Below are 57,671 nucleotides of genomic sequence, written 5' to 3' on the forward strand. Positions count from 1 at the left end.
GACGGTCCGCCAGGCGGTGGAGTTCGGGGTAGAGCGCCGCGACCAGACGGTCGCCGGCGCCGGTGTCGCCGTCCTGCCACTGCGCCAGCCATTGCGTCACCGGTTCCGGCATGGCCGGCAGTGTAACGAGCCGGGGCGCATCCGGACGGCCCAGGGCTGGCCCGGATGTTCCATGTGGACGCCGCTGTGGCCGCCGGTCTGCGCACCGCGACGCGAACCCGGCGCCCCGGCCACGCGTGCTCATGCAACAACCGGGCTAGACTGCCGATGCGGGTCGGGAGGAGACCATGGCCGACGAGCCGGCATCCGAAGGGAAGGTGCTCGACCTGCTCGAACAGGTGCTCGAACTGCCGCCGTCCGGGCGGGCAGCGTGGCTGGACGCGGCCGGGCTGGCGCCGGAACTGCGCCTGCGGCTCGAACGCCTGCTGGCCCTGCAGACACGCGCCGACCGCTTTCTTGGCCAGGCGCCAGCGGACCCGCTGACCGGCCTCCCCGGTCCCGGCGAACGGTTGGGGTCCTGGGAGATCGTCCGGCCGCTGGACGCTGGCGGCATGGGCGTGGTGTTCCTGGCGCGACGTGCGGACGGCAGCTACGAGCAGCAGGCGGCGGTCAAGCTGGTACGGCCCGGTGGTCCGGGCGCGCCGTCCGGCCTGGAGGCGGCACTGCACGAGCGCTTCGCCACCGAGCGCCGCCTGCTGGCGCGTCTGGACCATCCGAACATCGCCCGGGTCCTGGATGGCGGAACCAGTCCGGACGGTCTGCCGTACCTGGTCATGGAGTACGTGGAGGGCGCCGGCCTGCTGGCCCATTGCGATGCGGCCGGTCTCGGCCTGCGCGCCCGGGTGGCGCTGTTCCGCAAGGTCTGCGCCGGCGTCCAGGCCGCGCACCGGCACCTGGTCGTGCACCGCGACCTCAAGCCGCAGAACATCCTGGTCGGTGCCGACGGCGAGCCGCGCCTGCTCGATTTCGGCATCGCCCGCCTTCTGGAGGGTGGCGACGCCGGGACCGGCGCCACCCAGCTTTCGGCCATGACGCCGGCCTATGCCAGCCCGGAACAGCTGCGCGGCGAACCGCTGACCACCGCCTCGGACATCTTCTCGCTGGGCGTCGTCCTGTACGAGCTGCTGACCGGAACACGACCGTGGATCCTTGACGGCGCCGGGCTCGCCCAGGCCGAGCGGCTGGTCAGCAGCACTGCGCCGCGCCCGCTTCGCCAGGCGTTGGCCGGCGCCGACCTGCCCGACGCCGAAAGGCAGCGTCGACTGGCGGTATCCGGGCCGGACCTCGAGCGGATCGTGGCCAAGGCCCTGCACCTCGACCCGGTGCGCCGCTATGAGACCGCCCAGGCACTGGCCGACGACCTGGGCCGCTGGCTGGACGGCAGGCCGGTGCTGGCCCATCCCGACTCCACCGGTTACCGGCTGATGCGCTTCCTGGGCCGGCACCGGGCCGCGAGCGTCGCGGCCGGCCTGGCCCTGGCGGCCATCGTCGCGGCAGCGGCGGTGGCGATGGCGCAGGCCCGGCAGGCCCGGCTCGCGGTCGCCGACCTGGGGCGCGTCAATGCCTTCCTGGCCGAGGTCATCAATGTCTCCAACCCCTACCTGGCCGGTTCCGAACTGACCCTGGGCCAGGCCCTGGACGAGGCGGCAGCGCGCCTGGAGCAGCATTTCCAGGGTCGGCCGGACCTGGCGCTGGACATCCGCCTGGTCCTGGCCGACAGCATGCTGGGCCGGTTCCGGTTGGATTCGGCCCAGAGCCAGCTGGAACGCGCGCTTGCCGAGGCGAGCGCCCTGCATGGCCACGACGACCCGCGCACGCTCCAGGCGCTCGGGCGGCTGGCCTCGCTGCGCAAGGACCAGAGCCGCTTCGACGAGGCCTCCGCCCTGTTCGAGCAGGCCCTGGGCCGGCTCGGCACGGTGGCCGCGGACACCGCGCAGCTCGCCGCCCGCCTGCTCAACGACTACGGGACCATGCGCCTGATCGAGGAGCGCTTCCCCGAGGCGCAGGCGCTGCTGCAGCGCGCCGTGGACATCGACGCGGCGCACCCCGGCGCGGTGCCCGAGGCGTCCCGCGCCCAGACCCTGGGCAACCTCGCACACGCCGCGCGCGGCCAGGGCGACCTGGACCGCGCCGAGGCGCTGTACACACAGGTGCAGGCGGTGTTCGAGCGCGTCTATCCGGAGGGCGGCCCGTTCCCGGCCATCGTGCTGAACAACCGCGCGCGGCTGGCGCGGGCCCGCGGCGACCCGGAGACGTCGATGGCCCTGCTTGAGCAGGCGGTCGCGATGCACCGGCGCAGCTTCGCCGGCGACCACGCGCTGGTGGTCACGCCGATCACCAACCTGGCCATGCAGGCCCTGGACCTGGACCGTCTGGACAAGGCGGCGCCCGCCGCCGAGGAGGCCGTGGCGATGGCCGACCGCCTGTACGCCAGCCAACCCCATGCCTACCAGGCCAACGCCCTGGTCGCCCTGGTCGGCGTGCGCCTGGCGCAGGACCGGGTCGCCGAGGCGGCGCAGGCGCTGGGCCGCGCCGAGGCGGTCCTGGCGGCCCTGGCGGCGGCGCCGGAGTCCACCGTGCGCCGGGTCGCGCAGCTGCGCGAGACTGTGTGCCAGCGCGCTGCCGGCGCACCCGGCTGCCCGCCCGCCGTCGCCGGGCCCGTCGTGCCTGCCGGCTTGCCCTGAGGACGAGGACGCACCGCGCGGATGCCGCCCGGCGCCAGCGGCCGGGTTCGGCGCCAAGCGCGCAATGCCGTCGCAGGCAGGAGGCGATCCGGCGCCGTTGCGCCGGCGCTCAGAGGATGTAGCGGCTGAGGTCCTCGTGCCCGGCCAGCGCGGCGAGGTGGGCGTCGACGTAGGCGGCATCGATGACGTAGCGCTCACCGGCCTTGTCGGGGGCCTCGAACGAGATGCCGTCGAGCAGACGCTCCAGCACCGTGTGCAGGCGCCGGGCGCCGATGTTCTCGGTGCGCTCGTTGACCGCGCAGGCGATCTCCGCGAGCCGCGCGATGCCCTCGTCGGTGAACTCGATGGCGACCCCCTCAGTCGCCAGCAGGGCCGAATACTGGCGGGTCAGGGCGTTGTCCGGTTCGGCAAGGATGCGCCGGAAGTCCTCCACGGTCAGCGCCGACAGCTCGACGCGGATCGGGAAGCGGCCCTGCAGCTCGGGGATCAGGTCGCTGGGCCGGGCCAGGTGAAAGGCGCCGGAGGCGATGAACAGGATGTGGTCGGTGCGCACCGGACCGTATTTGGTGCCGACCGTCGAACCTTCCACCAAAGGCAGCAGGTCGCGCTGCACGCCCTCGCGGGACACGTCGGCGCCGGTCACGTCGCTGCGCCGGCAGACCTTGTCGAGCTCGTCGATGAAGACGATGCCGTTCTGCTCGCAGTTGTGGATGGCGGACTCGCGCACCTCGTCCTCGTTGACCAGGCGCCCGGCCTCCTCCTCGACGAGCTGGGCCAGGGCCGCCTTCACCTTCAGGCGGCGCTTCTGGGTGCGACCGCCGCCCAGCGACTTGAACATCTCGCGCAACTGGCCGGTCATCTCCTCCATGCCGGGCGGCGCCATGATATCGATGCCCGGCCCGGCGGCGACCAGTTCCAGCTCGACCTCGCGCTCGTCGAGGGTGCCCTCGCGGAGCTGCTTGCGCAGCTTCTGCCGGGTGTCGGCCTGCGGGTCGTCGGCGTCGGCGGCCTGCTCGGTCCAGCCCATCGGCCCACTGTGCTGCTGTCGGCGCGGCAACAGGGCATCGAGCAGCCGCTCCTCGGCGGCATCCTCGGCCTGGGCGCGGACGCGCGCCTTGGCGCGGTCGCGCTGCATCTTCACCGCCGCGTCGGCGAGGTCGCGGACGATCTGCTCGACGTCCTTGCCGACGTAGCCGACCTCGGTGAACTTGGTGGCCTCGACCTTGATGAACGGCGCCCCGGCCAGGTTCGCCAGTCGCCGCGCGATCTCGGTCTTGCCGACGCCGGTCGGACCGATCATCAGGATGTTCTTCGGCGTGACCTCCTCGCGCAGCCCCGGATCGAGCTGCATGCGCCGCCAGCGGTTGCGCAGGGCGATCGCCACCGCCCGCTTGGCGGCGTGCTGGCCGATGATGAACTTGTCCAGCTCCTGGACGATTTCTCGGGGGGTCATGGCGGACATGCTTGAGGGCCGGGACAGGGGACAGGGGACAGGGGACAGGGGACAGGGGACAGGGGACAGGGGACAGGGGACAGGGGACAGGGGACAGGGGACGGGCAGTCTGGGGTGGATGTGCGAAGAGCGCCCTCAGGTGCGATCCCCGGTCCCTGGTCCCCGGTCCCCGGTCCCCATCGACATCCCGAGCTCCTCGACCACCCGATTCTGGTTCGTATAGATGCAGATCTCGCCGGCCACCTCCAGCGCGTTCTCGACGATGGCGCGGGCATCCAGGGACGTGTGGTGGAGCAGGGCGCGGGCGGCGGCCTGGGCATAGGGGCCGCCGGAGCCGATCGCGATCAGGCCGTCCTCCGGCTCGAGCACGTCGCCGTTGCCGCTGATCAGCAGCGAGGCCTCGGCATCGGCCACCGCCAGCATCGCCTCCAGGCGGCCCAGGCGGCGGTCGGTGCGCCAGTCCTTGGCCAGCTCGACGGCGGCGCGCACCAGTTGCCCGCCGTGCTTCTCCAGCTTGGCCTCGAACAGCTCGAACAAGGTGAAGGCGTCGGCGGTGGCGCCGGCGAAGCCGGCCAGGATGCGGCCGTCGCGGCCCAGGCGGCGGACCTTGCGGGCATTGGCCTTGACCACCGTGTTGCCCAGCGTCACCTGGCCGTCGCCGCCCATCACCACCCGGCCGTCGCGGCGCACCGAGACGATGGTGGTGGCGTGGAAGCTGGGCGTCTGGCTCACGGTCGTGCTCCGCAGCGGATGGAAACGCCGATCTTGGGCCTTGCCGACGCGATTGCAAGGGGCGGTGCCCTGCGCGGCGGGTCAGTCCGGCTTGCGTCTCGCGCGTGGATGGGCGGCATCGTAGACGCGCGCCAGGTGCTGGAAGTCGAGGTGCGTGTACACCTGCGTGGTGCTGATGTCCGCATGGCCGAGCAGTTCCTGGACGCCGCGCAGGTCCTGCGAGGATTCCAGCACGTGGCTGGCGCAGGAGTGTCGCAACAGGTGCGGGTGCAGCCGCTGCGGCAGCCCGTGGACCAGGCTCAGGTGGTGAAGTCGGGCCTGCACCGTGCGCACAGAGAGATGGCCACCGGCCCGGCCCGGAAAAATGTGGTCGGCGCCGCCGGACAGCGCGCGCCAACGCGCCAGGGCGGTGCGCGCGGCGGCACCCACCGGCACCACGCGGGTCTTGCCGCCCTTGCCGGTGACGCGCAGTTCGGTGAGCCCGGCATCGGCATCGCGCCAGCGGGCACCGACCAGTTCGCTGACGCGCAGACCGGAGGAATAGGCCAGCTCGAACAGGGCGCGGTCGCGGGCGCCGCGCACGGGATCGTCGCCATCGGCGTCGCCCAGGCCATCCAGGAAGGCGGCCATCGCGTCGGCATCCAGAACCCGCGGCAGGCGTCGGCCGCTGCGTGGCGCGCGCAGGCCGACTGCCGGGTTGTGGGCGATCGCGCCTTCGCGCAGCAGCCATCGGCAGAAGCTGCGCAGCGCCGCCAGCCAGCGCGCCAGCGAACGGCCGGAAAGGCCGCGGCGGTACTCACGGGCGACCAGGCCGCGCAGCGGCTCGGTGGCCAGTGCCTGCCAGCCCGGCAGCGCCTGCTCGCCGACCCAGACCAGCAGACGGCGCAGGTCGCGGCGGTAGGCGGACAGCGTGTGCGGGCTCAGTCGCCGGGCCACTTCCAGGTGGCGAAGGAAGGCCTCGACGTCGGCGACCGGATCGAAGCCTGGCGCAGCGCCGGCCATGATCGTGGTTCAACCGTGCCGACGCAGGGCCGCGGCCACGGTCTGCGCGATCAGGTCCAGGAAGAAGGTGCCCTGGCCGGGGTGGAAGCGGTTCGGGTCGGCGCTGGCGATCGCCAGCAGGCCCAGGCCGGGCAGCGGCAGAAGCGCGCAGCTGCCGATCGACTCGGGGTCCTCGAACAGCAGGACGGCCTGCGCCGCAGTCAGCCGTCCGCACAGCGGTTCGCCGCGCTCGATGACGTCGGCGATCGCCGCCAGCGAGGGGTCGCCGGCCGGAACCGCCAGCAGCCACTCGGCGGCGGGCAGCTCCGGATCGGGATGGTGCAGCAGCACGCGCACCTGCTCGGTCGCGAAATCCTCGCGCAGGGCCGCGACCAGCCGGCGCATCGACTCGGCCGGCCCGCGTGCGCGCATCAGGGCGAGGTTGAGCGCGTGCACCCGCCGCATCAACGTCTCGTTTTCGCTGGCGATGGCGACCAGCACCTTGATGCGCTGGGCGAGTTCGCGGTTCTTGTCGCGCAGCACCTCCAGCTGGTAGCCAGCCAGCGAGGCCGCCCGGCCGTGGCCGTGGTCCTTGGGCACCAACAGGGTCAGGGCCAGGTCGGGGTGGTCGCTCAGAAAGTCCGGGTGGCGGCGCAGATAGCCGGCCACCTCCGCGGCGGTCGGTCCCGGCGAAGTCGCGGGATCGCGGTTGTCGGTCATGGCCACAGCTCCCCTTCGAAGACGAAAACGGCCGGGCCGCGCAGGCGCACCGGTTCGCCCGGCTCGCCGTTCCAGCGCACCCCAAGGGTGCCGCCGGGCAGTTCGACACGGGTATCCGGGCCGATGCGGCCGGAGCGGCGCAGCCAGGCATGGGCGGCGCAGGCGCCGCTACCGCACGCCAGGGTCTCGCCGACGCCGCGTTCGATCACCCGCAGGCGCAGCAGATCGGGCGCCAGCACCTGCGCGAAGCCGACGTTGCAGCCCTCCGGGAAGGCGGGATGCGCCTGCAGTGCGAACGCCAGGTCGACCGGCGCGTCGACCACGTCGGCGACCTCGATCACCACGTGCGGATTGCCGATGGCGACCGCCCCGAAGGCCAGCTCCAGGTCGGCCACGTTCAGGTGCAGGCCATCGGCTGCCTGCCTGGCGCCCAGAACCGGCAGGGCGGCCGGTTCGAAGTCGGGGACCGCGAGGTCGAGTTCGAATTCGCCCTGGTCGCTGCGGCGCACCGCGACGGCGCCACTCGGCCCGTCGAGCACGGCGGCGTCGACGAACGCGCCGTCGCGGTGCAGCCAGGCGGCGACGCAGCGGGCGCCGTTGCCGCATTGCCGGGCGCTGCTGCCGTCGGCGTTGACCACGGCATAGGCAGCCACCGAGCCCGCCTCGCGCGGCGACAGAACGATCATCACCTGATCGCAGCCGACCCCGTAGTGGCGGTCGGCGAGGCGGACGGCAAGCTCCGGGTCGGGCGCGATGCCGGCGCGGGCGTCGACCACGACGAAGTCGTTGCCGGCGCCCTGCATCTTGGTGAAGCGCAGGGGCATGGGCCGTGCGGGCCGGGACTCAGATGTCCCGGGCAAGGGACTCGGTGCGACGACGCCGCTCACGGCGCGGTTCCGGCTCGGACGGGCCGCTGCGGGCGGCATCGGCCTCGGCGGCGGCCTTGGCGGCGGCCAGTTCCGCGGGCGTCATCGCCGGCGGCGCGATCGGGTCGCGCAGGTACAGGTCGCCCTTGTTGCCGCAGGCGGTCAACGCGGCCAGGCAGGCCAGAAGCACGAATGCGCGCATGGGATCCTCTGATGGTTGCTCGATGCCGGCAGTATAGGGAAGCCTGGCCGGCGCCGCGTCGCGAGCGGGTGGCTGGCGGCGCGGCGCGCACTACACTCGGGTGCATGGACATGCTCGGACTGCCGATCTCGCCGTTCGCCCTGCTGGTCGCCGTCGGGGTGGCGCTGGCGCTGGCCGGAATGGCCGCCCTGGTGTCGCTGCTGCGCGCCTTGCGTGCGCGCCGCCCCGGCCGCGTGGTCAGCCGCCTGTTGCTGTTGCTGGTCCTGGATGGCATGGCGCTGCTGGTCCTGCTGCTCGCCCTGGCGCTGCACGGCTATGGCCGGCTCACCGGCGAGACCCTGGTGGCCGAGCTGGCATTCCGCCAGCTCGGCGAAGGGCTGTACGAGGTCGAGCTGGCGCAGCCGGACGGCAGCAGCGCACGCTACCAGCTGGCCGGCGACGACTGGCAGCTCGACGCCCGGGTGGTGAAGTGGCGTCCCTGGGCGGTGCTGGCCGGACTCGACCCGGTCTACCGCCTGGACCGCCTCAGCGGTCGCTGGCACGACCTGGAGCGGGAGCGCGCGCCCGGCCGCAGCGTCCACGACCTGGCCGGTGATGGCATGGTCGACCTGTGGTCGCTGGCCAGCCGGCATCCGCGCTGGCTGCCCTTCGTCGATACCGAGTACGGCAGCGGCGCCTACCTGCCGATGCGCGACGGCGCCCGCTACAGCGTCACACTGAGCCCGCTCGGCGGTCTGGTAGCACGTCCGCTGCCCTGACCGCCCGGGGATGATCGCCCGTCCGGGCCATTCATCGAGTCGCCGGTCTGGCGCAGTTCGGGGATCGTCCTTCGGGGTCACCGGCCGCAGGCGGTCCTGCAAAGGCGAGCCGGACCGGTCCCGCGCCGGCCACAGCCCAGGACTCGGCGACACCGATGCCTGCCGTGCCGATTCAGCCGACCCTGGATCGCGTGGCGGGCGCCGGCCGCATTGGCACGCGAGCCCTGGACACGCTGCGCGAAGACCCTGGACCAGGACTCGTCAGCAGACCCGACGACGCCCGGCCGCGACTGGTACGGCGGGCCGGTTGGCGGGCAACGGCGGGTTGGCGGCCCGGTGCCAGCAGCCAGGCCAGGGCGAGGCTCGCCAGCGGCAGCACCCACAGCCACAACGCCGCAGGACCCGCGAAGGTATCGAGTCGTTGCAACGGTGGCAGGCAGGCCTGCACGACGGCGCCCAGTGCCGCCCAGGCGGCAAGCAGGTGGTGGCCGGGGGACGACAGGGGGCGGGCGAGTCCGGAGCGCATGGCGGGCCTTCCTGGAGGACGAAGGCCAGTGTCCCCACGCCGTGTCGCACCGGCTGCGACCGTCGGATCACGGGACCACGCGCGGCGCTCAGCTGACGAGACGGGCCCAGAGCAGCACCGTGGCCAGGCCCAGCACCAGGCCGTAGCCGACCATGGCGGCGGTCAATTCCGGCTCCATGCGGGCGGCCATGGCCAGCGCCGCGGCCGTGAACATCGGCGGCATGGCCGCTTCCAGCACGCCTACCGCGAGCACCTGCGGCGTCACCGGCAGGGCCAGCAGGATCGCCCAGGCCAGCAGCGGCATCAGCACCAGTTTGAGCGTCAGTCCGGCCAGCAGGGGCGTCCATCGGCCGGGCGGCAGGCGCAGTTGCAGCTTCAGGCCCAGGGCGAACGCCACCAGGGGCAGCAGCGGCGCTGCCAGATGCTCGGCCACCGCCTGCGCGGCTGGCGGCAGCGGAGCGCCCAGTGCCAGGGCCGCGAGCAGGGCCAGGAAAGGCGGGAATCCGACGATCCGGCGCAGGATCGCCGCAGGTCCGGGGCGCTGCTGCCCCCCATAGGCGGCCAGCACGAGCAGGCCGAAGGTGCTGACCAGCAGGAAGGTGCCGAACTGGTCGTAGACCGCGGCCAGCCCGACCTGCTCGGCGCCGAGCAGGGCGGTGATCAGCGGGAAGCCCAGGAACGAGGTATTGCCGAGCGTCGCCATCAGCAGCAGGCAGCCGATCACCGGCCGAGGCCAGGCCAGCAGGCGGCCGAGCAGCAGCACGCAGGCGGCGATCGCCAGCGTCACTGCCCACGGCACCGCGACCAGGGCCAGCAGCTCGCTGCGCAGGGTCAGTCCGGGCACCCGCGCCAGCACCAGCGCCGGCAGGCACACCCACAGCACGAACAGGTTGAGCGCCTCGGCGCTGCCGGGCGGGAACAGGCCGCGCCGCCGGCAGCCCCAGCCGGCGGCCAGCGCCAGCAGCATGGCGATGATCGCCGCCACGGCGCTCAGCCGCCGCCGGCGCCGGGGGATTCCAGCTCGAAGTCGCCACGATAACCCGCCAGGGCCAGGGTCAGCATGCTGCGCGCTTCCTCGCGCAGCGGCAGCGGCTCGACGATCTCGGCGTCGGCGCCGTGGCGCAGCACATCGCCGAGCAGCTCGCGGGGGTTGCTGTAGGGCACCCGCAGTTCGTAGCGGCCGTCCGGCAGCCACTGGCCCTGCTGGCGCGAGTGCCAGCGCTCGTCGGCGACCCAGCGGGCGGCGCGCGCCGAGAAGCGGATCACGGCGGTCGCCCGGGCCGGCCCTGAGAAGATGCCGTAGCCGCCGACCAGGTGGCTGTCGAGCTGCTCGGCCGGCAGGTCATCGGCTGCTTCACGAAGCTGTTCGGGATTGCCCATGCGGTCGACCGCGAAGCTGCGCAGGGCCTCGCGTCCGTGGTCGAAGGCGTCCAGGTACCAGTTGTCCCGGTAGTGCACCAGCCGCTGCGGCGACACCAGGCGCTGGCCGGCGCGACCGGTGCTGCGGGCGCTGTAGTCGAAACGCAGGCGATGCCGCGAGAGGGTGGCGCTGGCCACGGTCCGGAACACCGCCTCATCGAGCCGGCGTGCGGCCGAGGCGACCACGCGGATGCGGCCCTCGGGCCAGCCCGGACGCCCGGACTCGGCGGCCAGCAGCTTCTCGATGCGGCCGCGCAGCGGCGCCAGCGCCTCGTTCAGCGGGCCGGCGCCGGAGCTTCGCGAGGCCATCTCGTAGAGCGCCACCAGAGCGTGCAGCTCGTCGCTGGACAGCCACAGGCCGGGCAGCTCGAAACTGTCGCCCTCGCGTTCGACGTAACGTGCCGAGCTGGGCTCGCCACCGAGCACGATCGGCGCGCCCAGGGCATCGCGCAGGAAGGCGATGTCCCGGTACAGGGTGGCGCGCGCGCAGCCCAGTTCGTCCTGGAGCTGGCGCAGCGGGATCGGCCGGCGCGCCGCCTTCAGCTTGCGGTGCAGGGCGTTGACGCGCTCCTGGCGGCTGATTTCCGGGCGCTGCTTGCGGCTGCGCGGGCGCGGCGCGGGCTCGGTGCGGTCGCTGGCCATGGCGTTCGAGGGCTCGATCGGATCGGACGCGTCAGACTAGCGCAGCAGGGGGGCGGGGACCGGGGACCAGGGACCGGGGACCGGGAAAGCCGGGACCAGGGACCAGGGACCAGGGACCAGGGACCAGGGACCAGGGACCAGGGACCAGGGAGGGGGAGCGGGAAGGGGAACGGGGAGCGGGGAGCGGGAGCAGCGGTCCGAAAAAGGAGACGGCGTTCGAATTGTGCAGGGTCGGGGCGGGGAGATCGAGGGGTCAGGCGACTGCTCGCTGGAAGGCCGTGTTTCTCTTGTCCTCGGGGAGGATGTGGAGCGCAGACTGCGCTCGACTTCACTATTCCCCAGATCGGGGTGCCGGGGTTCGAGTTCCGGTTTCCTGCTCCCGGCTTTCCCGGTCCCCGGTCCCTGGTCCCCAGTCCCCAGTCCCCGGTCCCCGGTCCCCGGTCCCCGGTCCCCAGTCCCCAGTCCCCAACTACCGTCACCTCAGTACATCGCCTCCTGCTCCGCATCGTTCAGCGTGCTGGCGCCCTCGCTCAGGCGCATGCGCAGGGCCAGGCCTTCGCGGGAATCGGCGTGCGCCAGCGCCTCGTCGCGGCTGATGCGGCGTTCCTGGTAGAGCCGGTACAGGGCCTGGTCGAAGCTCTGCATGCCGTTCTCCAGGCTGCGCTCCATCGCTTCCTTGAGCTCGTTGAGGCGGCCGCCGCGGATGATGTCGCGGGTCAGCGGCGTGTTGATCAGCAGTTCCACCGCCGGCACCCGGCGGCTGTCGACGCCCACGCACAGGCGCTGGCTGACGATCGCCTGCAGATTCATCGACAGGTTCATCAGCGTGGTGTGCTTGGTGCTTTCCGGGAAGAAGCTGAGGATGCGGTCGAGGGTCTGGTCGGCGTTGTTGGCGTGCAGGGTGGTCAGGCACAGGTGGCCGGTCTCGGAGAACGAGATCGCCGCCTCCATGGTCTCCTTGTCCAGGATCTCGCCGATCATGATGACGTCGGGCGCCTCGCGCATCGCGTTGCGCAGGGCCGTGTGGTAGCTGTGGGTGTCGAAGCCGACCTCGCGCTGGTTGATCAGCGAGCGCTTGTGCCGGTGCAGGAACTCGACCGGGTCCTCGATGGTGAGGATGTGGCCGCTGGCCTGCTCGTTGCGGTGGTCGATCATCGCCGCCAGCGTGGTCGACTTGCCCGAGCCGGTGGCGCCGGCGACCACGATAAGGCCGCGCGGCCGCATCACCAGTTCCTTGAGGATCGGCGGCAGGCCCAGGTTCTCGATGCGGGGCAGGTCGGTCTTGACGTTGCGGATGACGATCGCGACCTCGTTGCGCTGCCGGAAGATGTTGACGCGGAAGCGGCCGATCTGCGGCCGGCTGACTGCCAGGTTCATCTCCCAGGCGCGCTCGAACTCGGCGGCCTGCATGTCGTCCATCAGCGCGTTGGCGAACGCCTCGACGGCGGTTGCGGCGAGCGCGGTCGAGCCGACGGCGCGCATGCGGCCCTCGACCTTCAGGTAGGGCGGCGCGCCGACGCTCAGGAACAGGTCCGAGCCGCCCTTGTCCACCATCAGGCGCAGATACGGATCGACATCCATGGCCCAGCTCCCCCGGCTCGCGGCCACCGGGCCGCCTGCGCAGGATCATAACGGAATCCGCCAAGGCGCCGACCGGTCGCCGGGAGGGCCGCGCAAGTCATTGAAAATACGGTTAAACCGCGTTTAACGTGGGCTTGTGCCGGCGGCCTTGGAGGAGTAGCGTAGGGATCGCGCGGCCCTGTGCCCGCGCGGACCGCCATGACCCAGATCCTTGATCACTGCCAGCCCCGTCGCCGTGGCGCCTGCCGCGGCCACGGGGCGGTGGCAGGCAGGCAGACTGATCCGCGATCCGACAGCAAAGTCGCGCCCACCCTGCGGGCAGGGCTGCCCTTCGGGCGCACATCGGGAATTTCCGCCACCGGCCCCGGGCCGGACGTCGCCGTGTGCGTCGTCCGGACGCCGGCCGTCCCACCATGAGGAGAACGTTGATGTTCGAGAACCAGAAGGACCAGGTCGAGTCGCTGATGAGCGCCAATCCGGAGTTCCGCAGCCTCTACCAGCGCCACCAGGAGCTGGACAAGAAGGTGCAGGACGCCGAGCTGGGCGTGCTGCCGATCGACGACGTCACCCTGGCCCGGATGAAGAAGGAGAAGCTCTGGGCGAAGGATCGCCTGACCCACATGTTCGAACACCAGGACCAGGCTGCCGCACACTGACGCAGCCTGCGCGGCGGGTGGCTGCTGCGGAGCGCGATCGCGCGACCGTGGCAAACCCGCCGCCCGGGAGGGGTGACCAGGTCCCTCGGGGAACGGCCCGCCAGTCTCCTGGCATCGCGCCGGGCCACGCCCTCAGCGGGGGTGGGGCGCGCCGGCGCCGCCCCGGCCCGCCATTGCGGCCAGCCCGTGCGCGCCGGCAGCGGTGCCCGAAGGGCTACAATCGCGGCTCCTTCATGGCCTTGGGCTCCCGGATGCACGGGCCGGCCCGGCCGCCAACGGACCGCCACCCAGACCATGACCCACGACAGCGTCCTCGAGCTGATCGGCAACACGCCGATGGTGCGCGTGCGCCAGCTCGACACCGGCCCCTGTGAGCTCTACCTCAAGCTCGAGTGCATGAATCCCGGCGGTTCGATCAAGGACCGCATCGGCCTGTCGATGATCGAGGCGGCCGAGGCGCGCGGCGAGCTCAAGCCCGGTGCCACCCTGGTCGAGGGCACCGCCGGCAACACCGGCATCGGCCTGGCCCTGGTCGCCCAGCAGAAGGGCTACCGCCTGCTGCTGGTGGTCCCTGACAAGATGAGCCGGGAGAAGATCTTCAACCTCAAGGCGATGGGCGCCGAGGTCGTGCTGACCCGCTCCGACGTCGCCAAGGGCCATCCCGACTATTACCAGGACCTCGCCGAGCGGATCGCCCGCGAGACCCCCGGCGCCTACTTCATCAACCAGTTCGGCAACCCGGACAACCCGCGCGCCCACGAGGAACAGACCGGCCCGGAGATCTGGCGTCAGATGGGCGGCGACATGGACGCCATCGTGTTCGGCTGCGGCTCCTCCGGCACCATGACCGGCCTGTCGCGCTACTTCGCGCGGGTCGCCCCGCACGTCGAGCTGGTGCTGGCCGATCCGGTCGGCTCGATCCTGGCCGAATACATCAACGAGGGCACCCTCAGCGAGAAGTCCGGGAGCTGGCTGGTCGAGGGCATCGGCGAGGACTTCCTGCCGTCCATCTCCGACTTCAGCCGGGTTCGCAAGGCCTACGCGATCAGCGACCGCGAGAGTCTGCTGACCGGCCGCGAGCTGCTCGAGAAGGAGGGCATCCTGGGCGGCTCGTCGAGCGGCACCCTGCTCGCCGCGGCGCTGCGCTGGTGCCGCGAGCAGTCCGAGCCGAAGCGGGTGGTCTGCTTCGTCTGCGATACCGGCAACAAGTACCTGTCGAAGATGTACAACGACTACTGGATGCTGGACAACGGCTTCCTCGAGCGGCAGCCGACCGGCGACCTGCGCGACCTGATCATGCGCCCCTACGCGCAGCGCGACACCGTGGTGATCGGCCCCGGCGACCTGCTGGTGACCGCCTACCAGCGCATGAAGCTGTACGAGATCTCGCAGTTGCCGGTGATGGACGGCGACACCCTGGTCGGCATCCTCGACGAATCCGACGTGCTGATGCACGTCTACGGCAACGAGGACCGCTTCCGCGACGAGGTCCGCACCGCCATGGTCACCAAGCTGGAGAAGCTGCCGGTGACCGCGCCGGTGGAGTCGCTGATGCCGCTGTTCGACCGTGGCCACGTCGCCATCGTCATGGACGGCGAGCGCTTCTGCGGCCTGATCACCCGTATCGACCTGCTCAACTACCTGCGCCGGCGCGTGCATTGACGCCGCGGCACCCGCATCGGCGGCGAACCGGCGACGCCGGCCCGCCGCACCTGGCTCCACCGATTCCGGACCCGACATGACCGACACCCGCGACCTCGGCCTTGGCACCCGCGCCATCCACGCCGGCCAGCAGCCCGACCCCAGCACCGGCGCCGTGATGACGCCGATCTACGCGACCTCGACCTACGTGCAGGCCAGTCCCGGCGTGCACCAGGGCTTCGAGTACTCGCGCAGCCACAACCCGACCCGGTTCGCCTGGGAGCGCTGCATCGCCGCGCTGGAAGGTGGCAGCCAGGGCTATGCGTTCGCCTCCGGCCTGGCCGCCACCGCCACCGTGCTGGATGCCCTGGACAGCGGCAGCCATGTGATCTGCATGGACGATGTCTACGGCGGCACCTACCGCCTGTTCGAGCGGGTGCGCCGGCGCAGCGCCAACCTGGAGTTCAGCTTCGTCGACCTGGGCGACGCCGACGCCCTGGCCGCCGCGGTGCGCCCGAACACGCGCCTGATCTGGGCCGAGACGCCGACCAACCCGATGCTGAAGATCCTCGACATCCGGGCCCTGGCCGACTTCGCGCGCGCGCGCGGCATCCGCCTGGCGGTCGACAACACCTTCGCGACGCCGGTGCTGCAGCGGCCGCTGGAGCAGGGCGCGCACCTGGTCATGCACTCGGCGACCAAATACCTCAACGGCCACAGCGATATGGTCGGCGGCGTGCTGGTGGTCGGCGACGACGCCGAGCTGGCCGAGCAGCTCACCTTCCTGCAGAACGCCGTCGGCGGCGTGCAGGGCCCGTTCGACAGCTTCCTGGCCCTGCGCGGCGTCAAGACCCTGCACCTGCGCATGCGCGCGCATTGCGAGAACGCCCTGGCCCTGGCGCAGTGGCTGGAGCAGCACCCGGCCGTCGACAAGGTCATCTACCCGGGCCTGACCAGCCATCCGCAGCACGAGCTTGCCCGGCGCACCCTGGACGGCTTCGGCGGCATGATCAGCCTGTACGTGCGCGGCGGCGCCGCCGCCGCGACCCGCTTCCTGGAGCGCTGCACGCTGTTCGCCCTGGCCGAGTCGCTGGGCGGCGTCGAGAGCCTGGTCAACCACCCGGCGATCATGACCCACGCCAGCGTGCCGCCCGAGCGCCGCGCCGCGCTCGGCATCGCCGACAACCTGGTGCGGCTGTCGGTCGGCATCGAGGATCTCGAAGACCTCAGGGCCGAACTGGACTCGGCGCTGGGGCACTGACTGCGTTCCGCGCCCGACGCACCGGAACAGTCGATCCGAATAGCGGCTTCCGCCCACGACAGGGGCGGGCATGGTGCAGTGCACCTCAATGCATGCTGATAAAGTCGGCGTCGGATAAAAGTGAGCAACGCCATGGCAAGCAGTTTTCGCGACAAGCTGGACAAGCTGGCGCTTCGATGCGCGGATCGGTTGCTCAACAGGCTTCGTCGGGCCGCTCCCGGTGACGACCCTTATCACAGGATCTTCGCCAGCTTCCGGAACATGGTGCTGAGCTCGAACGCGCCAGCCGTGCTGGAGATCGGTTCCCGCAAGGTCTCCGCGACGGACGGTCGCTCTCGATTTCCCGGTGTTGAAGATTACACCGGCGTCGACATCCATCCCGGCGAGTTCGTCGATGTCGTCGCGGATGCTCACCAGCTGAGCTCCGTCTTTCCCCCCGAACGGTTCGACTACGTTTACTCGATTTCGGTGTTCGAGCACCTCATGTTCCCCTGGAAGGCCGTGCTCGAGATCAATGCGATCCTGAAAACGGGCGGGATCGTCTTCGTCGCGACGCACCCCACGTGGCCGCCGCACGAGTTGCCATGGGATTTCTGGCGCTACCTGCACCACAGCGCCCACAGTCTTTTCAATGCGCGTACAGGGTTTGAGATCGTGGAGGTCAGCGAGGGCCTGCCTGCCCGCATGTTCTCGCTGGTTCGCGATCCGGCGGGGCGGACGCTGCACGAGTTCCAGTTGCATCAAGGGATTTCGATCATTGCGCGCAAGATCGCTGACTATGACCGCGAGCGTTTGCGCTGGGATCTGGTTCCGGCCGATGTCACCGAAACGATGTATCCGCCACCGGCCGCATAGCCGCGCACCGGACGGTCTACACGCGCAACTGCCGATGGCCATGGTCAACGGTCGTTGCGTGGTCATGATCTGGCGCGGCGTAATCAGGCCCGGTCCAAGCGCCTGCGATGCCTCGACGAATTCAGCGCGGTCCTGACCAAAGTGACCTGATGGCTGAGCGACGGCATGAGGGGTCGCTCCCGCGGATGCCGCGAGCTCCGGCAACGTATCGCATCCGTCGCAGGAGCAAGGGCCCCGAAGCCTTGGTTGACCGTGGAAGTATAAGCGTCGCCGCGCCGGCGCCGCGGATATCCGCCGCCGACATGCGAAACTGTGCCCGCCGGCCGCCGCGCCAACCTCCCCATGGAAGCCACCCGTGACCGATATCCTCGACGCCTACGTGACCTCTGCCCCGACGCCCCAGCAGGCCGTCGACATCTTCAAGGGCGAGTGGTCCTCGATCCTGCCGCCGCACCTGGGCGTCGACAGCGGCGGTGGCGCTGGCGTGTTCGATGATGGCCGCATCCACTGGTTCCTGAACCGTATCGGCCCGATCGCCGGCCGCTCGGTGATCGAACTCGGCCCGCTCGAAGGCGGCCATACCTGGATGCTCGAGCAGGCCGGTGCCGGCTCCATCGTCGCGGTCGAGAGCAACACCCGGGCCTTCCTCAAGTGCCTGGTGGTCAAGGAACTGCTGGGCATGCAGCGCAGCCGCTTCCTGCTCGGCGACTTCGTGGAGCATCTGGCCGCCGACGACACCGGTTACGACATCGGCATCGCCAGCGGCGTGCTTTACCACATGCGCAACCCGGCGCGGCTGGTCGAGCTGCTGGCCCGGCGCTGCCGGGAAGTGCTGGTGTGGACCCACTACTTCGATGCCGAGCGCACGGCGGAGGTGCCAGCGCACGCCGCGACCTTCGCGGCGCCGGAAGCGGCCGAGCATGCCGGTTTCCGGCACACCCTTGTGGCCAAGGGTTACGGTGCCGCGCTGGGCTGGCAGGGCTTCTGCGGCGGCTCGGCCGAGTACGCCTGCTGGATGCCGCGCGCCGACCTGCTCGCCTGCTTCGAGCACTTCGGCTTCGAGATCACCGGCATCGAATTCGACCACCGCGAGCACCCGAACGGGCCGGCGCTGGCCCTGCATGCGGTGCGCCGCGACGGCTGATCCGACCCTGCCTGAGGCGGCGGCCCGCTGACAAGCGCCCAGGGTTGCCTTGTCAGGGCTGGCCGTCGTCTTGGACCGGATCGTCGGGCGTCGCGTCCGCTTCAACCGGGACAAGGTTCGGCTGCGCGCCCACCTCCAGGTCGCGCAACCAGCTCCAGTCGCAATGGGCATTGGCACCGGGGTGGAGCTCGATCCAGATGGTTCCCGGGGTCGACTGCTGCCAGTCCAGCGCCAGCCGTGCCGCGGCGTGCGAGGCGCCGTCCGTGAACGGGTTGATGGCCTGCACGGCCAGTTCGCTACCCAGTCGACCGTCCACGACGCGTACCTGGATACCATCCGCGCCCGCGCACGCCGGTTCCTCCACGGCCGCGACCAGAATGCCCGCCTCCAGCGTGGCCCGCAGTGCGCCAGCCGGAACCGCCAGCTCGACCCGTGCCGGCGCGTGCAGGAACAGCGCCGGCCGGCCACGCACCTCGATGAAGGCCCGTTCGCCGGCGACCAGTCGCCGCGGCGCCGCCGCGAAGCCCGGATAGAGCAGGGCACGCATCGCCTGCTGGCGTTCCGCCTGCCCCGGATCGCCCAGGTCGATGCCGGTGAAGGCGATGCGAGCGTCAGCTGCGAAGTGCCTTGCCCGCGGGCCATCCTCGCCGATCAGCCGGATGCGTTCCACGCGTACGCCAGGAAGGCCCGCGTAAAGATCGACGAGACGTTCGGTGTTTTCCAGCAGGGGCGTCACCACGAACCCGGCGGGCAGCGCCGAACGCGGCAGTCGACGGGTCAGCACGGCATCGCCGATATCCATCTCGAGGAGCAGCGGCGGCTCGCGCAACAGCAGGCCGAACAGGCGGCCGGTCAGGCTCGGTCGCACCTCGATGTGGGCAAGCGTCGGTCCGGCAGCAAGCCGCGGCACCTCGATCCATTCCCCGACCGCAAGCGGGCGCCAGTTCTCCGGGCTTGGCGCAGGCTGGGCCGGGATCGCCGGTGCGTGCCGGCCCATGACAAGGAATCCGGACTCGCGATCGACCGGCTGATAGGCGCGCAGGGTGGCCGCCAGCGCCAGCGGATCCTCGCTGCTGGCCAGTCGGCCGTCGATAGGCTGCAGCTTGAGGAGGATGGCTTCGGGGGCGCGCGCCGGATCGAGCAGGTGCGCCTCATTGAGGCGCGCCAGGGTGTCGCTGTAGGCGCTGTAACTCTGGAACACCGGACGCGGGTGATAGTTGAGCCCGGCGGTCAGCGCCAGTCCCTGCTGCCAACCGTGCACGTCGACTCGCGCTTCGCCGAGCAGGCCACGGCTGCGGGGTAGATCCTGCGTTTCGAGATGCATCGTGAGGTGGCGCTGCTGTCTGCGCCGCGCCGCTGCCGGATCGGCCAGGTCGCCCAGGTTCTGGCGCAGGCGACCGGTCAGGTCGTCGAACGTCTGCGCTGGGGTGATCGGCGTGTTGGCCATGTAGCCGCACAGCGCCGCCAGGACCAGCCCCGCCACGGCGATCGGCAGGCGTCGAGCCGGTGCCAGCAGCGTCGACAGATACAGCGCGGCTCCCGCCACGGCGGCGGCGAAGAAGGCGATGTGGCCTTCGGCGCGGGTGTAGCCGGCCCGCCAGGCCAGGAACACCAGGCCGCCGCAGGCCAGGGTGAGAAGTGCGCCGGCCAACTGGCCACGCTGCTGCCACAGCAACACGCACAGCACCAGGCCGATGGCGCACAGCAGCGCGAATCCGGAGGCGTCGGCGGCCCAGCCCATGCCCAGGCCCATGGTCACGCCGTAGTTCACGGCGACATCCCAGCCATTGCCCACGTAGCCGGCCAGCCCCGCCAGCGGCTGGCCAGCCAGCAGCCACAGCACCAGAAGTGCCAGAGGGATCGCCAGCGCCCATGCAAGGGCGTCGCGTCGGCGTTCCGTCCGAAGCAGGGCAATCGCGCCGACCAGCCAGAGCAGGGCGGCCGCGGGCAGGAAACTGAACTTGACCAGGGCCAGCCAGGCACACAGCACGGCGGCCGGAAGCAACCAGAGTGTCGCGCCCTGGGCTGCCGGCACCCGGATGCGGTCGGCAAGAAGCGATGGAACCAGGCCCAGCACCAGGAACCATGCGCCATCGCCCTGCAGGACCGGGGCAAGGCCGAGCACCGCCAGCACCAGCAGGGCCAGGGCATGCCCTGGCAATCGCCATGCGGCTTGCGCCAGCACCGTGGTGGCCAGCGCCGCGAAGACCAGCATCGCCATCAGGAAGGGTCTGAACAGGTCTTCCTGGTAGACCATCCACGGGTGCACGATCGCCCAGGGGCCGTAGGTGAAGACCAGCTCGTGTCCGATCCGGGCGTCGGTGAGCCAGCCCCAGCCCATCACCATCAGCCAGGAGATGTCCAGATGCTCCCCGGCGGCGGGCATGCCTGTCTGGATCTGCACCAGGAAGAACAGGACGGCCAGCAGGGCGACGACCGGCAGGCGCCACCGGGCCGGACGGAGGGTGGTCGCGCTCATGCTGCGGCCTTTTGGTGCGACAGCGTCTGGGCGGCCAGTTCGCGGCCGACGCGCACGCTCTCGGAGATCGAGCGGTCTTCGGGGTAGTAGTAGGACGTGTCGGCCATGTACAGGCCGGCCAGCGGCGTGCGCATCGGCGGCAGCCGCCGCGCGAAGCCGGGCGGACAGACCGTCTGCGCGAACTCGTAGCGGTGGCAGTGGCTGGCCAGTATCCGGTCGGGCCGGAATGCCGGCTGCACCAGGGCCATCGCCGCCAGCGTCTCGTCGATGAAGTCCTGTGCGGGTCGCCGGTAGCGTGGGTTGTCCGCCGCCATGTAGAACGGTGCGTACACGATGTGGCTGCCGTCGCCGGCATTGAGCGCGGAGTACTCGATCAGCCCCGGTATGGCGATGCGCGGGTCGTTGATGTTGAGCCAGAAGTTGCCGGTCAGCGGCTGGTCCAGCTTGATCACCACGCAGGCCACGGCGATGTTCTCGATCGCCTCGATGCTGCGCCGGAACGCCTCCGGCAGGCCCGGCGCCAGTCGCGGCACGTACTGCAGGGGCACCGTCGAAAGCACCGCGGCGTGGCGGCGCGCTTCGCCGCCGACACGCAGGCCGGTGGCGCGGCCGGCGCCGTCGTCCAGCACCTGCTCGACGCCGGCGCGCAGGTGGATGCGGCCGCCCGCCGCCTCGATGCCTTGCGCCATGGCGTCGAGCAGCACCGCCGAACCCCCTTCGAGGTAGCCGAGGGTTTCCTGCATGAGGCTGCGCCGGGACAGGGCCACGCGCTTGATCCGCGTGCCCAGCCAGGCCGCCGAGAGCTGCTCGCTGCGCTCCTGGAACTTCAGCTCGAACAGGCTGCGCCAGAACAGGTCGTAGCCCTTCTCGCCCAGCCAGCGTTTCAGCCATGCCACGGCGCTGAAGTCCTCGTAGCGCGACCAGTCGCGCACCGACTTTGCGCGCAGCGCCATCAGGCCGTAGCGAAGCTTCAGTGGCAGGGAGGCCTGGTCGAAGCGCAGCAGGGCCAGCGGATTGCCCCAGGGGTACAACCGGCCGCGGCAGTAGAAACCCATCTTCGTATCGACCCAGCGCAGCCGGTCGGACAGGCCCAGTTCGGCGAGCAGGTCGAACAGCGGCCGGTCGGGTTTGCAGATGAAGTGGTAGTAGCGCTCCAGCGCCAGGCCGTCGAAATCGAAGGTCGCGCTCATCCCGCCGATGCGGTCGTCGCGTTCGTAGACATCGACGCCGTGGCCGCGGCGGGCAAGCTCAAGGGCGGCCATCAGGCCCATCGGGCCGGCGCCGATCACGGCGTAGCGGTCTGCGGTCATTCGGTGGCGGCTGGGCCTGAGGACCGCACAGGGTAAGGCATCGCCGGCCCGGCTTCATGCCCGGCCGGCGCCGGGCGGCACCGGCACGGGCGATAATGCCGCTCCAGTCGCCATCGCGTCCTGTCGTGCCCTCGTCCCGGTTCCTGCGCTTTCTGCTGGTCGGTGGCTTCGCCGCCGCGGTCAACCTTGCGGCCGGCATCCTGCTGCGCCAGTGGCTGGGGTTCGCCCCGGCGGCGGTGATCGCCTACGCCATCGGCATGGCCACCGCCTTCGTGCTCAATCGCCTGCTGGTGTTCGCCGGCGCCGCCCGGCCGGTGCACGAGCAGGCCGCCTGGTTCGTTCTGGTCAACCTCGCCGGCGTCGCCCAGACCGTGCTGATCGGCCTGCTGCTGGCTCGCATCGTCCTGCCCTGGCTGGACTGGACCTGGCACACCGACACCGTCGCCCACGCCGTCGGTATCGCCGTGCCGGTGGTCACCAGCTACCTGGGGCACAAGCACCTGAGTTTCCGGGGGGCGTCGTCCGGCGGGTGATGCCGCCGCCGGCCGGCGGCGTTGGTTGATAGGGGGGCGCGGCAGGGCTAAGTGGGACGGATTTGGCTTCGAGCCCATCGTCGACACCTCGTCCGATCGCTGGTGAAGGCGGGTATTGCCCCTTCCCTTCCGCCCAGGTTTCTGCGCCGATAGCTTTTCCCCTGGTTGTCGAGGCGCGGGAATGGGGTTAGGTGCACAATTGCGAAGGGTCCCAGCAGGCGGTGGCGGTGCGCTCGATAGCGAGCCCTACCCCGGGAACGCTGGGGCGAATCGCCTCAAAGCTTGGTGCTAGGAGTACTGGACCATGGACCAAATGACGCTGGCCACGATCGTTCCAAGGCTCCCGTCTTTCGACCAGGACGACGAAATGGTGATCCACATGAGGCAGCCATGGTCGTTGTCGTCGGACTGCGAGGTTGTCTCACACGATGCCAAGGAGCGAGCAGAACAGGATGGCTTCGAATACTTCCTGGAAGTGGCAGTGGCACTGGAGGTGCTGGAGGGTTACGCTGATCGCGATCTTTCCTTGGACGAGCAGTCCGCGAGGCTGCTGTTCTACGCAGAGAATGATGCCTTCCTCGATTAGCTTCCGGTAAACGGAGCGCAAGCGCCCGGCCGGATCCGGGCTCGCACCGGGGCCTGAACGCCGGGACGGCTTCGGTCCTTCGAGCCCTCCACCAGCTGAGCTCTCGTGCGGGGCGCTTGTCCCCTTCGAGTGGTCTTGCGGGATTTTCGGCTGCCGTTTCGTCGGGCCGATCGGCATTGACCTCCGTCGCTGCTGCGCAGCGCGCGCTCAAAGCTGGTGACGAGCATACTTCCCAGGTTCACGTTCCATAACGATCCCGCCAGGCGGTGGCGGCTTGTGCGAAAGTGCACCTTGACCCTACCCCTGTGAGCTGACCCATGGACCTCGTCCGGCTCCGCATACCGTACGAATTTGTCTGCGAAAGGACGCGACCTAGCTGGCGCGACATTCGCTTCGGTCTGTTGAACGAACTTCTCGATCCCAAGGCTCCCGTAGCGCTCGCTATCGAGCAGGTAGGTGAGGTTGAGGTGCCCGCTGCAGCGTTGGTCGAGCTCGCGGGAGCGGGTGAGAATGAGCCAACGTCCGAGCAGGTCAGGCGCCTTGCCGACAGCGAGCCCCTATGTTCCGAAGGCGGTGTTCGTGCCAAGTGGCTTTACCTCGTGCTCGCATGGGTCTACGAGCATCGGAGTGAATACTCGGATCCGCTGAAATATGTGGAGGAGGTCTACGGGGACTTCGGCTATCCAGAGCAGATCGAGAGCTTCGTGAGGAACATGCCGATGGTTGGACCGGACCTTGGTAGCCGCGACGCCAACGAGCGTCGGCTGTTCGAGCGATGGAAGCAGTACTTGGACAAGATGGCGACGATCTATTCGGGGTAGCCGGCAGTACTGCTGCTTCCTCGCACTTTTCGCGTTACCGTGCCCGAGTCTACGACGGTCAGAAGCCGGGTCCAGAAACCGGGGCAGGTCCAGCTATCCCGAGCCATCATCGGGTGAGAGCTCATCGTGCAGGAGTGCATGCCACCGTTGTGCAGCCCTGCCTAGCGCCTCGGCTGCCGGTTCGTCGAAATGTGCGGTCATTGCGCCGGACACGCCGCTGCGCCGCGCCAGGTCGAGGTCGGTGAGGGTGCCGAGGTCGTCCTGCAGGGCCTTCAGCCGCCGCGTCTCGCGGGCCAGCGGCAGGTCGGGCAGCAGCGGGGTGAAGAACTCGCTGAGATAGCGCAGGGCCTTGAGGTCCTTGCGCAGGCGGTGGCGGGCGGCTTCGTCGAGGGCCGCCAGGTCCGGGTCGGCGCGGCGGGCGCGCTGCCAGGCGCGGTCCAGGGCATGACGAGCCAGGTCGGCTGCCGGGCCCTTGCGGCGGCGCCGGGCCTTGCCGCCGCGCCGACGCCACAGCGGGCCGGCGAACAGGTCGCGCACGCGGTCTGCGAAGGCCTGGGCGCGACGGGCGGTCAGGGCCTGGCGGGTCTGGGTGCGGAGCGCGGGAAGGGCGGGAAGGGGGTCAGGTTCACTTTCGCGTGAGCCGCTTAGGCCTGGCGAGCGCGCTGGGGAAAGTGAACCTGACCCCCTTCCCGACCCCGCCCTTCCCGCCAGCACGTCGGCATCGCGCAGCGGCCCGATCAACCGGAACAGCGCGCGCGCCTCCAGCTCGACCGGCAGCACCATGGCGAGGTCGAGGATCGGCCGGAAGCCGCGCAGCGCGGTGCGCAGCCGGCGCAGCGCGACCCGGCTGCCGTGCGGGCCGCGCGGGTCGTCGCTGGCCATCAGCCCGGCCAGGTGGCGCTCGTAGTCGCCCAGGCAGGCGTCGATGACCTGCTGCAAGGCCTCGCCGGCGTCCATGCCCGGGTGCAGTTCGGGGAGGCTGTGACCGGTCGCGCGCGCTGACATGCGGCGATGATGCCGCGCCGGTCTTCGCCGCGTGTTACCGCGGCATGACAGTCCGGCAGTGCGCCTCGAGGTCCCGCCCGATTCCCCCTCTGACCCAACCGCTGCCCGGAATACCCCTCCGTCCTCGCGCCCCTATTGCCACATCCCATGCCACGGCCGAGACTCCATCCGGTCCCCGGTCCCCGGTCCCCGGTCCCCGGTCCCCGGTCCCCGAATCCCGAATCCCGAATCCCGAATCCCGAATCCCGAATCCCGAATCCCGAATCCCGAATCCCGAGTCCCGAGTCCCGGCTCCCCCTCACGTCCTCCGCAACACCACCCCGCTGTAGCGCGGATCACAGTAGCTCTCGCGCACCGCCTGCTCGAAGGGCGTCTGGCGGACGCCGAACACGGCCTCGGTGTCGACGCCGGTGAAGCGGTCGCCGGCGCTGAGGGCGTCGAGCTGGGCGGCGGTGAACGGCGGGCGGCGGCTGAACAAGGCGTAGGTGCGCAGCAGCAGTCGGAACAGCGGGTAGGGGATGGGCACGATCAGGGTGCGCAGACCCTTGACGCGCTTGATGGTGCGGATGATGTCGATGTAGTCGATGCCGGTGTCGCCGCAGATGTCGTAGGCGGCGCCGTCGGGCCGCATCTCGATGCAGCGCACGATGCAACGGCAGAAGTCGCGCTCGTACAGGGGCTGGCGCAGGTAGCGACCGTCGCCGGGGATCGGGAACACCGGGGTGCGCGCCATGAAGCGCGACAGCCAGCCCAGGTGCTTGGGATCGAACCAGCCGAACATCAATGTCGGGCGCAGGATGCAGTGGCGCAGGCCGCTGGCCACGACCAGGGCCTCCTGGGCCTTCTTGGTGCGGGTGTAGTCGTCGTCGGCCACCGAGTTCACCACCGACGAGCTGATGTGCACCAGGTAGGGCACGCCGGCCGCCCGCGTCGCGGCCAGCACGTGGCGGGTGGCCTGCTCGTTGTTGCGCACGAACTCGTCCGGGTACTTGCCGGTGATCTGGGCGTGCAGCTGCACCACGCAGGCGGCGCCCTGGAAGTGCGCCTGCCAGTCGCCCGGTTCGGCGAGGTCGGACAGAACGCAGGTCACCTCCGGATGCAGGCGCTGCAGGATGGCCAGGTTATGGGCGTGCTTGTCGATCGCCACCAGGCGCGTCCAGCCCTGGGCCTTGAGCTCGACCACCAGGTTCTGGCCGACCAGGCCGGCTGCGCCGGTCAGCACCAGCGGCGCGTGCTTGTCGATCGCCGCCATGCTCAGAACTTCAGGCGCCGGAACACGAACTCGGGCAGCGCCTTGATCGCCGTCATCACCGGCCGCCAGAACCAGGGCAGATAGACCACGGCGCGGCGCCGCTCGACGGCGCGAACGATGCCGGCGGCGACCGCCTCCGGGCGCGCCCACAGCGCGCCCTTGGCGAAGGCCGCGGTCATCGGCGTGTCGACGAAGCCGGGCTTGATGGTCAGCACGTCGACGCCGGACCGGCCCAGGCGCTGGCGCAGGGCGCTGGCGTAGGCGCTGACCGCGGCCTTGGCGGCGCCGTAGATGGCGTTGCTGGCGCGGCCGCGGTCGCCGGCCACCGAGGAGATCACCGCCAGGGTGCCGTCGCCCTGTGCCTCCAGCAGGCCGGCCAGGCGGTGCATCAGGGCGATCGTGCTGCCGCCGTTGGTGGCGAAGTGCGCCATCGCCAGGGCGGCATCGCGGTCGCAGGCGGCGGCGTCGGGCAGGGTGCCGTGCGCCAGCAGGGCGATGTCGATGCCGCCCAGCGCCTGCCGTGCCGCCGCCAGCGCGGCCTCGTGACCGGCCAGGTCGTCGACGTCGAGCGTGCCGGTGTCGACGGCGCCGGCGCCGCGCACGCGCAGGTCGTCGGCCAGCGCCGCCAGCCGGCCGGGATCGCGGCCGATGAGGTACAGCGCCGCGCCGCGCACCGCCCACTGCCGGGCGCAGGCGGTGGCGATCGCCGAGGTGGCACCGATGATCAGGATCTTCTGCATGGCTGTCAGTCCGCGAGGTCGGCCATCACCCGTCGCCAGAAGCTCGACGAGAAGGCCGGGTCGATGTGCCGGGAGAAAGTTTCCCAGGCCGGGAAGAACCGCCGGAAATGGTCGCCGCGCATGCGTGCGTCCTTGGCCGGATACACCGCGCCGCCGGCCTCGGCGACCAGGTCGTCGAGCCGCGCCAGCAGGGCGAAGGTGGCCTCGCCGCGGAACGGGAAGTCCAGCGCCAGGGTGGTGCCCGGGCGCGGGAAGCTGAGCAGGCCGGGCGAGGCCAGGGCGCCGAAGGTCTTCAGCACCGCCAGGAACGAGCCGGTGCCGCTGTCGGCGATGGCGTCCAGCAGGGCGGCGATGGCCGCGGGCGCCACCGACGGCGGCAGCACGCACTGGTGCTGCAGGAAGCCGCGCGGTCCGTACAGGCGGTTCCACTGGCCGATGCCGTCCAGTGGATAGAAGAACGGCTGGTAGTGGACGATGCGGTGGCGGCGCCGCGGCAGGTGCCAGTAAAGGCGGTTGAAGCTGCGCAGGCCCGGCCCGCCCAGCAGGGGGAACGGCGGCGTGAAGGGCACCGACAGGCCCGGCCGCGGCGGCGCCGGGCCGTCGGCCAGGCCGCAGGCGGCGTTGGCTCGGCTGAACACGCCGCGGCCGCGACGGCCACGCGGCGCCAGGCAGTCGATCCAGGCCACCGCATGCTCGTGGCTGGCCAGCGAGGCGTCGGCCAGGGCGAAGAACTCCGCCAGTTCGCCGAAGCGCAGCGTCTCCACAGCAAGCCAGGGGCTGGCCACGGCGCCCAGCTGCAGCTCGACCCAGGTGACCAGGCCGGTCAGGCCCAGGCCGCCTATCGTCGCCGCGAACAGCTCGGCATGCTGCTGCGGGGTGCAGGTGAGGTGGCCGCCGTCGCTGCGGCGCAGGCCGAAGGCGCGCACGTGGCGGCCCAGGGTGCCGGCGCGCGGATGGTTCTTGCCGTGCACGTCGTTGGCCAGGGCGCCGCCGACCGTGGCGTAGCGGGTGCCTGGCGTCACCGGCAGGAACCAGCCGGCCGGCACCGCCAGGCGCAGCAGCTCGTCGAGCAGCACGCCGGCCTCGCAGCGCAGCACGCCGGTGGCGCGGTCGAAGGCGATGAAGCGGTCCAGGCCGCGCGCCCGCAGCAGGCTGCCGCCCTCGACCTGGCAGACGTCGCCGTAGCTGCGGCCGTTGCCGTAGGCGAGCATCGGCGCCGGCAGCGCCGGCAGAGCGGCGTCGCGGTCGTGCAGGGTCGCGACGCGGGCCGGACGCAGGCGCGGCCAGCGGTTCCAGGCGCCGGTCGCGGAGTCGCTCACAGCGCCAGCACCACCACCGCCAGCCCGGCCAGCAGCACCGCCAGGCTGGTGCGGTCGCGCAGCGCGAACAGCATCGGATCGTCGTGCATGCGGCCGCGGTGGGCCAGCAGCCAGACCCGGCCGATCCAGTACAGCAGCAGCGGGCACAGTAGCCACAGCGCCTTCGGCTGCGAATACAGCTGCTCGCCGGTCGGGCTGTTCACGTACAGCGCCAGCACCAGCACCGCGGCCAGGCCGCTGCCGATGCCCATGGCGCCCAGCATCGGCAGGTCGGAAACCCGGTAGCCGCGACCGTCGGCGCCGTCGCGGCCAGCACGCGCCATCACGCCCAGTTCGGTGTGGCGCTTGACCAGGGCCAGGCTCAGGAACAGGAACATCGAGAAGGCCAGCAGCCAGAACGACAGCGCGACGCCCAGGGCGAAGGTGCCGGCGATGATGCGGGCGGTGTAGAGCATCGCCAGCACCACCACGTCGACCATCTCGACGCGCTTGAGTACGAAGGTGTACAGCGCGGTCAGCAGCCAGTAGGCGGCCAGCGCCAGCACGAAACGCGGCGGCAGGGCCAGGGCGGCAAGGACGAAGGCGGCGGCCAGCAGCAGCGGTACCAGGGCCAGGCCGGCCAGCAGGGGCAGCTCGCCGGCCGCGAACGGCCGCAGGCGCTTGCGCGGATGGCCGCGGTCGGCGGGCAGGTCGACCAGGTCGTTGAGCAGGTAGACGCTGGACGCGCACAGCCCGAACGCCAGGAAGGCCAGCAGCGCCTGGCGCACCGCGGCCGGCTCGAACAGCAGGTGGGCGGTCAGCAGGGGCACCAGGACCAGCAGGTTCTTGGCCCACTGGTGCAGGCGCAGCGCCCGGGCCCAGGTCAGCGGCGAGACGCGCGGGCCGGGTAGCACGGTGTCGACCGCTGCAACGGCGGCGGCGGCGCGCTCCAGATTCTCACCGGCATTGACCACCACCGCGCGCCGGGCACGGCGCCAGACCGCCAGGTCGATCCTTGCGTTGCCCGCATAGTCGAAGCCGCGCTCGCCGTAACGTGCGACCAGGGCATCCCCTTTCCGTGCGCCGGAGAGGTTGCGGGAGCCGTCGCTGGCCAGCACGTCGTCGAACAGCCCGGCATGGTCGGCGACGGCGCGGGCGATGCCGGCATCGGCGGCCGTGCACAGGACGATCTCGCGCCGGCCCTGCTGGCCACGCAGCCAGTCCAGGAACGGCAGGTTCCAGGCGAGGCGTTCCGGATCGGGCAGCACCCGCCGGGCCAGCTCGTGCTTGAACGCCGCCTTGCCGCGCAGCAGCCACAGCGGCATCGCCAGCAACAGGAAGGGGTTGCGGCGCAGTGCCGCGAGCAGAGACTCGTGCAGGGTGTCGCCCAGCACCAGGGTGCCGTCGAGGTCGACCGCCAGCGGCACCGCCGCGGTGTCGGCGACCGCTTCCAGGGTGCCGGCGGGCGACGGCGTGGTCACGCGCGGGCGCGGGCCTCAGCCGGCCAGCGCCGCCTCCAGTTCGGGCACCAGCTTGAACAGGTCGCCGACCAGGCCGTAGTCGGCGATCTCGAAGATCGGCGCCTCGGCGTCCTTGTTGATGGCGACGATGGTGCCGGCGTCCTTGATGCCGGTCAGGTGCTGGATGGCGCCGGAGATGCCGATCGCGATGTACAGCTCGGGCGCGATGATCTTGCCGGTCTGTCCGACCTGCATGTCGTTGGGCACGTAGCCGGCATCGACCGCTGCGCGCGAGGCGCCGACGCCGGCACCGATCCGGTCGGCCAGCGAATAGATGATCGAGAAGGCGTCCGCCGAGCCCAGGGCGCGGCCGCCAGAGACCACGCGCGACGCGGTCTGCAGGTCGGGGCGGTCGCTCTTGCCGGCGGCCAGGCCGACGAAACGGGTGTGGCCGGGCACCGCAACATCAAGGGTCAGCGGCTCGATGGTGGCATTGCCGCCGGAGCCGGCGGCGGCGAACGAGGCGGTGCGTACGGTCGCCACGACCACGGCATCGGCCGGCGCGGTGACGGTGACGATGGCGTTTCCGGCGTAGATCGGCCGCTTGAAGGTGCGCGCGTCGACGACCTCCATGAGATCGGAGACCTGGGCGACGCCGAGCAGGGCGGCGACGCGCGGCATCAGGTCCTTGCCGAAGGTGGTGCTGGGGCCGAACAGGTGGCTGTAGCCGGCAGCGGCGGCGGCGACCTGCGGCGCCAGCACGGCGGCCAGCGCGTGGGCGTTCTCGGGGCGGGCGACGGTGCGCACCGTGGCCACACCGGTCAGGGCGGCGGCCTGCGCGGCGACCCCGTCCGGCGCGTCGGCCAATATCAGGATGTCGATGGCCTGCGGCGACAGCGCGGTGGCGGCGTTGACGCAGCGCGCCGTGCTGGCGTTGAGCTTGCCGTCCAGATGCTCGGCGACGATCAGAACCTTGCTCATGTCATGGTGTCCTTGCGGCCCGGCGCCGGGCGCCAGGCGGGATGGGGCATCGGGGATTCAAGCCAGGCCCTTGGCCTTCAGCGCGGCGACCAGCTCGGCGACGTCCTTGACCATGACGCCCTTGCTGCGCCGCGCCGGCGGCGCGTACGGGCCGTGGCCGAGGAAATCGCCGGCCTCGGCGCCGAGATCGGCCATCGGCACGGTCTCCAGCGGCTTGCTCTTGGCCTTCATGATGTCGGGCAGCTTGATGAAGCGCGGCTCGTTCAGGCGCAGGTCGGTGGTGACCACCGCCGGCAGGTCGACCTCGATGGTCTCCAGCCCCGCATCGACCTCGCGGGTGACGCGCGCCACCTGGCCCTCCAGTTCCAGCTTGGAGGCGAAGGTCGCCTGCGGTCGGTCCCACAGGGCGGCCAGCATCTGGCCGGTCTGGTTGGCGTCGTCGTCGATCGCCTGCTTGCCGAGCAGCACCAGCCCCGGCTGCTCGCGCTCGATGAGCTTCAACAGCACCCGGGCCGCGGTCAGCGGCTGCACCGGGCCGTCGGCGACCACATGGATGGCGCGGTTGGCGCCCATCGCCAGGCCGTTACGCAGGTGCGCCTGGGCATCGGCCGGCGCGATCGCGACCACCACCACCTCCTCGGCCAGGCCCTTCTCGCGCAGGCGCAGCGCCTCCTCCAGGGCGATCTCGTCGAACGGGTTGGGGGAGAGCTTGACGCCGTCGGTGACCACGCCCGAACCGTCGGGCCTGACCTGGATGCGGACGTTGTAGTCCACCACGCGCTTGTAGCCGACCAGAATCTTCATCGTTGCTGCGAACCTTGCCATCGGGGCGGGCGCGGGGGCCCGGCGGGCCGCACAGTTTACTAGCAGGCTGTCGGGAACAGTCCGCTGGCCCCGGCCATGGCTGGCCGCACGGTGAGGCGACTGCGCAAGCGGTTGATTTGCCGGGAGCCCGTCTGGACGGGCGTCGGACGGGCAACCAGGCGGCGGGCCGGCACGGTCGCCCCTCAGCAGCCTGCCAGAGCAGTCCTGGTCGTCGGGCCCCGGGCGGGGGCAGGCGGTTCCCATGTACGCAGGGCGCGCAAGCGGCCGGTGGGCGACGCTCGGTGCGTGCCTGCGTCGGGCGCCCGGGTCCGGTGACCCGCACCGGATAGCCGCGCGGCAGGGTGGCTCCCGGGTTGACGCGGACGACAGGACGAAGGCAAGGATCTGCAGTCGCCCGCTGGCCGGTCGGGCTGGCCGGGGTCAGCGCGACCCGCGATCCGCCGCAACCCCGGCGCCGCTTGCGGCATCATGCACGCACCGTCCCTGGAGTCGTGCGTGAGCGACGACGCGCCCAAGCCGCTGCTGGCACTGACCTGGCGCGAACTGCGCCGACGCAAGGTCGTGCGCGTGGCGATCGCCTACGGACTGGTGGCCTGGGTGATCCTGCAGCTGGGCGAGATCACCTTCGAACCGCTGGGCCTGCCGCCGCGCGCCCTGACCTGGACCATCCTGGCCGTGGTCCTGCTGTTTCCGGTGGCCCTGGTCCTCGCCTGGGTGTTCGACCACGACGGCGACCGCCTGCGGGTCGACCACACCGGCCACAACGTGCGGGGTCCCGCGCGCCTGTTTGCACTGGCGGTCGTGCTGCTGACCGTGGGCGGGCTGGCCTGGTGGCTGGTCGACGTCTACGGCGATCGACCGATGGAGGGGGCGGACCCGCCGATCGCCGGGCTTGGCGCGACCGCCGTGGACGCTGCGGGCGCGCCGTCCGGCGCCGCACCCGCCAACTCCATCGCCGTGCTGCCCTTCGACGACATGAGCGCGGACGGCGACCAGGGCTGGTTCGCGGACGGTCTGGCCGAGGAACTGCTCGACCGCCTCGCGCGGATCGAGGGCCTCCAGGTGGCCGCCCGCACCTCGGCGTTCGCGCTGCGCGGCCGTGCCCTGGACGCCCAGGCGCTGGGGCGCGCGCTGAATGTCGCGACCCTGGTCGAGGGCTCGGTCCGCAAGGCCGGTGGCCGCCTGCGGGTCACCGCCCAGCTGATCGATACCGCCAATGGCTACCACCTCTGGACCGAGACCTACGAAGGTGCGGACCAGGACATTTTCGAGCTGCAGGACGAGGTCACCGCCGATATCGTCGCGCAGTTGCGCGACCGCATCCCGGGCCTGCGGCCGCAATCCACCCCCGACCCGGTGACCCAGGCCACCACCTCGGCGGCGACCACCCGCGACGTGCTGGCCCACGAGCTCTACCTGCAGGGGCGGCTGGCCTGGCGGCAGCGCACGGCCGAATCGCTGGGGCGCGCTGCCGGACTGTTCGAGCAGGCCATCGAACGCGATGCCGGCTACGCCAGGGCCTGGTGCGGACTGGCCGACACCCGCCTGCTGCTGTCCGACTACGGTGGCGTGGCGCCCGAGCAGGCGGTCGCCCAGGCCGAACCGGCGGTGGTGCGGGCGCTCGACCTGGCCCCGGGCCTGGGCGAGGCCTGGGCGTCGCTCGGTCTGTTGCGGCTGAATGCCGGACAGCTCGAGGCCGCGGAAGGCAACCTGCGCGAGGCGATCCGTCTCGACCCCAACTACGAGATGGCCTACATGTGGCTGGGCGGGCTCTACGCCCGCCAGGGCCGGCTGCGCGCGCAGTCCGAGGTGCTGGCGCAGGCGCTGGCGCTGAGCCCGCTCGACCCGGCCATCAACATCAACCTGGCAGGCTCGAGATTCGCGCGCGGCGAGCGCGCCGCCGCGCGCGACCTGCTGGCGGCCCTTCTGCGGATCACGCCCGAGGCCCAGGTGGTCCGCTACAACCTGTCCGAATTCGAGCGCGGCAGCGGCAACCTCGCCGAGGCCTTGCGCCTGGCCGACCAGGCCTGGCGTCGCGCACCGTCGGAGCCGCAGGCGCTGATGACCCTGGCCAATGCCTTGTCGGCCCTGCGCCGGCACGACGAGGCGCAGGGCGTGCTCGCGAGGCTTCCGGCAGGGATGGCGAATGCCGACCTGCTGCGCCACAACGCCGCCCTGCACAGGGATCCGGCCACGCCCTTGCCCGCCGCCCTGGCCGACCAGGTCGAGGCCTTGCTGGCTGGCAATGAGCCTGTCCACCCCGATCAGCGGCCGCTGCTGCAGTTCGGCGCCTGGGCCGCCTGGTGGGCCGGCGACCCCGAACGCGCCCTGCGCATCGTCGAGCGTGTGCTGGCCGGTCGGGAGGGTGCGCGCCTGCTCCAGGACGAGATGGATTCCGTCCTGGTGAGGGCGTTCCTGCTCAAGGAGACCGGTCGCGACGAGGCAGCCGCGACCTGGCTGGCGCTGGCGCGGGCGCGCGTCGATGAGCTGCGCGAGCAGGGCTGGGCGAACGCCTACGCCGACTTCAGCCTGGGGCTGCTCGAGCTGTTCGAGGGCCGTCCGGACCAGGCCCTGGAACACCTGGACGCAGCCATCGGGAACGGCTTCGGCGAGCTCTGGCTGCTGGATGGCGATCCGCGCTGGCATTCGCTGCGCGGCACCTCGGGTTTCGCGGCGGTGCGCGCGAACCTGTTGCGTCGGATCGATGCCGAGCGGGCCCTCGCCGCCGACCTGGGGCCGTACTGAAGGCGCCTCGCCCGGCCCTGGCAGGCCAGAGGGAAAACAGCCTTCCGGCTGCAATGGCGGATGGCCCCCGGCAAAGCAGCTTCGCTGGCAGCGGGTCTGCCGGGAGCCGGTCCGGACAAGCTTGGACCGGCGACCAGGACCACGAACAGGAGGATCGTTCGTCTGGGAAACCTTCGGAGCCGTCCCGCGCCTCCGCCTGCACCTTGCCTCGCGTCGTCAGGCCGGTCGGGGAACCCCGGCGCGACGCGACGCGATGCGCACCGGCCCGGCCGGATGGCCGGCGGCGGACGATGCCGGCGCATCGGCGCCACCCGGGTCGACGGCAAGATCCTGGAGACGGGCTGGCGGGCGCAGGGCCTTACAATCGCTGTTTCGCCGACCGCATGGAGGTCCTGACCGTGGATGGGAAACTGCGCGCCGGTTTCATCGGCCTTGGTGCGATGGGCGAACCGATGGCCCGCCACCTGCACCGGGCGGGCTTCCTGACCGCGGTGTGGAACCGCACGCCCGGCAAGGCCGTGGCGCTCGCCACCGACCTGGGTGTGGCCGCGGCCACCGATCCGGCCGATCTCGCCGCGCGTTGCGACGTGGTGCTCACCTGCGTGTCCGCCGATGCCGATGTGCTGGCACTGGTGGACGCGCTGTCGCCCGGCTTGCGGCCCGGCGTGCGCGTGGTCGACACCTCCACGGTCGCCCCGGACACGGCACGCGAGGCCGCGCGGCGCCTGGCGGCCTTCGGCGTCGGATTCCTGGATGCCCCCCTGACCGGCGGCGTGGAAGGAGCCCGCAACGGCACGCTCTCGGTGCTGGTCGGTGGCGAGGTCGCGGACTTCGAGCAGGTGCGGCCGGTGCTGGAGAGCTTCGGCCGCCGCGTCGTGCGATTCGGCGGAGTCGGCGCCGGGCAGGCCACCAAGGCGGTCAACCAGGTCATGGTCGCCGGCATCGCCGAGGCGGTCTGCGAGGCCCTTGCCCTCTCGCAGCGTCTGGGCCTGGACAGCGCCGCCGTGGTCGATACCCTGGGCAACGGCGCTGCCGGCTCCTGGTTCCTGGACAAGCGCGGCCACAGCATGCTGGCCGGGCGTTTCGACACCGGCTTCAAGCTGCGCCTGCTGCACAAGGACCTGGGCATCCTGGCGGCGCTGGCGGCGGCGGAGGGCATCGCCCTGCCGGTGGTGGAGGCCGCGCGCGCCGACTATGCCCGGTTGCTGGTCCTGGGCCATGGCGACGAGGACATTTCCGCCCTGATCCGCCTGAAGCAGGAAAACGTGATGGCCGGCACGACGCCGCCAACATCGCCTTTACCCGCTGCCGCTCCGCCGGCGCCATAATCGGTGCTTTCCAACGGGGGATTGCGATGCGCCTGAACCGATTCGTCCTTGCCGCGGCGCTGTGCGTCAGCGCTCCGCTTGCTGCCCAGGCCCCGAACCCGCCCCCGGATCTGGCGCTGTCGCCCTTCCTCAGCTCGGGTCTCAACCAGCCGGTGGCGGTGCGCCATGCCGGCGACGGCAGCAACCGCCTGTTCGTGGTGCAGAAGGGCGGCACGATCCGCGTCGTCCAGCTCGACGGCAGCGGCGCCCCCACGCTCCTGGCGACGCCGTTCCTCACCCAGGCGGTGACCACCAGCAGCGAATCGGGCCTGCTCGGCCTGGCCTTCCACCCGGACTACGCGAGCAATGGCTGGTTCTATGTCGCGTTCACCGCCCCGGCCGCCGAGCCGCGCCTGGGCTTGACGCCCGACCAGGTGGTCGCCCGCTTCACCGTGTCCGCCAACGATCCCAACATCGCCGATCCGGCCAGCCGCCTGGACATCATCCGCATCCCCGACCTGGCCGGCAACCACAATGGCGGCGACCTGCACTTCGGTCCGGATGGCTACCTGTACTACAGCTCCGGCGACGGCGGTCCGCAGAACGACCCGCATGGTTTCGCCCTGTGCAACTGGAAGAAGCCGGCCAACAACAACATCAATACCTGCAGCCCGGTCGTCGGGACGAACTACTGGCTGCTCGGCAAGATCCTGCGCCTGGACATCGACAACCCCACCGCCAGCGCCACCGCCGACATGTGCGGCGCCACCGCGGGCCAGCCGGCGAACTATTCGATCCCGGCCGACAACCCGCACGTCGGCACCACCGACACCTGCGACGAGACCTGGCACAACGGCCTGCGCAATCCCTGGCGGTTCAGCTTCGACCGCGAGACCGGCGACATGTACATCGCCGACGTCGGCCAGAGCGCCCGGGAGGAGGTCAACAAGGTCGCCCTCGGCCAGAGCGCGCACTTCGGGTGGGGTTGCATGGAGGGCTTCCGGGTCAACAAGACGGCCGCGCCCTGCGTCAGCAGCGCCACCAACTCCTTCCCGGGTTCGCTGCTCCCGATCCTCGACTACCCGCGCTCCGATGGCGGATCGATCAGTGGCGGGTACGCCTTCCGAGGCCCCATCGGCCGTCTGCAAGGGGTGTACTGGTTCGGTGATTACAACGTCAGCTCTCCCCAGGTGAATATCTGGTACGCCTACGAGCCGGCGCAGGCCGGCCCCTGGCCCAAGGTGGCGCTCACCCACCACACCGGCGTGGTCGGCTTCGGCGAGGACGAGGCCGGCAACGTGTACTCGGTCAGCATCAACGGCAACATCCGCAAGCTGACCAGCCAGTTCATCTTCGACGACGGTTTCCAGTGATCGCGACACGGGCCTGACCCGTCGGCACCTGCCGCCCGCGTCCGCGGCAGCGCCGCCGCGGGCGGGGCGGCAGGGGTGAGCGCACGGGGCCGTCCGATCCGTCGATGCGGCAGGGCGGGCCCGACGTGCGGGGCCTGCCACAGCGCGCGGGGGTGCACGAGGACCTTCATGACCCGCGCCGAGACCACCGATGCGGCCGCGCGGGGGAGACAACGCCAGGGCCTGTCGACCCTGTGGGCGCAGCGGCGTCTCGACCGTCGCTGCGGCAGGGCCGGACGCGCGACGCGTCCGCGCTGCCTCAGGGCGTCTGTTCGCGCACGGTGATCGCCTGCACGCCGTTGTCGGCCAACTGGCGCTTGACGCGGTCGACCTCGGCGGCGCTGGCGTAGGGGCCGACGTAGACGCGATGGAAGGTGTTGCCGTTGACGTTGACCGACTGCACGCTGGCGCTGATGCCGAGCAGTGCGAGGCGGGCCTTGGCCTCCTCGGCAGGGCGCGGGTCGCGGAACGAGCCGGCCTGCAGGCGATAGCGCGTGCCTGCGGGGGCAGCGACCGGAGCCGCGCCGGACTCGGCGGGCGCCGTGCCCGCCGGCGTCGTGCCGGCCGGCGGTGTCTCGGCACGCACCTGCGCGCGCAGTTCGGAGTCCGGGATCAGCACCTCCATCTCCGGCAGCACGGTGTAGAAGTCGTAGGTCGTGGCGCGGGCCGGCGGCGCGGCCTCTTCGGGCGAGCCACCGGGCCGGGCGGCCTGGGGCTGCGGCTGCTCCTGCGCCGGGCGCAGACCCGGCGCCAGGCCGCTGCGTACCGCCAGCAACGCGAGGACGACGCCGATGACGATGCCGGCGACCAGCCAGAGCCAGGCGGGAAGGGCGGTGGAGGCGCCGCGGCGGGCGTGGTTGGTGCGTCGTGCCATGGGCCTATCCTGTCACATCGTGGCGGGCGCGGAGACGCCGAGCAGCGCCAGGCCATTGGCCAGGACCTGTGCCGTCGCCGCACACAGCGCCAGGCGGGCATCGCGCAGGGGCGCCTGCGCAGCCAGCACCGGCTGGCCGTTGTAGAAGCCGTGGAAGGCGGTGGCCAGCTCGCGCAGGCCGCCGGCCAGCAGCTGCGGTGCGCGCTGCTCGGCGGCGGCGGCCAGCCACTCCGGGTAACGGGCCAGCTCAGTCATCAGGGCGGCCTCGCCGGGCGCCGCCAGCTGCGGTAGCGCCGCCAGTCCGGCGGCGCGGTCGAAGGCGATGCCCTGGTCCGCGGCCTTGCGGAACAGGCTGGCGATCCGGGCGTGGGCGTACTGCAGGTAGTAGACCGGATTGTCGTTGGACTGCGCGCGCGCCAGGGCCAGGTCGAAGTCCAGGTGCTGGTCGTTGCCGCGCATCACGTAGAAGAAACGCGCGGCGTCGTCGCCGACATCCTGGCGCAGCTCGCGCAGGGTGACGAACTGCCCGGAGCGGGTCGACATCTGCACCTTCTCGCCGGCCTCGTAGAGCACCGCGAACTGCACCAGGCGGATCTCGATGCGCTCGGGGTCGTGGCCCAGGCCCTGGGCCGCGGCCTTCAGCCGCGCCACGTAGCCGTGGTGGTCGGCCCCGAACAGGTAGATGGCGTGTTCGAAGCCACGTTCGAACTTGCTGTCCAGGTAGGCCAGGTCGGAAGCGAAGTAGGTCCAGGCACCGTTCTCGCGGCGCACCACCCGGTCCTTCTCGTCGCCGAAGGCGGTCGCCCGGAACCAGAGCGCGCCGTCCGCCTCGTACAGGTGGCCGGCCTCGCGCAGCCGGGAGACCGCGCGCTCGAGGCCGCCGCCGGTGACCAGGGAGCGTTCGGAGAACCAGTTGTCGAAGGTGACCCCGAAGCCGGCCAGGTCGTCGCGGATATCGGCCAGGATGCTGTCCAGGGCGGCATCGAAGCACGCCGCATAGCCTTCCGGTCCGAGCAGGTCGCGGGCGCGCGCCACGACGGCGTCGATGTAGGCCTCCTTGTCGCCGCCGTCGGATTCGTCGGCGGGCAGGTCGCGCACCACCGCCGGCCAGCTGCGGCGCCAGCGCTCGCCATCGCGCTGCTGGATGCCGCGCGCGATGTCGACCACGTACTCGCCGCGATAGCCGTTGTCCGGGAACCGTACCGGCTCGCCGCACAGCGCCAGGTAGCGCAACCAGGTCGAGGCGGCCAGGATGTCCATCTGCCGGCCGGCGTCGTTGACGTAGTACTCGCGCTGCACCGAGTGCCCGGCGGCGGCCAGCAGGTTGCCCAGGGTCGCGCCGTAGGCGGCGCCGCGGCCGTGGCCGACGTGCAGCGGGCCGGTCGGGTTGGCGGACACGAACTCCAGGGTGACCCGCCCGGCACTGCCTGCCGGCCTGCGTCCGTAGTCGGCGCCCTGGGCCAGCACGGTCGCGACGACGCCCTGGCGGGCGGCATCGGCCAGGAACACGTTGATGAAGCCCGGGCCGGCGATCTCCACCCGTTCGACGTCCGGACTGGCGGGCAGGGCGGCGACCAGCGCCTGGGCGATCGCCCGGGGCGGCTGGCCGAAGGCGCGCGCGTTGACCATGGCGGCGTTGCAGGCGAAATCGCCGTGCGCCGGATCGCGGGTGCGTTCGACGACGAAGGCGCTGGGGGGGGCGGTGATGCCCCGGTCTGCCGCCAGCGTGGCCAGGGCCCGGGCGAACAGGTCGTGCAAGGTGTCTTTCACAGGCGCGAACAGGGCTTTTGTGCGGTCGCACATTGTAGCGGGCATCGTCGCGCGCCATGGCCGGGGCCGCCGGGCTGGTCCGGGCCGGGGCGTCACCGACCTTGCTCTGCTGTCATCGAACTGAAACCAGAACGACATAGGCTGCTCCGCCATCGCCCGGCATCCGCGCCGGGCCGCCCCGGAGATCCCCTGCCATGATCCGCTCCGCCCCGCGCTGGCTGTGCGCGCTCGCCCTTGCCACACCGGCCCTGCCGGCATCGGCCCAGGAGGCGCAGGCGCTGGCCGACAATCTGGTCAGGCTGCGCGCCGAGATCGAGCAGCTCAACAGCGAACTCGACCAGGCCCGCGAGGAGGCCCGCACCACCCTGGCCGGCCTGACGGCCCAGCGTACCGAGCTGTCCGCGCAGCTCGACCGCCAGGCCCTGGCCAGCCGCGAGCAGGCGCAGCGCCTGGCGCAGGCGCAGGAGTCGCTGGCCCGGGCCGGCGTCGAGGGCGCCGAGCTCAAGCCGGCCCTGCTCGACGCCCTTGCCGGGCTGGAGGCCCATGTGCGCGCCAGCCTGCCGTTCAAGCAGGACGAGCGCCTGGCCGGCCTGGCAGCGCTGCGGGAGCGCATCGCCGCCGATACCGTGCCGCCGCATCGTGCCGCCAACCAGGTCTGGGCCTTCGTCGAGGACGAACTGCGGCTGACCCGCGAGAACGGCCTGTTCAGCCAGACCATCGAGCTCGACGGCGAGCGCCTGCTGGCCGACATCGCCAAGGTCGGCACGGTGATGCTCTATTTCCGCACCAGCCAGGGCGACTACGGACAGATCGTGAGAAGCGGCGACGGCTGGCGCTGGCAGCGGGTCGCCGGGCGCGCCGAAGGCGACCGCATCGCGGCCCTGTTCGACGCCTACCGCAAGCAGATCCGGCAGGGCTGGTTCGAGCTGCCGATGGCCGCCGCCGGGGGTACGTCATGATGCGCCGGCCGCTTCTGGGTGTGCTGCTGGCCTGCCTGGCGCCGGCGCATGTCGATGCGCAGTCGGCGCCGCCGGCCGAGCCGGCCGCTGCGCCGGCGCAGGCCCCGGCAACGGTCTCCGTGGAGGATGCCTACCGGCGCGAGTTGGCCTTCCTGCAGGCCCAGCGCCGTGAACTGCAGGCCAGCCTGGAGCGCACCCGCAGCAGCTTCCAGCGCGACCAGGCGGCCCTCGAGCGCGAGCTGTCCGGACTGGAATCGCGCCTGCTGGCCGCCCGCGCCGGCGCCGACCAGATGGCCGGCCAGGTCGCCCAGGTCGAGGAACAGACCCTCGCCAGCCAGGAGAACACCGGCCTGCTGGCCGCGACCTGGGAGCAGGCCGGCAGCACCCTGGCCGGGCTGGGCATCGAGGCCGGCGACGGCGGCTTCGCCGAGGGCCAGCCCGACGATACCCGCCTGGCCGCCCTGTTCGCCGCGGCCACCGCCGAGCTGGGGCGTCGGTCGGGCATCCGTCGCGAGCAGGGCATGTATTTCCTGGCCGACGGCACCGAGGCGCGCGGCGAGATCATCCACCTGGGCAGCGTCGCCGCGTTCGCGGTCGGCGAGCAGGGCAGCGGTGCCCTGGCCCCGGCGGGCGCCGGCCGCTTCAAGCTCTGGCCCGAGCCGGCCCAGGACGAGGCCCGCGCTCTGGCCGCCGGCCGCATGCCGGCGACCCTGCGCGCCTACCTGTTCGAGTCGCTGGCCGCCGATGCCCAGCCGCCACGCACCAAGACCCTGGTCGACACCGTCAACGACGGCGGCACGATCGGCTGGATCATCGTCGCCCTGGGCGCGCTCGCCCTGGTGTTCGTGGTCCTCCGCGCGCTGTTCCTGCGCAGCGCCGGCGCCAGTACCGACAAGGTCCTGGCGGCGGTGGCGCCGCTGGTCCAGCAGCGCCGCTTCGAGGACGCGATCGGCGCCGCCAAGCGCCACAAGGGCAGCTCGGCGCGCGTCGTCACCGCGGCGCTGCGCAACATCGACCGCGATCCGGAGCACCTCGAGGACATCGTCTCCGAGTCGATCCTGCACGAGTCCGGACGGCTCAACCGCTTCGGCGCGATCATCCTGGTGATCGCCGCGGTGGCGCCGCTGCTCGGCCTGCTCGGCACCGTCACCGGCATGATCGAGACCTTCGACATCATCACCGACTTCGGCACCGGCGATCCCAAGCTGCTGTCCGGCGGCATCGCCATCGCCCTGGTCACCACGCAGCTGGGCCTGGTCGTGGCGATCCCGGCGCTGCTGCTGGGCAATCTGCTGTCCGGCTGGGCCGAGCGTCTGAAGGACGACATGGAGCAGGCCGCCCTGCGCATCACCAACCTGGCGCGGGAGGATCGCGCGGTCGCCGCCTGAACGGCGATCGCGCGCCTGCCGCCATGACCCTGTTCGACCAGTTCGCCGAGTACCTGGCCGCCGGTGGCCACGGCATCATGCTGCCGCTGCTGGCGATCGCCTTTGCGCTCTGGTACGCGATCGGCGCACGCTGGTCCCTGCTGCGGCGGGGCTCCAACCGCAACGTGCGTGTGCTCCTGTCGCGCTACGAACGCGGTGCCGGCGGCAAGGTCGATGGCGTGCTCGACGCCGCGGTGGTGCGCGGCCTGTCGCTGCGCGGCCAGCGCCCGCGCGACCTGCGTCGGGTCCTGGACGATGCCTTCGCCGGTCACCGGCGCGCGGTGCGCCGGCATCGGGTGCTGATCGGCACCCTGGTGGCGATCGCGCCACTGCTGGGACTGCTGGGCACGGTCAACGGCATGATCGTCACCTTCGATTCGCTGGCCGACATGGCCCTGTTCACCCAGGGCGGCGGCATCGCCGCGGGCATTTCGACTGCGCTCTACACCACCCAGATGGGCCTGGCCGTGGCGATCCCCGGCTACCTGGCCAAGGGCGTGCTCGACCGCCGTCAGGCGCAGATCGAGATGGACCTCGCCCAGCTTCGCGACATCCTCGTCGCCACCTCGCGCCCGGTGCCGGCGCCTGTCGCACCCAGCACGGACTGAACGCCATGCGATTCCGGGAAAAGAAGGCCGTCGAGGCCGCCATCGACATGACGCCGATGATCGACATGGTGTTCATCCTGTTGATCTTCTTCATGGTCTCGACGACCTTCGTCAAGGACATGCAGATCGACATCGAGCGGCCCGGCGCGGCCACCCAGACGGTGTCCTCGACCAAGGCGGTGCGCCTGTACATCGACAAGTCGGGCGAGGTCTACATGGACGGCGCGCCGGTCCGGGTCTGGGTGATCGCCTCGCGGTTGCGCGACCAGCTCCAGGGCCAGCCGCAGAAGTCGGTGCTGGTGGTGACCGACGAGGGCGTGCCGGCCGGTCGCCTGGTCGAAGTGGTCGACCAGGCCCGCCAGGCCGGTGCCGAGGTCGGCGTCGCCACCCGTGGCGAGGCCGGGGAGGGCTGAGCATGCGCGCGCGCCTGTCCGGACTGGTCGCAGCACTGCTCGGCACCCTGGCGGTGGTCACCGTCGTGCTGCTGATGAACGCAGCGGCGCGACGCGGTCCGGATCCCGGCACCACCGGCACCGCGATCGCCATCGAGCGGCGCGAGGCCACGCCGCCGCCGGCCGCGCAGCGACCGCCACCGCCGCGTCGCCGCCAGCAGGCGCCACGGCCCAGCGTCGACCTGTCCGCGGCGCTGCCAGGCATGGATTTCGGCCTTGACGGCCTCTCCGACGACCTCGGCGACCTGGCCGGCAGCCTGCTCGGCGGCGACCGCGAGCTGACCATGAGCGACGACACCGTCGACCAGCCGCCGCGACCGATCGCGCAGTCGCCGATTCCCTATCCGGCCCGGGCCAAGGCGCAGGGCGTCACCGGTCATGTCGTGCTTTCGGTGCTGATCGGACCGACCGGCCGGGTCGAGCAGGTGCGTGTGCTGGAGTCGCAGCCGGCCGGCGTGTTCGACGATGCCGCGATCGCCGGCGTGCAGTCCTGGCGTTTCGAGCCGGCCAGTTACCGCGGCGAGAACGTCCGCGTCTGGGCACGCCAGCGCGTGCGCTTCGACCTGGGATGAGCGCGTCCATGGCCGTCCTGCTTCGGATCCTTGCCGCGCTCGTGCTGCTGACGCCGACCCTGCTGCCCGCGCAGCCGGTGTCCGGGCCTGCCGGTTCGCCGGTCCCCGGGGACCAGGCGCCCGCTCCGGCCGATGCGCCGCCCGACCGCCAGGCGCAGGCCGACGCCCTGGTCAGGGATTATCCCGGACTCGACCCCCTGCCGCTCGCCACCCTGCTGCTGTCAGACGGCCACGCCGACCGCGCCGCGGGTGTGCTGGACCGCATCGACCTGGAGCGCGCCGCGCGCGACCGGCGATTCGACTGGGCGCGGTACCACACCCTGCGCGCCCTGATCGCGCAGGCCGGCGACGACGCCGACGCGGCGATCACATCCTTCGAGGCGGCGATCGCGGCCAGCGAGGCGATCGTCGCCGCCCGCGCCGCCGGCGAGCGGCCGCGCAACGAGGACCCGTCGTTCGGCACCGTCGACGATCTGGTCTACCTGTACCTGGCGCAGGCGCACTTCAACCACGACCGGCACCGCGAGGCGATCGCCGTCCTGCAGCGCGCCGGCGACCGCCGGGACGGCCTGGCCGGCGCCTGGAACCTGCGCGCCCATGCCCACTGGCTGGTCGGCGAGCAGCAGCAGGCCTTCGACCTGCTGGCCCGCGCCAGCGCCCGCTTCCCCGGCAACGCCAGCTTCCTGCGCCGCACCGTGTTCTACCTGGTCGAGACCGGACTTTTTCAGGAGGCTTCCCGGGTCGGCGCCGACTACCTGGCGCAGGCCGAGGCGGGTGCCGCCGACTACCTGGCGATCGGCACGGCCTTGCGCCGCAGCCGTGCCCTCGACGAGGCGATCGTCCTGCTGGAGACCGGGCGGCTGCGCCATCCGGACGACGACGCGCTGGCCAAGGCGCTGGCCCAGGCGCTGCTCGACCGCGGCCGGCCGCTGGCCGCCGCCGAGGTGCTTGCCCGCGTCGCCGAGCGCGATCCAGCGCTGACCGCCGAGGCCGCCGAGCTGTTCCGCCGTGCCGGCCACCTGCAGCGTGCCCTCAACCTCAACGCCCGGGTTCCCGAGACCGAGCGCCGGCTCAAGCAGCGCGTCGGGCTGCTGCTGCAGCAACGCCGTTACGACCTGGTGGCCGGCATGGAGGAGGCGCTGGCGCGGGCCCGACTGCTCGGCGACGAGGACATCCGCTACGCCCTGGCCTACGCGCTGTTCCGCGGCGGCCGCCACGAGGACGCCGAACGCCACCTGGCGGCGCTGACCCGCCCCGATCTGTTCCGCAAGTCCACCGAGCTGCGCCGGCTGATGGCCGAGTGCGCCGACCAGCGCTGGAAGTGCGCCTGATGAAGAAGTCCCTGTTCGCCGTCGCCGCGCTGGCCGCCGGCATCCGCCTGGCGCTGGCTGCCGACCCCGCGGCCCTGAACATCGTGGTGTTCGATGCCGGCCAGCCGGTGCCGGGCACCCAGGTGCTGGTCGACGGCCAGCCGCAGGCGGTGACCGACGACTACGGCGGCGCGCGCATCGTGCTGTCGCCCGGCAGTCGGGAGCTGGTCCTGCGCGGCGACGGTCGCGAGCTGCTGCGCCTGGACCTGGTGCTGTCCGAGGGCGAGGTCGCCGAGCTGATCGCCAGCCTGCGCCCCGATGCGCCGGCGCTGGTGCAGTACGAAAGCTCGCAGGCCGGGCTGGTCGTGCAGGCGGTCGATCCCGCATCGCCGCAACCGGCGCAGCCGCCGGGCGTGCTGGCCGGCCGCGTCACCAGCAGCGAGGGCGGCACGCCGGTGGCCGGTGCACGGGTGTTCATCGCCGGCACCCCGCTGGACGTGCGTACCGACGCCGACGGCCGCTACCAGGTCGAGCTGCCCCCCGGCGACTACACGATCTCGGTGATCGCCGCGCAGTTCGACAGCCGGACCCTCGAGGGCGTCGCGGTCGGCAGCGGCGAGTCCAGCGGCCGCGATGTCGAACTGACCCCGGCCGGCCTGGAGCTGCCGGAGTTCGTGGTGCTCGAACCCTATATCGAGGGCTCGCTGGCCTCGCTGGTCGAGGAGCGCCGCGACTCCGCCTCGGTGGCCGATTTCCTGGGCGCCGAACAGATCAGCCGGGCCGGCGATTCCGATGCCGCGGGTGCGCTCAAGCGAGTCACCGGCCTGACCCTGGTCGACGGCAAATACATCTACGTGCGCGGACTGGGCGAACGCTATTCCAGCGTCCTGCTCAACGGCGCGCAGATTCCCTCGCCCGATCCGACCCGACGGGTGGTGCCGCTCGACCTGTTCCCGACCGACGTCATCGAAAGCGTGCTGGTGCAGAAGACCTACTCGGCGGAGATGCCCGGCGAATTCGGTGGCGGCACCATCTCGCTGCGCACCCGCAACGCCCCCGAAGGACTGGTGGCCAAGGTATCGGCGACCACCGGCTGGGCCCAGGGCAGCACCGGCAAGGACGGACTGAGCTACGCCGGCGGCAGCCGCGACTGGACCGGCTACGACAGCGGGGCCCGGTCACCGCAGGGCGCGCTGGCCGAGGCCCTGGCCACCGGCCGGCGGATCGGCACCCAGGGCAACACCTTCACGCCCGCCCAGCTCGAGCCGATCGGCATCGCGCTGGCCCAGGGCAGCGCCTACACACCGACCCCGCGCCGCCTGGATCCAAAGTACGGACTGTCCGCGAGCCTGGGCAACGGCTGGGACCTGGGGCCGGTGCGCCTGGGTGTGCTGGGCTCACTGCGCTACGACAACAGCTGGGACCTGACCGAGGAGACGCGCGCCACCTACACCGGACGGGATGTCACCCTGAACGACCGCTTCGACGTCTCCACCACCACCCAGAATGTCGAGCTGTCCGGCTTCCTCAACGTCGGCGCCCGCATCGGCGAGGACCACGTCCTGCGCGCCAACTGGCTGCTGGCGCGGGTCACCGAGGACGAGGTCCAGGTCCAGGACGGCCTCTCCGATTCCCAGGAACTGACCCGCTACAAGCTGGAATGGACCGAGAACCAGCTGCGCTCGCTCCAGCTCGCCGGCGAGCACCGCTTCCCGTTCCTGGGCGGCCTGGGCGCCCAGTGGACCTGGACCCGGTCGCAGGCGCGGCGGGAGGAACCCAACCGCCGGACCTATGCGTACCAGCGCAACGCCCAGGGTCAGCAGGCGCTCAACACCGGCTCCAGCCAGCTGGTGCAGAGCTTCGCGACCCTGGTGGACGATGCCGATGGCCTGGATGTCTCTCTGGACTATCCGCTGTCCCTGTTCCGGGGGCGGCTTGCGCTGACGCCGAGTCTGGGCGCGTCGACATTCACGCGCGAGCGCGACAACGCCCTGCGCTCGTTCAATTTCCTGAACTACCAGACCCTTCCGGCGGGCGCGGTGCTTTTGCCGCTCGAGGCGATCCTGTCCGCGCAGAACCTGCGTGTCGGCGGCGTGCGCGTCAACGAGGCGACCCAGCCCACCGAGAACTACACGGCCAGCCAGGACATCGATGCCCGCTTCCTGGCCATCGACGGCAACTGGCAGGAGCGTTACCGCCTGGCCGCCGGCGTCAGGCGCGAGCGCGACCGGGTGGCTCTGGTGCCGGCGCCGATCGGCACCGGCAGCGCGCAACCGATCGAAAACGGCGAGACCCGCAACCTGCCTTTTGCGATCGCCACCTGGAAGTACAGCGATGCCCAGCAGGTCCGGCTCGGCTACAGCCGGACCTTGTCGCGTCCGGACTTCCGGGAGTTGTCCAGTTCGCCGTTCACCGACCCGCAGCTCGACCTGCTGTTCTTCGGCAATCCGGACCTGCGCACCACCCGGATCGAGAACCTGGACCTGCGCTGGGAGCACTACTTCACGCCTGCCGAGAGCCTGTCCTTCTCTCTGTTCCGCAAGGCGTTCACCGACCCGATCGAGAAGAGCCAGCGTCCTGGCGGTTCCGGCGCCCAGGGCGCCCTGATCAACGCGCCCTCTGCAACGCTCGACGGCGCCGAGGTCGACATCTATCGCCAGCTCGGCTTCCTGGAGGACCAGGGCTGGTTCCGGGGCCTGTCGGACCGCCTGTCCTGGCTGCGGCTGGACCGGGTCCGCTGGGACAATGTCTACGTGTCGGGCAACTACGCCCGCATCCGGTCGACCGTCGAGCTGGACTTCCCCGCCGAGTGCGGCGGCCCGCCCGACGGCGGCTTCCTGACCAGCTGTGAGCGCCCGCTGCAGGGGCAGTCGCCCTACACCGGCAACCTGCAGGTCGGCTACCTGAATCCGGACTCCGGCCGCGAGTACTCGCTGCTGCTGAACCGCTTCGGCGCCCGCATCGCCCAGGTCGGCGTCGATGGCGCCCCGGACATCTACGAGCAACCGGTGAACCAGCTGGACGCCGTCTTCCAGCAGAGCTTCCTGGACAACTGGGCGTTCAAGCTGCGCCTGCGCAACCTGCTCGATCCGCAGGTCCGGTTCGAACAGGGTGGCAGCGCCACGCGCAGCTACCGGCGCGGCAGGGAGATCCTGCTCACGCTGGAGTGGAAGCCCTGATTCGGGTGCGCTTGGGCCGGAGCCGCGCGATTCCCGTGCGTTAGCCCTTGCGTGGCCCCCGGGCGGCGCCCGGGTGCTTGGCCGCCGAGCGCAATGGTAGGCGCGGTATCCGCACGGAAGCCCTGGTCGGCTGCGCGGCGGGCAGCGCTGCCCGATCCCGATTTCCGCACCGTGGCGGCGCTGCGACAGCGCGCGCCCGGTCCCGCGGCCCGCACCCGGATGCATTGGCAGCGCCGCCGGGTGCCTGGACGCCCGGCGTCCTCGCCGACCCGGCCCGTCGCGGCATCGGCTGCAACATTTCCTCCTTGTGGCTGCAACCGGCCTGTCATCTCGCCTGCCTAGCATGTCCGCCACGTAGTGCCCTTCGGCCGCTTCGGCCGCTTGTCTCCCATCAGAGGATTTTCTCCATGCTCAGCAAGTCCCTCTCGCGCGGACTGGCCGCCTGCGGCGCGCTGTTCGCACTGTCGGCCGGGATGGCGCAGGCCTCCATGCGCATCAGCGAGGCCATCGACGGCAACTGGTTCGATCCGACCCGCGAGCGTCGTGGCGTCGACTTCGACTTCATCCCGACCGGCGAGGGCCGGGGCGTGCTGTTCATGACCCTGTTCACCTTCGACCAGCAGGGCAACCCGCTGTGGATCACCGGCAACTCGGCCGAGCTGGGCGAGTTCGAGTACCAGACCAGCTTTCCGATCGGCCGCATCACCGGCGGCAGCTTCGGCCCGGGCGGTAACCCTGTCCCGGCCGTGCTGGGCAGCATCTCCGTGAACTTCGCGAGCTGCAGCCAGGCCAATGTCACGCTCACCATGGATGCGGCCTCGGGCCTGCCCAACACCTCCTACAACCTGCAGCCCCTGCAGTCGACGCCGCGCAGCGAGTGCGTGTGGCGCCAGGCGTTCACCGCCTGTCCGGCGGGCACCACCCTGACCGCGCCGCGCACCTGCAAGCTGGAGGGCAACTACTTCGGCCAGAACCTGCGCCTGACCAACAACACCATCTGGGAGCTGGGCGACCTGGTCCTGATCGGCAACGACAACGCCCAGCAGTCGACGATCACCATCGAGCCTGGCACCCGCATCTTCGGCGACGCCCGCGAGTCGGCGCTGTACATCTCCCGCGGTTCGAAGATCTTCGCCGAGGGCCGTCGCAACGCCCCGATCATCTTCACCAGCTTCCAGGACGGCGTCGCTGGCGGCACGCCGGCCACCGGCGACTGGGGCGGCCTGATCATCTCGGGCAACGCGCCGGTCAACTGCGCCAACAACACCTGCGATTCGGAGTTCTCTGGCCTGTACGGTCGCCCGCTGCCGTTCGGCGGCACCAATGCCACCGAGAGCAGCGGCGTGCTGCGCTACATCCAGATGCGCTACGCCGGCGTCGTCTACCAGCCCAACCGCGAGGTCAACAGCTTCACCCTGCAGGGCGTCGGCAGCGGCACCGTGCTGGAGTACCTGCAGTCCTACCGCGGCCAGGACGACGACATCGAGTTCTTCGGCGGCACCGCCAACGTCAAGTATTTCGTCGGCGTCGACGGCGGCGACGACTTCCTGGACTGGGACCTGGGCTACAGCGGCAAGATCCAGTTCGCGCTGCTGCAGCAGGGCGCCGGCTTCGGCGAGAACCACGGCAACGAGGGCGCCAACAGCCCGACCAACTTCGATGCCACGCCGCGCGCCATCCCGGTGGTCTCCAACGTCACCTACATCGGCAACCCGGCCAGCCCGAACACCAACGACGGCCTGCAGTTCAAGGAAGGCAGCGGCGGCAAGCAGTGGAACAGCTACGTGACCGGCTTCACGCGCTCCTGCCTGCGCATCCAGCAGCCGCAGACCGGCGCCCAGATCGCCGCCGGCAACCTGGTGGTTCGCAACACCCGCCTGAACTGCACCAACAACTTCAGCACGTCCGATGCCGGCGGTGCCGACGCGGCAGCCTTCTTCAACGGCCAGCCGGGCAACAGCACCGGTAACGGCGGTCTGGTGAACGGCTTCCTGCCGGGCCCGAACTCGCCGCTGAAGGGCGCCGGCGCGATCGTCGACGATCCGTTCTTCACCCCGGTTGATTACATTGGCGCCTTCCGCGACGCCGATGACGACTGGACCGCCGGCTGGACCTACGGCGTCCGCCGCAACTGATCCTGCGGCCAACCGTGGACCGACGGGGCGCCTCTGGGCGCCCCGTCTGCGTTTGCGCACCGACACACCGGCCCCGGACCGTGCCGGGCAAGTGCCAGAAGCGACGTCGAGGTCCTTCGCGTGCTGCCTGGTTTCGTTCCGGGGCATGCGGGGCCGTTCGGACCCGCTTCAGGTCGCTAAAGCCAGCCGCGCGCCGCCAGCGACACCGGCTCGCCGTCGCCGATCACCAGGTGGTCGAGCACGCGCACCTCGACCAGGGCCAGGGCGTCGGCCAGGCGACGGGTGATCAGGCGGTCGGCGTCGCTGGGCTCGGCGACGCCGGACGGGTGGTTGTGCGCCAGGATCACCGCTGCGGCATTGTGCGCCAGGGCCCGGCGCACCACCTCCCGCGGATGCACGGCGGCGCCGTCGATGCTGCCGCGGAACAGCTCCTCGCAGGCGATCGGCCGGTGCCGGGTATCCAGGAACAGCACCGCGAACACCTCGTACGGGTAGTCGCGCAGACGCGCCTTCAGGTAGCGCCCGCTGTGCCCGGGATCGAGCAGCGCCGGTCCGCGGCGCAGGTCCTCGCCCAGATGCCGGCGCGCCAGCTCGAGACAGGCCAGCAGCTTGCAGGCCTTGCCCTCGCCGATGCCGGGACTGGCCAGCAGGGTGTCGGGGGCGGCACCGAGCAGGCCGCGCAATCCGCCGAACCGCGCCAGCAGTTGCCGCGCCAGGCTCACCGCATCGACGCCGCGGATGCCGGTGCCCAGCAGGACGGCAAGCAGTTCGGCGTCGCCCAGGCTGTCTGGGCCGCGGCCGAGCAGCTTCTCGCGGGGACGTTCGGAGTCGGGCCAGTCGCCGATGCGCATGCCGGCACTGTCGCCGTTCGCGGCGGCCCGCGCATCGGATGCGGGCGCGTCATCGGCTAAGCTGGCGACCCGTCGTGACGCGGGAATTTTCCGACCAGCGGAGACCTTCGATGGCGCAATCCCTTGCAGGACGACGCATCCTGCTCGGCGTCAGTGGCGGCATCGCCGCCTACAAGGCGGCGGTCCTTGTGCGCGCGCTGCGCGAAGCAGGCGCCGCCGTGCGCGTGGTGATGACCGCCAACGCGCAACGGTTCGTGGGCGAGGCCACTTTCCAGGCGCTGAGCGGAGAACCGGTGCGCAGCAGCCTGTGGGACCCGCAGGCGGAGGCGGCCATGGGGCACATCGAGCTGGCCCGCTGGGCGGACACGCTGCTGGTGGCGCCGGCCAGCGCCGGCGTGCTCGCACGTCTGGCGCACGGCATGGCCGACGATCTGCTGACCACGCTGGCGCTCGCCAGCACCGCGCCGCTGGTGCTGGCCCCGGCGATGAACCAGGCCATGTGGGCGCACCCGGCGACCCGCGCCAACGTCGCCACCCTGCGCGCGCGCGGTGCCATCGTGCTGGGCCCGGACAGCGGCGACCAGGCCTGTGGCGAGCCCGGGCCGGGACGGATGCGGGAGCCCGAGCTGATCGTCGCCGCCCTGGCGACCTCCGACCAGCCAGGTGCCACCGCGCGGCTGGCCGGCCGGCACCTGGTGGTCAGTGCCGGCCCGACCCATGAGGATCTCGATCCGGTGCGTTTCCTGGGCAACCGCAGTTCCGGAAGGATGGGCTTCGCGGTGGCCGCCGCCGCCGCCGCGGCCGGTGCCCGGGTCACGCTGGTGGCGGGCCCGGTGGCGCTGGCGACGCCCGCAGGCGTCGATCGCATCGACGTCCGCAGCGCAGCGCAGATGGCGGAGGCGGTCGGCACGGCCTGCATGGGTGCCGATGCCTACATCGGGGCGGCGGCGGTGGCCGACTACCGGCCGCTGCAGGTCGCGGCCGGCAAGATCAAGAAGGAGGCCGGCCGCCTCGAGCTGGTACTGGAACGAACGCCCGACATTCTGGCTGGCCTGGCGGGGCGGGCGCAGCGCCCCCTGCTGGTCGGCTTCGCGGCGGAAACCGGCGATCTTGACCGTTACGCGCGCGACAAGCTGGCCGCCAAGGACCTGGACCTGGTCGCCGGCAACCTGGTCGGCGACGGCCGCGGCTTCGAACGCGAGGACAACCACCTGGTCCTGTTCTTCCGCGATGGCCGGCGCCAGGACCTGGGCGAGGACGCCAAGGAGGCACTGGCGCGCCGGCTGGTCGTGGTGGTCGCCGATCTGCTGGAGGCCCGGGCCGGGAGCGAGCCATGACCGCGATCGCGCTGCGCATCCTCGATTCCCGGGTCGGCCGCGATTTCCCGTTGCCCGCCTACGCCACGCCGGGCAGCGCCGGCATGGACCTGCGCGCCTGCCTGGACGCGCCCCTGTCGCTGGCGCCCGGCGCCAGCGCCCTGGTCGCGACCGGCCTGGCCATCCACATCGCCGACCCCGGCCTGTGCGCGGTGATCCTGCCGCGCTCCGGCCTGGGCCACCGGCACGGCATCGTCCTTGGCAACCTGACCGGGCTGATCGATGCCGATTACCAGGGACCGCTGATGGTGTCGCTGTGGAACCGCTCCGACGCCGTCTACACCGTCGAGCCCGGCGAGCGGATCGCCCAGCTCGTGGTGCTGCCGGTCCGGCAGGTGCGCTTCGACATCGTCGACGCCTTCGATGCCAGCGCCCGCGGCGAGGGCGGTTTCGGCCACACCGGCCGCGCCTGATTGCGCTTCTCCTCCCTTAACTCGCGAGCCTGAACGACCATGATCGATCCCAGCATCTTCCGCGCGTACGACATCCGCGGCGTCGTCGACCGCCAGCTGACCCGGGAGACCGCCTACATGGTCGGCCGGGCCCTCGGGTCCCAGGTGGTCGAACATGGCCTGGACAAGGTCTGCGTGGCGCGCGACGGCCGGCTGTCCGGACCGATGCTGTCGGCGGCCGTGATCCAGGGGCTGGTCGACTGCGGCCTGGAGGTGATCGACTGCGGCGCGGTGCCGACCCCGGTGCTGTACTTCGCCACCCACGAGTACGGGACCGGCAGCGGCATCATGGTCACCGGTTCCCACAACCCGCCCGACTACAACGGTTTCAAGGTGATGGTCGGTGGCGACACGCTGTCCGGGCCGGGCATCCAGGGCCTGCGTGAACGCATCGAGGCGACCGCCTTCGCCAGCGGCCGCGGCGGTGTGCACATGGTCGACCCGCTGCCGGCCTACGTGGCGCGCATCGCCCGCGACATCGCGCTGGAGCGGCCGCTGCACATCGTCGCCGACGCCGGCAACGGCATCGCCGGGATCGTCGCGCAGCGCCTGTACGAGTCGATCGGGGCGCGCGTCGAGCCGCTTTTCTGCGAGGTCGACGGCACCTTCCCCAACCACCATCCCGATCCGGGCGACCCCCACAACCTCCAGGACCTGATCGCCGAGGTGGCGCGCAGCGGCGCCGACCTGGGCCTGGCCTTCGATGGCGACGGCGACCGCCTCGGGGTGGTCACCGCCGACGGCGAGATCATCTACCCCGATCGCCTGCTGATGCTGTTCGCCCGCGATGTCCTGTCCAGGGTGCCGGGCGGAACCATCATCTACGACGTCAAGTGCACCGGCCACCTGGCAGGCGAGATCGCGCAGGCCGGCGGCCAGCCGATGATGTGGAAGACCGGCCACTCGCTTATCAAGTCGCGAATGCGGGAGGTGCAGGCGCCGCTGGCCGGAGAGATGAGCGGGCACTTCTTCTTCAAGGAGCGCTGGTACGGTTTCGACGATGGGCTGTACGCGGGTGCCCGGCTCCTGGAACTGCTGGCCAGGCGACCCGAATCCCCGAGCCGGGTCCTGGCCGGCCTGCCCAAGGGCGTCAGCACGCCTGAACTCAAGATCCCGATGGCCGAGGGCGAGCACTACGCATTCATCGCGCGCTTCATCGGCGTCGCGCAGTTCGAGGGCGCGAGGGTCAGCGACATCGACGGCATCCGCGCCGACTGGCCGGACGGTTGGGGCCTGGTGCGGTGTTCGAACACGACGCCCTGCCTGGTGCTGCGCTTCGATGCAGACAGCGAGACCGCGCTGGCGCGCATCCAGGCTGTGTTCCGGCAGCAGTTGCTGGCGCTCGATCCATCTTTGCACTTGCCCTTCTGAGGGTCTGGTTCGCGTCGCATCCCAGCCGCGCGCCCTCGCCAGGCCCGTCGACCGCCCGGCCGAGCGCGTGCCGCCGCTGGCAGGGCACCGCACGTCTCCCCTCAGTTGTGCGAGAGGGTCAGTTGTGCGAGAGGGCGGAACGCGTCCGCGGGTCCCGAGTCCGGGCCCAAGGCGCTTTCCCGCCCACCTGGGCGTCCCGATCGGCGCGGCGGTGTCCGGCCCCGGTCTGAAGCGGATTCCGCGTCCGCGGGCCGTCCTGTGTCTGTGCGACGGCTGCCAGGCTGAGGGCCGGGGACAGGGCCGCGGGCCGCCGTCCAGGGGCTTGCCGCCTGCCGCTCGCGGGCTGTAGTGTGCGGGAAATCACAATTTTCCCAGGCGGGCTGGTGCCACCGGTTGCGGTCGGCAGGGGCGTGGCCCGGGTCGACGGGGATGCCCATGGGTATGGCCAAGCGGCTGCTGCAGACCACGGCTCTGCTTTTCGGTCTGGGGGTGATGTCGTCCGGGCCGGCACGGGCCCAGGCGGACCCGACCCAGCTGCTTCCCGGATACGGCGAGGAGGGTGTCGAGGTCGACTTCAGCCGCGCGCTGGACGCCTTGTTGGGCCCGGACGACCCCTCCCGCGCCGAGGGCGGCGGCAGTCCCGACGACGAACGCTGGTCGGGCCTGTTCGGGCTGGGCCAGGGCTGCAACGGGCCGGTCCATGCGGCGCTTGTCGGTCCGGATGGCGATGTCTATCTCGGCGGTGCGTTCTCGGCCTGCGGCAACGTGCGCGCCGGGGGTGTCGTCCGCTTCGACCCGGGCCTGCACCGTTGGCATGCACTGGGGACTGGCGACGGCCAGGGCGTCGACGGCGAGGTCCATGCGCTGGCCCTCGATGAGGGGCGGCTGTACGTGGCCGGGCGGTTCCGCCAGGTCAATGCCGGTGCCCCGGTGGCGGCTTCCAACATCGCGCGCTGGGACGGCAGCACCTGGACTGCGCTCGGCTGGGGCAACGGCCAGGGCTTCAACGGACCGGTGTGGGCGCTGGCCGTTCACCAGGGCCGGCTGTTCGCCGGGGGCGACTTCACCCAGGCGAATGTCGGCGCCGCGATCCGCGCCAACCGGATCGCCCGCTGGGACGGTATCGCCTGGCAGGCGGTCGGCAACCGGTCCGGCAACGGCCTCGATGCCGCGGTCCATGCCCTGCTGTCCGATCGCGACGGATTGCTGGTCGGCGGTGCCTTCTCACGCGCGAATCTGGGCGCCGAGGTGCGTGCCTCGCGGGTGGCCCGATGGCATGAGGACGAGTGGCTGCCACTGGGCGACCCCGATCGCAACGGCGTCAACGGCACGGTTCGCGCGCTGGCGCGGGTCGGCAGTTCGATCTACCTCGGCGGCGGCTTCAGTAACGTGTACGACGAGGAGGGCGCGCCAGCACATGGCCTGGCGCGCTGGACCGGCCGCAGCATGCAGGCGGTCGGCCATGGCCTGGGCAACGGCCTGAACAACGCGGTGCTGGCGCTTGCCGTCGATGACGGGGTCCTGTACGTCGGTGGCCGCTTCACCCGCGCCAACATCGGCGAGGACGTCGACGCCATGCATCTGGCCGCCTGGGACGGCCGACAGTGGCGGTCGCTGGCCAGCGCCAACGGCACCGGTATGGATCGTCCCGTGCTCGCGCTCGCGGTGGCGCCTGCCGGGCTGGTGGTCGGCGGCGAGTTCGAACGCTCCTCGGGCGCCGGCGGCATGCCGGCCAGCCGCGTGGCCCTCTGGCGCGGCTTCTACGACGCCCTTGGCAGGGCCAGTGGCGGCATGGGCAGCGCCGGCAACATCCATGCCCTGATCATGTATCGGGGCATGCTGCACGCTGGCGGCGATTTCCGGGTGATCGGCGGGATCGCCGCGAACAACCTGGCGCGTTGGGACGGCAGCGCTTGGCAGGCGCTGGAATCCGCCGGCGGCAATGGTGTCGACGGTCCCGTGCACGCGCTGGCGGTATGGGACGACCGCTTGCACGTCGGCGGTCGCTTCGATCGGGCCGGCGGCCGGACCCGTGCCGACAACCTGGCGGCATGGGACGGCCATACCTGGTTCGCGGTCGGACAAGGTCAGGGGCAGGGAATGAACGACAGCGTGTACGCGCTGGCGGCTGGCGATGCCGGGCTGTATGTCGGAGGCCTGTTCACCCTGGCCAATATCGGCGAGTCGCTGCCCGTGGGCCGGGTCGCGCTATGGGACGGGGCGTCCTGGCACGCGCTGGGTTCGGAGGACGGCAATGGCATGGATACGGCCGTCTATGCGCTGGCGGTGGACGGCGAGGTGCTCTACGCAGGCGGCACCTTCAGGCAGGTCAACCATGGCGGCGCCGTGGTGCGGGCGAACCGGGTCGCGCGTTGGCAGGACGGCCGCTGGTCGAGCCTTGGAAACGGCGCGGGCAATGGTCTGGACAGTGCCGTGTACGCGCTGGCCTTTCATGGGGGCGAACTCTACGTTGGCGGGATGTTCTGGCAGGCCAATGTCGGCGAGCCGGTCGAGGCGCGCTACATCGCCCGGTGGGACGGCAGCCGCTGGCGGACGGTCGGCTCGGGTCTGGACAATCCTGTGCTTGCGCTTGCCGCCGGATCGGGGGAGCTGTTCGCCGCCGGCTTCTTCGGGCGGGCCAACCTGGCCTCGTTCATCCGTGTGAACCATGTCGCCCGCTGGAACGGTCGTTCCTGGTCCGGGCTGGGCAGCGGCACCGATCGGCCGGTCCGCGCGGTCCTTCCGGATGACGGGGGCGTGGTCTACGTGGCGGGCAGCTTCAGCCTGGCCGGTGGCCGGCCTTCGGAGCGCATCGCCCGATTCCAGGCGGTGCAGGAAGGCCAGGGTCAATCGTCGTCCGCGTCCGATGCACCTTCCAGCTCGGCGGTCAGCGCCCGATAACGCAACAGCTCCTCTTCCTGGCGCTGGATGCTGTCCACGTAGCGGCGCTGCAGCCGGTCCAGTTCCTCTCGTTGCTCGTCCAGCATCCGACGGGTCTCCTCGATGCGTTGCTGCACCGCCATGGGGACCGCCGCGCCCGCACTGACGCTCAGCGCGTGCGCCTCCTGCTCGGCCAGCGTGGTGGCCAGCTTGTCGATGTTCGCCCGCGCCATGGCGACGCCGTTGCGCAGCAGGGCCAGGCGTTCCTCCTGGGCGCGGCGCAGTTCGGACTCGTTTTCGTAGCTGGAGGCCAGCGCCCAGTCGCGGCGCGAGCCGGCCAGTCGTTCGGCCTGCTCGGCATCGACCTCGGCGGGCCGGGCGTCCAGATCGCCGACCCGGATCCCGGCCTCGTTCAGGATCTGCCGATTGCGCGCGTCGGGCGCCGCCGGCAGCCGGTCGCTGTAGTGGATGTTGCCGTCCGCGTCCTGCCACCGGTAGACCTTGCCCGACTGCTGCGCCCATGCCGAGGCACTCGCGGTCAGGGCAACGGCGATATGGAGGGCGATCGCCGATGCTGAGG

At 71.4% G+C, this 57,671-nt stretch carries 49 protein-coding genes (2 of these 49 running past the window's edge); 25 read left to right on the plus strand and 24 right to left on the minus strand.

Annotated features, from left to right (window positions below; translation table 11 throughout):
* A protein-coding gene (locus KF823_03655; protein ID MBX3724994.1) for a sigma-70 family RNA polymerase sigma factor crosses the window boundary here: on the minus strand, positions 1–112 show its start. 446 nt of this gene lie to the left of the window's left edge; only the first 112 of its 558 coding nucleotides appear in the window; its start codon is at positions 110–112; its stop codon lies beyond the left edge, outside the window.
* A 175-nt stretch (positions 113–287) separates the two neighbouring features.
* Between KF823_03655 and KF823_03660 the strand changes: the two genes are divergently transcribed.
* On the plus strand, positions 288–2,684 hold the full coding sequence (locus KF823_03660; protein MBX3724995.1) for a serine/threonine protein kinase: 2,397 nt from the start codon (positions 288–290) through the stop codon (positions 2,682–2,684).
* Positions 2,685–2,793: 109 nt separating this feature from the next.
* Here the strand turns inward: KF823_03660 and hslU are convergent, their stop codons facing one another.
* The 6 genes from hslU to KF823_03690 all read right to left on the minus strand — a co-directional run bounded on the left by hslU (position 2,794) and on the right by KF823_03690 (position 7,638).
* Positions 2,794–4,146, minus strand: a complete 1,353-nt coding sequence (gene hslU, locus KF823_03665) for an ATP-dependent protease ATPase subunit HslU (protein ID MBX3724996.1) — start codon at positions 4,144–4,146, stop codon at positions 2,794–2,796.
* 126 nt (positions 4,147–4,272) lie between these two features.
* Positions 4,273–4,869 (minus strand): ATP-dependent protease subunit HslV, encoded by a 597-nt coding sequence (gene hslV, locus KF823_03670; protein MBX3724997.1) that lies wholly within the window; start codon positions 4,867–4,869, stop codon positions 4,273–4,275.
* An 81-nt stretch (positions 4,870–4,950) separates the two neighbouring features.
* Entirely contained in the window at positions 4,951–5,871 is a 921-nt protein-coding gene (locus KF823_03675; GenBank protein MBX3724998.1) for a tyrosine recombinase XerC, read from the minus strand.
* A gap of 9 nt (positions 5,872–5,880) precedes the next feature.
* Positions 5,881–6,570, minus strand: coding sequence for a DUF484 family protein (locus KF823_03680; protein MBX3724999.1), 690 nt, complete (start codon positions 6,568–6,570; stop codon positions 5,881–5,883).
* Positions 6,567–7,373, minus strand: a complete 807-nt coding sequence (dapF, locus tag KF823_03685; GenBank protein MBX3725000.1) for a diaminopimelate epimerase — start codon at positions 7,371–7,373, stop codon at positions 6,567–6,569. Before dapF ends, KF823_03680 begins: the two co-directional genes overlap by 4 nt.
* Before the next feature lie 40 nt (positions 7,374–7,413).
* Complete coding sequence (locus KF823_03690; GenBank protein MBX3725001.1) at positions 7,414–7,638, minus strand: lipoprotein; 225 nt, start codon at positions 7,636–7,638, stop codon at positions 7,414–7,416.
* A gap of 104 nt (positions 7,639–7,742) precedes the next feature.
* Between KF823_03690 and KF823_03695 the strand changes: the two genes are divergently transcribed.
* Positions 7,743–8,396, plus strand: coding sequence for a hypothetical protein (locus KF823_03695; protein ID MBX3725002.1), 654 nt, complete (start codon positions 7,743–7,745; stop codon positions 8,394–8,396).
* 172 nt (positions 8,397–8,568) lie between these two features.
* Here the strand turns inward: KF823_03695 and KF823_03700 are convergent, their stop codons facing one another.
* From KF823_03700 to KF823_03715, 4 genes are all read right to left on the minus strand, one after another.
* Complete coding sequence (locus KF823_03700) at positions 8,569–8,922, minus strand: hypothetical protein (GenBank protein ID MBX3725003.1); 354 nt, start codon at positions 8,920–8,922, stop codon at positions 8,569–8,571.
* A gap of 88 nt (positions 8,923–9,010) precedes the next feature.
* Entirely contained in the window at positions 9,011–9,907 is an 897-nt protein-coding gene (locus KF823_03705; GenBank protein MBX3725004.1) for an AEC family transporter, read from the minus strand.
* 5 nt (positions 9,908–9,912) lie between these two features.
* Positions 9,913–10,923, minus strand: coding sequence for a YafY family transcriptional regulator (locus tag KF823_03710; protein ID MBX3725005.1), 1,011 nt, complete (start codon positions 10,921–10,923; stop codon positions 9,913–9,915).
* Between the two features lie 540 nt (positions 10,924–11,463).
* Positions 11,464–12,564, minus strand: a complete 1,101-nt coding sequence (locus KF823_03715; protein ID MBX3725006.1) for a PilT/PilU family type 4a pilus ATPase — start codon at positions 12,562–12,564, stop codon at positions 11,464–11,466.
* 428 nt (positions 12,565–12,992) lie between these two features.
* Between KF823_03715 and KF823_03720 the strand changes: the two genes are divergently transcribed.
* From KF823_03720 to KF823_03740, 5 genes are all read left to right on the plus strand, one after another.
* Entirely contained in the window at positions 12,993–13,220 is a 228-nt protein-coding gene (locus KF823_03720) for a YdcH family protein (protein ID MBX3725007.1), read from the plus strand.
* A 294-nt stretch (positions 13,221–13,514) separates the two neighbouring features.
* The gene (locus tag KF823_03725; GenBank protein MBX3725008.1) at positions 13,515–14,882 is read left to right on the plus strand and encodes a pyridoxal-phosphate dependent enzyme; all 1,368 of its coding nucleotides are present in this window, start codon (positions 13,515–13,517) and stop codon (positions 14,880–14,882) included.
* 76 nt (positions 14,883–14,958) lie between these two features.
* Positions 14,959–16,122, plus strand: a complete 1,164-nt coding sequence (locus KF823_03730; GenBank protein ID MBX3725009.1) for a cystathionine gamma-synthase — start codon at positions 14,959–14,961, stop codon at positions 16,120–16,122.
* Between the two features lie 120 nt (positions 16,123–16,242).
* Positions 16,243–16,977 carry a class I SAM-dependent methyltransferase gene (locus tag KF823_03735; GenBank protein ID MBX3725010.1) on the plus strand — a complete coding sequence of 245 codons (735 nt, stop codon included), beginning with the start codon at positions 16,243–16,245 and terminating at the stop codon, positions 16,975–16,977.
* A gap of 355 nt (positions 16,978–17,332) precedes the next feature.
* Positions 17,333–18,121: a DUF1698 domain-containing protein gene (locus KF823_03740; protein ID MBX3725011.1), complete on the plus strand. Its 789-nt coding sequence runs from the start codon at positions 17,333–17,335 to the stop codon at positions 18,119–18,121.
* Between the two features lie 52 nt (positions 18,122–18,173).
* Here the strand turns inward: KF823_03740 and KF823_03745 are convergent, their stop codons facing one another.
* Both KF823_03745 and KF823_03750 read right to left on the minus strand, forming a co-directional pair.
* Entirely contained in the window at positions 18,174–20,600 is a 2,427-nt protein-coding gene (locus KF823_03745; GenBank protein ID MBX3725012.1) for a hypothetical protein, read from the minus strand.
* Positions 20,597–21,910, minus strand: a complete 1,314-nt coding sequence (locus tag KF823_03750) for an NAD(P)/FAD-dependent oxidoreductase (protein MBX3725013.1) — start codon at positions 21,908–21,910, stop codon at positions 20,597–20,599. The genes KF823_03745 and KF823_03750 overlap by 4 nt, the downstream gene beginning before the upstream one ends.
* A gap of 125 nt (positions 21,911–22,035) precedes the next feature.
* On the opposite strand from KF823_03750, the gene KF823_03755 reads away from it, so the two are divergent.
* The 3 genes from KF823_03755 to KF823_03765 all read left to right on the plus strand — a co-directional run bounded on the left by KF823_03755 (position 22,036) and on the right by KF823_03765 (position 23,850).
* A complete protein-coding gene (locus KF823_03755) occupies positions 22,036–22,443 on the plus strand; it encodes a GtrA family protein (GenBank protein ID MBX3725014.1) in 408 nt (135 codons plus the stop codon).
* Positions 22,444–22,747: 304 nt separating this feature from the next.
* On the plus strand, positions 22,748–23,029 hold the full coding sequence (locus KF823_03760) for a hypothetical protein (GenBank protein MBX3725015.1): 282 nt from the start codon (positions 22,748–22,750) through the stop codon (positions 23,027–23,029).
* Positions 23,030–23,346: 317 nt separating this feature from the next.
* Positions 23,347–23,850 carry a DUF2247 family protein gene (locus KF823_03765; GenBank protein MBX3725016.1) on the plus strand — a complete coding sequence of 168 codons (504 nt, stop codon included), beginning with the start codon at positions 23,347–23,349 and terminating at the stop codon, positions 23,848–23,850.
* A gap of 93 nt (positions 23,851–23,943) precedes the next feature.
* Here KF823_03765 and KF823_03770 read toward each other — a convergent pair whose 3' ends face one another.
* The 7 genes from KF823_03770 to KF823_03800 all read right to left on the minus strand — a co-directional run bounded on the left by KF823_03770 (position 23,944) and on the right by KF823_03800 (position 31,390).
* Positions 23,944–24,855, minus strand: coding sequence for a CHAD domain-containing protein (locus tag KF823_03770; protein ID MBX3725017.1), 912 nt, complete (start codon positions 24,853–24,855; stop codon positions 23,944–23,946).
* A gap of 298 nt (positions 24,856–25,153) precedes the next feature.
* Positions 25,154–26,107 carry an NAD-dependent epimerase/dehydratase family protein gene (locus KF823_03775; protein ID MBX3725018.1) on the minus strand — a complete coding sequence of 318 codons (954 nt, stop codon included), beginning with the start codon at positions 26,105–26,107 and terminating at the stop codon, positions 25,154–25,156.
* 2 nt (positions 26,108–26,109) lie between these two features.
* Positions 26,110–26,847: an SDR family oxidoreductase gene (locus tag KF823_03780; protein ID MBX3725019.1), complete on the minus strand. Its 738-nt coding sequence runs from the start codon at positions 26,845–26,847 to the stop codon at positions 26,110–26,112.
* Positions 26,848–26,852: 5 nt separating this feature from the next.
* Positions 26,853–28,100, minus strand: coding sequence for an FAD-binding oxidoreductase (locus KF823_03785; GenBank protein MBX3725020.1), 1,248 nt, complete (start codon positions 28,098–28,100; stop codon positions 26,853–26,855).
* Between the two features lie 62 nt (positions 28,101–28,162).
* Positions 28,163–29,572: a UbiA family prenyltransferase gene (locus KF823_03790; protein ID MBX3725021.1), complete on the minus strand. Its 1,410-nt coding sequence runs from the start codon at positions 29,570–29,572 to the stop codon at positions 28,163–28,165.
* Between the two features lie 69 nt (positions 29,573–29,641).
* A complete protein-coding gene (locus KF823_03795) occupies positions 29,642–30,586 on the minus strand; it encodes an FAD-binding protein (protein ID MBX3725022.1) in 945 nt (314 codons plus the stop codon).
* A 57-nt stretch (positions 30,587–30,643) separates the two neighbouring features.
* Positions 30,644–31,390: an electron transfer flavoprotein subunit beta/FixA family protein gene (locus tag KF823_03800; GenBank protein ID MBX3725023.1), complete on the minus strand. Its 747-nt coding sequence runs from the start codon at positions 31,388–31,390 to the stop codon at positions 30,644–30,646.
* Between the two features lie 516 nt (positions 31,391–31,906).
* On the opposite strand from KF823_03800, the gene KF823_03805 reads away from it, so the two are divergent.
* The 3 genes from KF823_03805 to KF823_03815 all read left to right on the plus strand — a co-directional run bounded on the left by KF823_03805 (position 31,907) and on the right by KF823_03815 (position 36,836).
* On the plus strand, positions 31,907–34,156 hold the full coding sequence (locus KF823_03805) for a tetratricopeptide repeat protein (protein MBX3725024.1): 2,250 nt from the start codon (positions 31,907–31,909) through the stop codon (positions 34,154–34,156).
* 383 nt (positions 34,157–34,539) lie between these two features.
* The gene (locus KF823_03810) at positions 34,540–35,484 is read left to right on the plus strand and encodes an NAD(P)-dependent oxidoreductase (GenBank protein MBX3725025.1); all 945 of its coding nucleotides are present in this window, start codon (positions 34,540–34,542) and stop codon (positions 35,482–35,484) included.
* 26 nt (positions 35,485–35,510) lie between these two features.
* Complete coding sequence (locus KF823_03815) at positions 35,511–36,836, plus strand: PQQ-dependent sugar dehydrogenase (GenBank protein ID MBX3725026.1); 1,326 nt, start codon at positions 35,511–35,513, stop codon at positions 36,834–36,836.
* A gap of 298 nt (positions 36,837–37,134) precedes the next feature.
* Here KF823_03815 and KF823_03820 read toward each other — a convergent pair whose 3' ends face one another.
* Positions 37,135–37,749: an SPOR domain-containing protein gene (locus KF823_03820; protein ID MBX3725027.1), complete on the minus strand. Its 615-nt coding sequence runs from the start codon at positions 37,747–37,749 to the stop codon at positions 37,135–37,137.
* Between the two features lie 12 nt (positions 37,750–37,761).
* On the minus strand, positions 37,762–39,552 hold the full coding sequence (locus KF823_03825) for an arginine--tRNA ligase (protein ID MBX3725028.1): 1,791 nt from the start codon (positions 39,550–39,552) through the stop codon (positions 37,762–37,764).
* Between the two features lie 161 nt (positions 39,553–39,713).
* Between KF823_03825 and KF823_03830 the strand changes: the two genes are divergently transcribed.
* The 8 genes from KF823_03830 to KF823_03865 all read left to right on the plus strand — a co-directional run bounded on the left by KF823_03830 (position 39,714) and on the right by KF823_03865 (position 50,161).
* Positions 39,714–40,478: a DUF3450 family protein gene (locus KF823_03830; GenBank protein MBX3725029.1), complete on the plus strand. Its 765-nt coding sequence runs from the start codon at positions 39,714–39,716 to the stop codon at positions 40,476–40,478.
* The gene (locus KF823_03835; protein ID MBX3725030.1) at positions 40,475–41,866 is read left to right on the plus strand and encodes a MotA/TolQ/ExbB proton channel family protein; all 1,392 of its coding nucleotides are present in this window, start codon (positions 40,475–40,477) and stop codon (positions 41,864–41,866) included. The genes KF823_03830 and KF823_03835 overlap by 4 nt, the downstream gene beginning before the upstream one ends.
* A 23-nt stretch (positions 41,867–41,889) precedes the next feature.
* Positions 41,890–42,513 (plus strand): MotA/TolQ/ExbB proton channel family protein, encoded by a 624-nt coding sequence (locus KF823_03840; GenBank protein MBX3725031.1) that lies wholly within the window; start codon positions 41,890–41,892, stop codon positions 42,511–42,513.
* A gap of 5 nt (positions 42,514–42,518) precedes the next feature.
* Entirely contained in the window at positions 42,519–42,926 is a 408-nt protein-coding gene (locus KF823_03845) for a biopolymer transporter ExbD (protein MBX3725032.1), read from the plus strand.
* Positions 42,927–42,928: 2 nt separating this feature from the next.
* Positions 42,929–43,537 carry an energy transducer TonB gene (locus KF823_03850; GenBank protein MBX3725033.1) on the plus strand — a complete coding sequence of 203 codons (609 nt, stop codon included), beginning with the start codon at positions 42,929–42,931 and terminating at the stop codon, positions 43,535–43,537.
* An 8-nt stretch (positions 43,538–43,545) separates the two neighbouring features.
* Positions 43,546–44,868: a hypothetical protein gene (locus KF823_03855; GenBank protein MBX3725034.1), complete on the plus strand. Its 1,323-nt coding sequence runs from the start codon at positions 43,546–43,548 to the stop codon at positions 44,866–44,868.
* Positions 44,838–48,026, plus strand: coding sequence for a carboxypeptidase regulatory-like domain-containing protein (locus KF823_03860; GenBank protein MBX3725035.1), 3,189 nt, complete (start codon positions 44,838–44,840; stop codon positions 48,024–48,026). The genes KF823_03855 and KF823_03860 overlap by 31 nt, the downstream gene beginning before the upstream one ends.
* Positions 48,027–48,433: 407 nt before the next feature.
* A complete protein-coding gene (locus tag KF823_03865; GenBank protein MBX3725036.1) occupies positions 48,434–50,161 on the plus strand; it encodes a hypothetical protein in 1,728 nt (575 codons plus the stop codon).
* Positions 50,162–50,337: 176 nt separating this feature from the next.
* Here the strand turns inward: KF823_03865 and radC are convergent, their stop codons facing one another.
* On the minus strand, positions 50,338–51,012 hold the full coding sequence (gene radC / locus KF823_03870) for a DNA repair protein RadC (GenBank protein ID MBX3725037.1): 675 nt from the start codon (positions 51,010–51,012) through the stop codon (positions 50,338–50,340).
* A 110-nt stretch (positions 51,013–51,122) separates the two neighbouring features.
* On the opposite strand from radC, the gene coaBC reads away from it, so the two are divergent.
* The 4 genes from coaBC to KF823_03890 all read left to right on the plus strand — a co-directional run bounded on the left by coaBC (position 51,123) and on the right by KF823_03890 (position 57,112).
* The gene (gene coaBC / locus KF823_03875) at positions 51,123–52,349 is read left to right on the plus strand and encodes a bifunctional phosphopantothenoylcysteine decarboxylase/phosphopantothenate--cysteine ligase CoaBC (GenBank protein ID MBX3725038.1); all 1,227 of its coding nucleotides are present in this window, start codon (positions 51,123–51,125) and stop codon (positions 52,347–52,349) included.
* Positions 52,346–52,801: a dUTP diphosphatase gene (gene dut, locus KF823_03880; protein ID MBX3725039.1), complete on the plus strand. Its 456-nt coding sequence runs from the start codon at positions 52,346–52,348 to the stop codon at positions 52,799–52,801. Before coaBC ends, dut begins: the two co-directional genes overlap by 4 nt.
* 39 nt (positions 52,802–52,840) lie before the next feature.
* Entirely contained in the window at positions 52,841–54,211 is a 1,371-nt protein-coding gene (locus KF823_03885) for a phosphomannomutase/phosphoglucomutase (protein MBX3725040.1), read from the plus strand.
* A 435-nt stretch (positions 54,212–54,646) separates the two neighbouring features.
* Positions 54,647–57,112 carry a hypothetical protein gene (locus KF823_03890; protein MBX3725041.1) on the plus strand — a complete coding sequence of 822 codons (2,466 nt, stop codon included), beginning with the start codon at positions 54,647–54,649 and terminating at the stop codon, positions 57,110–57,112.
* On the opposite strand, the gene KF823_03895 is transcribed toward KF823_03890, so the two are convergent.
* On the minus strand, positions 57,058–57,671 hold the 3' portion of the coding sequence (locus tag KF823_03895) for a DUF4124 domain-containing protein (protein MBX3725042.1). Its footprint extends 22 nt past the window's final position; the window shows 614 of its 636 coding nt (coding positions 23–636); its start codon lies beyond the right edge, outside the window — the gene reads right to left on this strand; it ends in the stop codon at positions 57,058–57,060. The genes KF823_03890 and KF823_03895 overlap by 55 nt on opposite strands.

It is taken from the genome of Lysobacterales bacterium, from assembly GCA_019634735.1.
Classification (GTDB): Bacteria; Pseudomonadota; Gammaproteobacteria; order Xanthomonadales; family UBA2363; genus Pseudofulvimonas.

Coding starts and splice junctions, on each gene's coding strand:
- KF823_03660 (MBX3724995.1), top strand. CDS start 288: ATGGCCGACGAGCCGGCATCCGAAGGGAAGGTGCTCGACCTGCTCGAA.
- hslU (MBX3724996.1), bottom strand. CDS start 4,146: ATGTCCGCCATGACCCCCCGAGAAATCGTCCAGGAGCTGGACAAGTTC.
- KF823_03675 (MBX3724998.1), bottom strand. CDS start 5,871: ATGGCCGGCGCTGCGCCAGGCTTCGATCCGGTCGCCGACGTCGAGGCC.
- KF823_03680 (MBX3724999.1), bottom strand. CDS start 6,570: ATGACCGACAACCGCGATCCCGCGACTTCGCCGGGACCGACCGCCGCG.
- dapF (MBX3725000.1), bottom strand. CDS start 7,373: ATGCAGGGCGCCGGCAACGACTTCGTCGTGGTCGACGCCCGCGCCGGC.
- KF823_03690 (MBX3725001.1), bottom strand. CDS start 7,638: ATGCGCGCATTCGTGCTTCTGGCCTGCCTGGCCGCGTTGACCGCCTGC.
- KF823_03695 (MBX3725002.1), top strand. CDS start 7,743: ATGGACATGCTCGGACTGCCGATCTCGCCGTTCGCCCTGCTGGTCGCC.
- KF823_03700 (MBX3725003.1), bottom strand. CDS start 8,922: ATGCGCTCCGGACTCGCCCGCCCCCTGTCGTCCCCCGGCCACCACCTG.
- KF823_03715 (MBX3725006.1), bottom strand. CDS start 12,564: ATGGATGTCGATCCGTATCTGCGCCTGATGGTGGACAAGGGCGGCTCG.
- KF823_03720 (MBX3725007.1), top strand. CDS start 12,993: ATGTTCGAGAACCAGAAGGACCAGGTCGAGTCGCTGATGAGCGCCAAT.
- KF823_03725 (MBX3725008.1), top strand. CDS start 13,515: ATGACCCACGACAGCGTCCTCGAGCTGATCGGCAACACGCCGATGGTG.
- KF823_03730 (MBX3725009.1), top strand. CDS start 14,959: ATGACCGACACCCGCGACCTCGGCCTTGGCACCCGCGCCATCCACGCC.
- KF823_03745 (MBX3725012.1), bottom strand. CDS start 20,600: ATGAGCGCGACCACCCTCCGTCCGGCCCGGTGGCGCCTGCCGGTCGTC.
- KF823_03750 (MBX3725013.1), bottom strand. CDS start 21,910: ATGACCGCAGACCGCTACGCCGTGATCGGCGCCGGCCCGATGGGCCTG.
- KF823_03760 (MBX3725015.1), top strand. CDS start 22,748: ATGGACCAAATGACGCTGGCCACGATCGTTCCAAGGCTCCCGTCTTTC.
- KF823_03765 (MBX3725016.1), top strand. CDS start 23,347: ATGGACCTCGTCCGGCTCCGCATACCGTACGAATTTGTCTGCGAAAGG.
- KF823_03770 (MBX3725017.1), bottom strand. CDS start 24,855: ATGTCAGCGCGCGCGACCGGTCACAGCCTCCCCGAACTGCACCCGGGC.
- KF823_03775 (MBX3725018.1), bottom strand. CDS start 26,107: ATGGCGGCGATCGACAAGCACGCGCCGCTGGTGCTGACCGGCGCAGCC.
- KF823_03780 (MBX3725019.1), bottom strand. CDS start 26,847: ATGCAGAAGATCCTGATCATCGGTGCCACCTCGGCGATCGCCACCGCC.
- KF823_03795 (MBX3725022.1), bottom strand. CDS start 30,586: ATGAGCAAGGTTCTGATCGTCGCCGAGCATCTGGACGGCAAGCTCAAC.
- KF823_03800 (MBX3725023.1), bottom strand. CDS start 31,390: ATGAAGATTCTGGTCGGCTACAAGCGCGTGGTGGACTACAACGTCCGC.
- KF823_03810 (MBX3725025.1), top strand. CDS start 34,540: ATGGAGGTCCTGACCGTGGATGGGAAACTGCGCGCCGGTTTCATCGGC.
- KF823_03815 (MBX3725026.1), top strand. CDS start 35,511: ATGCGCCTGAACCGATTCGTCCTTGCCGCGGCGCTGTGCGTCAGCGCT.
- KF823_03820 (MBX3725027.1), bottom strand. CDS start 37,749: ATGGCACGACGCACCAACCACGCCCGCCGCGGCGCCTCCACCGCCCTT.
- KF823_03825 (MBX3725028.1), bottom strand. CDS start 39,552: ATGTGCGACCGCACAAAAGCCCTGTTCGCGCCTGTGAAAGACACCTTG.
- KF823_03830 (MBX3725029.1), top strand. CDS start 39,714: ATGATCCGCTCCGCCCCGCGCTGGCTGTGCGCGCTCGCCCTTGCCACA.
- KF823_03835 (MBX3725030.1), top strand. CDS start 40,475: ATGATGCGCCGGCCGCTTCTGGGTGTGCTGCTGGCCTGCCTGGCGCCG.
- KF823_03840 (MBX3725031.1), top strand. CDS start 41,890: ATGACCCTGTTCGACCAGTTCGCCGAGTACCTGGCCGCCGGTGGCCAC.
- KF823_03845 (MBX3725032.1), top strand. CDS start 42,519: ATGCGATTCCGGGAAAAGAAGGCCGTCGAGGCCGCCATCGACATGACG.
- KF823_03850 (MBX3725033.1), top strand. CDS start 42,929: ATGCGCGCGCGCCTGTCCGGACTGGTCGCAGCACTGCTCGGCACCCTG.
- KF823_03855 (MBX3725034.1), top strand. CDS start 43,546: ATGGCCGTCCTGCTTCGGATCCTTGCCGCGCTCGTGCTGCTGACGCCG.
- KF823_03865 (MBX3725036.1), top strand. CDS start 48,434: ATGCTCAGCAAGTCCCTCTCGCGCGGACTGGCCGCCTGCGGCGCGCTG.
- radC (MBX3725037.1), bottom strand. CDS start 51,012: ATGCGCATCGGCGACTGGCCCGACTCCGAACGTCCCCGCGAGAAGCTG.
- coaBC (MBX3725038.1), top strand. CDS start 51,123: ATGGCGCAATCCCTTGCAGGACGACGCATCCTGCTCGGCGTCAGTGGC.
- dut (MBX3725039.1), top strand. CDS start 52,346: ATGACCGCGATCGCGCTGCGCATCCTCGATTCCCGGGTCGGCCGCGAT.
- KF823_03885 (MBX3725040.1), top strand. CDS start 52,841: ATGATCGATCCCAGCATCTTCCGCGCGTACGACATCCGCGGCGTCGTC.
- KF823_03890 (MBX3725041.1), top strand. CDS start 54,647: ATGGGTATGGCCAAGCGGCTGCTGCAGACCACGGCTCTGCTTTTCGGT.